The organism is Helicobacter marmotae (assembly GCF_003364255.1).
Classification (GTDB): domain Bacteria; phylum Campylobacterota; class Campylobacteria; order Campylobacterales; family Helicobacteraceae; genus Helicobacter_C; species Helicobacter_C marmotae.
Genome location: NZ_NXLR01000006.1, coordinates 1 through 57,671, shown reverse-complemented (window position 1 = coordinate 57,671; position 57,671 = coordinate 1). Strand labels below are relative to the sequence as shown.

58 protein-coding genes and 1 other RNA gene (1 of these 59 running past the window's edge) are annotated in these 57,671 nt (G+C 39.0%); 21 read left to right on the top strand and 38 right to left on the bottom strand.

Translation table 11 applies throughout. The annotated features are described in order from the left end of the window. The 6 genes from cmoA to CQA63_RS04585 all read right to left on the bottom strand — a co-directional run. Positions 1–235, bottom strand: the beginning of a protein-coding gene (cmoA, locus tag CQA63_RS04610; protein ID WP_104700246.1) for a carboxy-S-adenosyl-L-methionine synthase CmoA. It extends 479 nt beyond the left edge of the window; the window shows 235 of its 714 coding nt (coding positions 1–235); its start codon is at positions 233–235; its stop codon lies beyond the left edge, outside the window. A gap of 20 nt (positions 236–255) precedes the next feature. Further along, positions 256–1,038 (bottom strand): thiazole synthase, encoded by a 783-nt coding sequence (locus tag CQA63_RS04605; protein ID WP_104700223.1) that lies wholly within the window; start codon positions 1,036–1,038, stop codon positions 256–258. Between the two features lie 9 nt (positions 1,039–1,047). Further along, the gene (locus tag CQA63_RS04600) at positions 1,048–2,469 is read right to left on the bottom strand and encodes an NAD(P)H-hydrate dehydratase (RefSeq protein WP_104700222.1); all 1,422 of its coding nucleotides are present in this window, start codon (positions 2,467–2,469) and stop codon (positions 1,048–1,050) included. A gap of 3 nt (positions 2,470–2,472) precedes the next feature. Then, on the bottom strand, positions 2,473–3,897 hold the full coding sequence (locus tag CQA63_RS04595; protein ID WP_104700221.1) for an acetyl-CoA carboxylase subunit A: 1,425 nt from the start codon (positions 3,895–3,897) through the stop codon (positions 2,473–2,475). A gap of 34 nt (positions 3,898–3,931) precedes the next feature. Beyond that, the gene (gene ppa, locus CQA63_RS04590; protein WP_104700220.1) at positions 3,932–4,453 is read right to left on the bottom strand and encodes an inorganic diphosphatase; all 522 of its coding nucleotides are present in this window, start codon (positions 4,451–4,453) and stop codon (positions 3,932–3,934) included. An 89-nt stretch (positions 4,454–4,542) separates the two neighbouring features. Then, positions 4,543–6,627: a TonB-dependent receptor plug domain-containing protein gene (locus CQA63_RS04585; RefSeq protein WP_104700219.1), complete on the bottom strand. Its 2,085-nt coding sequence runs from the start codon at positions 6,625–6,627 to the stop codon at positions 4,543–4,545. Between the two features lie 133 nt (positions 6,628–6,760). On the opposite strand from CQA63_RS04585, the gene CQA63_RS04580 reads away from it, so the two are divergent. Further along, a complete protein-coding gene (locus tag CQA63_RS04580; RefSeq protein ID WP_104700218.1) occupies positions 6,761–6,952 on the top strand; it encodes a hypothetical protein in 192 nt (63 codons plus the stop codon). 45 nt (positions 6,953–6,997) lie between these two features. Here CQA63_RS04580 and ssrA read toward each other — a convergent pair. The 3 genes from ssrA to CQA63_RS04565 all read right to left on the bottom strand — a co-directional run bounded on the left by ssrA (position 6,998) and on the right by CQA63_RS04565 (position 9,088). Then, positions 6,998–7,362, bottom strand: a transfer-messenger RNA (tmRNA) gene (gene ssrA, locus CQA63_RS04575). 110 nt (positions 7,363–7,472) lie between these two features. After that, a complete protein-coding gene (locus CQA63_RS04570) occupies positions 7,473–8,009 on the bottom strand; it encodes a phosphatase PAP2 family protein (RefSeq protein ID WP_104700217.1) in 537 nt (178 codons plus the stop codon). After that, positions 8,006–9,088, bottom strand: a complete 1,083-nt coding sequence (locus CQA63_RS04565) for a tyrosine-type recombinase/integrase (RefSeq protein ID WP_104700216.1) — start codon at positions 9,086–9,088, stop codon at positions 8,006–8,008. The genes CQA63_RS04570 and CQA63_RS04565 overlap by 4 nt, the downstream gene beginning before the upstream one ends. 474 nt (positions 9,089–9,562) lie before the next feature. Here CQA63_RS04565 and CQA63_RS04560 point away from each other — a divergent pair, with 474 nt between their 5' ends. Then, positions 9,563–10,147: a DJ-1 family glyoxalase III gene (locus tag CQA63_RS04560; protein WP_104700215.1), complete on the top strand. Its 585-nt coding sequence runs from the start codon at positions 9,563–9,565 to the stop codon at positions 10,145–10,147. Between the two features lie 226 nt (positions 10,148–10,373). Here the strand turns inward: CQA63_RS04560 and CQA63_RS04555 are convergent, their stop codons facing one another. Next, positions 10,374–11,489 carry an agmatine deiminase family protein gene (locus CQA63_RS04555; protein WP_104700214.1) on the bottom strand — a complete coding sequence of 372 codons (1,116 nt, stop codon included), beginning with the start codon at positions 11,487–11,489 and terminating at the stop codon, positions 10,374–10,376. A 93-nt stretch (positions 11,490–11,582) separates the two neighbouring features. Between CQA63_RS04555 and tsaD the strand changes: the two genes are divergently transcribed. After that, entirely contained in the window at positions 11,583–12,677 is a 1,095-nt protein-coding gene (gene tsaD, locus CQA63_RS04550) for a tRNA (adenosine(37)-N6)-threonylcarbamoyltransferase complex transferase subunit TsaD (protein WP_104700213.1), read from the top strand. On the opposite strand, the gene CQA63_RS04545 is transcribed toward tsaD, so the two are convergent. The 13 genes from CQA63_RS04545 to CQA63_RS04495 all read right to left on the bottom strand — a co-directional run bounded on the left by CQA63_RS04545 (position 12,674) and on the right by CQA63_RS04495 (position 23,492). Then, a complete protein-coding gene (locus tag CQA63_RS04545; protein ID WP_104700212.1) occupies positions 12,674–13,435 on the bottom strand; it encodes a hypothetical protein in 762 nt (253 codons plus the stop codon). The genes tsaD and CQA63_RS04545 overlap by 4 nt on opposite strands. Before the next feature lie 286 nt (positions 13,436–13,721). Then, positions 13,722–13,853, bottom strand: a complete 132-nt coding sequence (locus tag CQA63_RS10385) for a hypothetical protein (protein WP_267891928.1) — start codon at positions 13,851–13,853, stop codon at positions 13,722–13,724. Beyond that, complete coding sequence (locus tag CQA63_RS09770) at positions 13,834–14,007, bottom strand: hypothetical protein (RefSeq protein ID WP_158655488.1); 174 nt, start codon at positions 14,005–14,007, stop codon at positions 13,834–13,836. The genes CQA63_RS10385 and CQA63_RS09770 overlap by 20 nt, the downstream gene beginning before the upstream one ends. 81 nt (positions 14,008–14,088) lie before the next feature. Further along, the gene (gene nadA, locus CQA63_RS04540; protein WP_104700211.1) at positions 14,089–15,114 is read right to left on the bottom strand and encodes a quinolinate synthase NadA; all 1,026 of its coding nucleotides are present in this window, start codon (positions 15,112–15,114) and stop codon (positions 14,089–14,091) included. 63 nt (positions 15,115–15,177) lie between these two features. Further along, positions 15,178–15,963 carry a phosphatidylserine decarboxylase gene (locus CQA63_RS04535; protein WP_104700210.1) on the bottom strand — a complete coding sequence of 262 codons (786 nt, stop codon included), beginning with the start codon at positions 15,961–15,963 and terminating at the stop codon, positions 15,178–15,180. Between the two features lie 8 nt (positions 15,964–15,971). Then, complete coding sequence (locus CQA63_RS04530) at positions 15,972–16,523, bottom strand: queuosine precursor transporter (RefSeq protein WP_104700209.1); 552 nt, start codon at positions 16,521–16,523, stop codon at positions 15,972–15,974. Next, entirely contained in the window at positions 16,523–18,328 is a 1,806-nt protein-coding gene (locus CQA63_RS04525) for a hypothetical protein (RefSeq protein WP_104700208.1), read from the bottom strand. The genes CQA63_RS04530 and CQA63_RS04525 overlap by 1 nt, the downstream gene beginning before the upstream one ends. A gap of 51 nt (positions 18,329–18,379) precedes the next feature. Beyond that, entirely contained in the window at positions 18,380–19,039 is a 660-nt protein-coding gene (locus CQA63_RS10380) for a YiaD family glycine zipper/OmpA-like lipoprotein (RefSeq protein ID WP_104700207.1), read from the bottom strand. Positions 19,040–19,133: 94 nt separating this feature from the next. Continuing rightward, positions 19,134–19,841, bottom strand: a complete 708-nt coding sequence (locus tag CQA63_RS04515; protein ID WP_104700206.1) for a non-canonical purine NTP pyrophosphatase — start codon at positions 19,839–19,841, stop codon at positions 19,134–19,136. 38 nt (positions 19,842–19,879) lie between these two features. After that, a complete protein-coding gene (locus CQA63_RS04510) occupies positions 19,880–20,821 on the bottom strand; it encodes a thiamine-phosphate kinase (RefSeq protein ID WP_104700205.1) in 942 nt (313 codons plus the stop codon). 9 nt (positions 20,822–20,830) lie between these two features. Further along, entirely contained in the window at positions 20,831–21,661 is an 831-nt protein-coding gene (nadC, locus tag CQA63_RS04505; RefSeq protein ID WP_104700204.1) for a carboxylating nicotinate-nucleotide diphosphorylase, read from the bottom strand. 111 nt (positions 21,662–21,772) lie between these two features. Beyond that, entirely contained in the window at positions 21,773–22,411 is a 639-nt protein-coding gene (locus CQA63_RS04500; protein WP_104700203.1) for a superoxide dismutase, read from the bottom strand. A gap of 154 nt (positions 22,412–22,565) precedes the next feature. Further along, a complete protein-coding gene (locus CQA63_RS04495; RefSeq protein WP_104700202.1) occupies positions 22,566–23,492 on the bottom strand; it encodes a radical SAM protein in 927 nt (308 codons plus the stop codon). Between the two features lie 290 nt (positions 23,493–23,782). Between CQA63_RS04495 and CQA63_RS04490 the strand changes: the two genes are divergently transcribed. From CQA63_RS04490 to CQA63_RS10485, 4 genes are all read left to right on the top strand, one after another. Then, complete coding sequence (locus CQA63_RS04490; protein ID WP_244916273.1) at positions 23,783–24,907, top strand: murein transglycosylase domain-containing protein; 1,125 nt, start codon at positions 23,783–23,785, stop codon at positions 24,905–24,907. Beyond that, positions 24,907–25,635: an arginyltransferase gene (locus tag CQA63_RS04485; protein ID WP_104700201.1), complete on the top strand. Its 729-nt coding sequence runs from the start codon at positions 24,907–24,909 to the stop codon at positions 25,633–25,635. The genes CQA63_RS04490 and CQA63_RS04485 overlap by 1 nt, the downstream gene beginning before the upstream one ends. A 94-nt stretch (positions 25,636–25,729) precedes the next feature. After that, a complete protein-coding gene (locus CQA63_RS10490; protein WP_104700200.1) occupies positions 25,730–26,965 on the top strand; it encodes a hypothetical protein in 1,236 nt (411 codons plus the stop codon). Between the two features lie 31 nt (positions 26,966–26,996). After that, positions 26,997–28,355, top strand: a complete 1,359-nt coding sequence (locus CQA63_RS10485; RefSeq protein ID WP_104700199.1) for a hypothetical protein — start codon at positions 26,997–26,999, stop codon at positions 28,353–28,355. Between the two features lie 78 nt (positions 28,356–28,433). Here the strand turns inward: CQA63_RS10485 and CQA63_RS04470 are convergent, their stop codons facing one another. Both CQA63_RS04470 and CQA63_RS04465 read right to left on the bottom strand, forming a co-directional pair. After that, entirely contained in the window at positions 28,434–28,937 is a 504-nt protein-coding gene (locus CQA63_RS04470) for a hypothetical protein (RefSeq protein ID WP_158655486.1), read from the bottom strand. A 117-nt stretch (positions 28,938–29,054) separates the two neighbouring features. Beyond that, positions 29,055–29,498, bottom strand: coding sequence for a hypothetical protein (locus CQA63_RS04465; RefSeq protein WP_104700197.1), 444 nt, complete (start codon positions 29,496–29,498; stop codon positions 29,055–29,057). Positions 29,499–29,884: 386 nt separating this feature from the next. Here CQA63_RS04465 and CQA63_RS09760 point away from each other — a divergent pair, with 386 nt between their 5' ends. From CQA63_RS09760 to CQA63_RS04455, 3 genes are read left to right on the top strand one after another with little or no spacing between them, the layout of a single operon-like run. Beyond that, a complete protein-coding gene (locus tag CQA63_RS09760; protein ID WP_158655485.1) occupies positions 29,885–30,040 on the top strand; it encodes a hypothetical protein in 156 nt (51 codons plus the stop codon). Then, on the top strand, positions 30,037–30,708 hold the full coding sequence (gene thiE / locus CQA63_RS04460; RefSeq protein WP_233706632.1) for a thiamine phosphate synthase: 672 nt from the start codon (positions 30,037–30,039) through the stop codon (positions 30,706–30,708). The genes CQA63_RS09760 and thiE overlap by 4 nt, the downstream gene beginning before the upstream one ends. Before the next feature lie 52 nt (positions 30,709–30,760). After that, entirely contained in the window at positions 30,761–31,921 is a 1,161-nt protein-coding gene (locus CQA63_RS04455; RefSeq protein WP_104700196.1) for a tetratricopeptide repeat protein, read from the top strand. A gap of 11 nt (positions 31,922–31,932) precedes the next feature. Here the strand turns inward: CQA63_RS04455 and CQA63_RS04450 are convergent, their stop codons facing one another. After that, positions 31,933–32,436: a hypothetical protein gene (locus CQA63_RS04450; protein ID WP_147288724.1), complete on the bottom strand. Its 504-nt coding sequence runs from the start codon at positions 32,434–32,436 to the stop codon at positions 31,933–31,935. A gap of 5 nt (positions 32,437–32,441) precedes the next feature. Then, positions 32,442–34,682 carry a phosphoribosylformylglycinamidine synthase subunit PurL gene (gene purL / locus CQA63_RS04445; protein WP_104700194.1) on the bottom strand — a complete coding sequence of 747 codons (2,241 nt, stop codon included), beginning with the start codon at positions 34,680–34,682 and terminating at the stop codon, positions 32,442–32,444. A 205-nt stretch (positions 34,683–34,887) separates the two neighbouring features. Here purL and ppsA point away from each other — a divergent pair, with 205 nt between their 5' ends. Genes ppsA through CQA63_RS04425 form a run of 4 tightly spaced genes read left to right on the top strand, consistent with a single transcriptional unit; the run spans position 34,888 to position 39,327 of the window. Next, positions 34,888–37,314 (top strand): pyruvate, water dikinase, encoded by a 2,427-nt coding sequence (gene ppsA, locus CQA63_RS04440; RefSeq protein ID WP_104700193.1) that lies wholly within the window; start codon positions 34,888–34,890, stop codon positions 37,312–37,314. Between the two features lie 23 nt (positions 37,315–37,337). Then, positions 37,338–38,288 carry a hypothetical protein gene (locus CQA63_RS04435; protein WP_104700192.1) on the top strand — a complete coding sequence of 317 codons (951 nt, stop codon included), beginning with the start codon at positions 37,338–37,340 and terminating at the stop codon, positions 38,286–38,288. After that, entirely contained in the window at positions 38,285–38,980 is a 696-nt protein-coding gene (locus CQA63_RS04430; RefSeq protein WP_104700191.1) for an AzlC family ABC transporter permease, read from the top strand. Before CQA63_RS04435 ends, CQA63_RS04430 begins: the two co-directional genes overlap by 4 nt. After that, on the top strand, positions 38,977–39,327 hold the full coding sequence (locus CQA63_RS04425; RefSeq protein WP_104700190.1) for an AzlD domain-containing protein: 351 nt from the start codon (positions 38,977–38,979) through the stop codon (positions 39,325–39,327). The genes CQA63_RS04430 and CQA63_RS04425 overlap by 4 nt, the downstream gene beginning before the upstream one ends. 85 nt (positions 39,328–39,412) lie before the next feature. Here the strand turns inward: CQA63_RS04425 and CQA63_RS04420 are convergent, their stop codons facing one another. From CQA63_RS04420 to hisS, 10 genes are all read right to left on the bottom strand, one after another. Next, positions 39,413–40,108 carry a hypothetical protein gene (locus CQA63_RS04420; protein ID WP_104700189.1) on the bottom strand — a complete coding sequence of 232 codons (696 nt, stop codon included), beginning with the start codon at positions 40,106–40,108 and terminating at the stop codon, positions 39,413–39,415. Next, positions 40,105–41,514, bottom strand: coding sequence for a PhoH family protein (locus tag CQA63_RS04415; protein WP_104700188.1), 1,410 nt, complete (start codon positions 41,512–41,514; stop codon positions 40,105–40,107). Before CQA63_RS04415 ends, CQA63_RS04420 begins: the two co-directional genes overlap by 4 nt. Positions 41,515–41,516: 2 nt before the next feature. Further along, the gene (locus CQA63_RS04410; RefSeq protein WP_104700187.1) at positions 41,517–42,020 is read right to left on the bottom strand and encodes a hypothetical protein; all 504 of its coding nucleotides are present in this window, start codon (positions 42,018–42,020) and stop codon (positions 41,517–41,519) included. 72 nt (positions 42,021–42,092) lie between these two features. After that, on the bottom strand, positions 42,093–42,974 hold the full coding sequence (locus tag CQA63_RS04405) for a tellurite resistance TerB family protein (protein ID WP_104700186.1): 882 nt from the start codon (positions 42,972–42,974) through the stop codon (positions 42,093–42,095). 51 nt (positions 42,975–43,025) lie between these two features. Continuing rightward, entirely contained in the window at positions 43,026–43,334 is a 309-nt protein-coding gene (locus CQA63_RS04400; protein WP_104700185.1) for a hypothetical protein, read from the bottom strand. Further along, complete coding sequence (locus CQA63_RS04395) at positions 43,334–44,149, bottom strand: HdrB C-terminal domain-containing protein (protein ID WP_104700184.1); 816 nt, start codon at positions 44,147–44,149, stop codon at positions 43,334–43,336. Before CQA63_RS04395 ends, CQA63_RS04400 begins: the two co-directional genes overlap by 1 nt. A 2-nt stretch (positions 44,150–44,151) precedes the next feature. Then, on the bottom strand, positions 44,152–44,820 hold the full coding sequence (locus CQA63_RS04390) for a DUF5644 domain-containing protein (RefSeq protein WP_104700183.1): 669 nt from the start codon (positions 44,818–44,820) through the stop codon (positions 44,152–44,154). Positions 44,821–44,902: 82 nt separating this feature from the next. Then, positions 44,903–45,394: a hypothetical protein gene (locus CQA63_RS04385; protein ID WP_104700182.1), complete on the bottom strand. Its 492-nt coding sequence runs from the start codon at positions 45,392–45,394 to the stop codon at positions 44,903–44,905. Further along, positions 45,363–47,171 (bottom strand): M3 family oligoendopeptidase, encoded by a 1,809-nt coding sequence (locus tag CQA63_RS04380; protein WP_199770705.1) that lies wholly within the window; start codon positions 47,169–47,171, stop codon positions 45,363–45,365. Before CQA63_RS04380 ends, CQA63_RS04385 begins: the two co-directional genes overlap by 32 nt. A gap of 22 nt (positions 47,172–47,193) precedes the next feature. After that, positions 47,194–48,543 (bottom strand): histidine--tRNA ligase, encoded by a 1,350-nt coding sequence (gene hisS, locus CQA63_RS04375; protein ID WP_104700180.1) that lies wholly within the window; start codon positions 48,541–48,543, stop codon positions 47,194–47,196. A 181-nt stretch (positions 48,544–48,724) separates the two neighbouring features. Between hisS and waaF the strand changes: the two genes are divergently transcribed. Genes waaF through CQA63_RS04355 form a run of 4 tightly spaced genes read left to right on the top strand, consistent with a single transcriptional unit; the run spans position 48,725 to position 52,392 of the window. Next, on the top strand, positions 48,725–49,924 hold the full coding sequence (waaF, locus tag CQA63_RS04370; RefSeq protein WP_199770702.1) for a lipopolysaccharide heptosyltransferase II: 1,200 nt from the start codon (positions 48,725–48,727) through the stop codon (positions 49,922–49,924). Further along, on the top strand, positions 49,914–50,534 hold the full coding sequence (locus CQA63_RS04365) for a flavin reductase family protein (RefSeq protein ID WP_104700179.1): 621 nt from the start codon (positions 49,914–49,916) through the stop codon (positions 50,532–50,534). The genes waaF and CQA63_RS04365 overlap by 11 nt, the downstream gene beginning before the upstream one ends. Before the next feature lie 29 nt (positions 50,535–50,563). Beyond that, a complete protein-coding gene (gene dapE / locus CQA63_RS04360) occupies positions 50,564–51,757 on the top strand; it encodes a succinyl-diaminopimelate desuccinylase (RefSeq protein ID WP_104700178.1) in 1,194 nt (397 codons plus the stop codon). 2 nt (positions 51,758–51,759) lie between these two features. Next, positions 51,760–52,392, top strand: a complete 633-nt coding sequence (locus CQA63_RS04355; protein WP_104700177.1) for a YhcH/YjgK/YiaL family protein — start codon at positions 51,760–51,762, stop codon at positions 52,390–52,392. A 283-nt stretch (positions 52,393–52,675) separates the two neighbouring features. Here CQA63_RS04355 and ligA read toward each other — a convergent pair whose 3' ends face one another. After that, the gene (gene ligA, locus CQA63_RS04350; protein ID WP_104700176.1) at positions 52,676–54,631 is read right to left on the bottom strand and encodes an NAD-dependent DNA ligase LigA; all 1,956 of its coding nucleotides are present in this window, start codon (positions 54,629–54,631) and stop codon (positions 52,676–52,678) included. Positions 54,632–54,737: 106 nt separating this feature from the next. Here ligA and CQA63_RS04345 point away from each other — a divergent pair, with 106 nt between their 5' ends. From CQA63_RS04345 to CQA63_RS10550, 3 genes are all read left to right on the top strand, one after another. Further along, a complete protein-coding gene (locus tag CQA63_RS04345; protein ID WP_104700175.1) occupies positions 54,738–55,706 on the top strand; it encodes a chemotaxis protein in 969 nt (322 codons plus the stop codon). 36 nt (positions 55,707–55,742) lie between these two features. After that, positions 55,743–57,482 carry an aspartate--tRNA ligase gene (aspS, locus tag CQA63_RS04340; protein ID WP_104700174.1) on the top strand — a complete coding sequence of 580 codons (1,740 nt, stop codon included), beginning with the start codon at positions 55,743–55,745 and terminating at the stop codon, positions 57,480–57,482. 10 nt (positions 57,483–57,492) lie between these two features. After that, positions 57,493–57,671 (top strand): glycosyltransferase (locus tag CQA63_RS10550; protein WP_115511830.1); only part of this gene is annotated, 179 nt, incomplete at its 3' end.

Below are 57,671 nucleotides of genomic sequence, written 5' to 3'. Positions count from 1 at the left end.
AGCTAGGCATAACTTCATGGAGGGCTAGGAGTGTCGTGCCTGTGGAACTCCCTAAATCATATATACGCACATTCTCTGCGCCCTTTATATTTATTGCACAAAAATCCACAATAAGCCCCAAAACCTCCCTATAATGCGGAATAGAGCGCTCAAGCATATCATCAAAAACACTTGCTACTTGCTCATCAAATTCAAATTGTTTATAGGGCTCTTGGGTGAAGATTTTATCTTTCATCATTGCTAAACTAATCTTGCTTATACAAGCTTGGCTTTGCCTTCAATAGGAGAGCTCGCACTTGCATAGGGCTTGGCTGGTATGCGCCCAGCGAGATAGCAAAGTCTGCCAGCTTTTATCGCATATTTCATAGCTTCTGCCATAAGAGTAGGGTTATCGGCAAGGGCTATGGCAGTGTTTGTTAAAACCGCATCAGCCCCTAATTCCATAGCTATGCTTGCGTCACTTGCACAGCCCACTCCCGCATCAACAATAAGGGGTACTTTAATGGCTTCTTTGATAAAGGTAATATTATAGCGATTCTGTATCCCAAGTCCGCTTCCAATGGGTGCTGCAAGGGGCATTACCGCGCTTGCCCCCGCATCTTCTAGTCGCTTTGCCATAATGGGGTCATCATTGGTATAGCTTAAGACACAAAAGCCCTCTTTGGCAAGTATTTCTGTCGCTTTGAGTGTTTCTATAATGTCAGGGTAGAGCGTTTTTTGCGTATCACCGATAATTTCAAGCTTAATGAAGTTAATATTTGTAGCTTCCCTCATTAAGCGAAAAAGCGTGATAGCTTCTTTGGCATTCACACAACCAGCAGAATTAGGCAGAAATTGAATGTGAGTATCTTTAAAGACTTCAAGCAAATTTTCACTTTTATTATCCATAATATTCACACGCCTTATGGCAACGGTGATAATTTCCGCTCCGCTTGCGAGCGTTGCTTCTTTGGTGGCGCTAAAATCTTTGTATTTACCGCTTCCTACGATGAGACGGGAGTTAAAGCTATATGAGCCAATATGTAAAATATCATTCATTGTATTTCCTTATAGAGTATGTAAGTTTTGAAGCGATTTGATAAGTGTAAGGGGAGTTAGCGCATAAGAGGCACGAGACTTGAGTGCAACTTTGCCCGCGAGTGTATGGGCAAGTGAGCCTTGTATAGCCGCGCACAAGGCGTCATAGCCTTGTGCTAAAAGCGCGCCTATGAGACCTGATAGCACATCGCCACTCCCACCTTTTGCAAGTGCATTATTCCCTAAAGGGTTGATATATACACGCTCACCCTTTGCTATAAATACATTTGCTCCTTTAAGCAAAAGTGTCGTGTGGGGGTATTTTTGCGTAAATGCAAGCATACAATCTAAGCGTTTATTTGCAGAATATTCACCCAAATCGCAGAGCTGAAGTAATGAAGCAAATTCTTTAGGATGGGGGGTTAGCACAATTTCTCTTGTGAAGTCTAGTCGTTGTTGTTTGAGGCTTTCCTCAAGGAAAGTTTTTATCACAGGGGTATGAAACACATCAGCATCAAGCACACAAGGCAGAGTGCTTTCACATAAAGATTCTAAACTTTGCGCAGCTTGTTGCACACCTAGCCCCATTCCAAGGGCAATGGCAGTGCTTTTTGGGGGTAAATTATGCTCTTGCATAATCTCAAATGGTATATGGCTTAGGGGCTCTTTTGTAATAAGACTTACTAGCCCAGCTCCAAAATGCAGGGCACTCTGCGCGCTTATGATACTTGCCCCAGATTTCTCACCGCTAAAAATTGCTAAATGCCCATAATCGCCTTTATGTGTGTTTTGCTTCAAACGCAAGGGGAGAGAGAGGTCTGTATCTTCAAGCATTTTTATATTGGAATGTATTTCATAGCATTTTGGACTTAAGCCAAGTTTGCCTACATGGAGTTTGCCTACAAAATCCTTTGCCCTATCGCTTAGACATGCAAGTTGAATAGCCCCCATACAAAGTGTATGATGAGCCTTAAACACAAAGCCCTCATTATACTCGCTAAGCCCACTAGGAATATCACAAGCAATGTGAATACGCGCTGCATTTTGAGCTAGAGCCAATGTATCACTCAAAGCCTTCTCTAGTTGCCCTTTTAAGCCGCTGCCTACCACACAATCTACTACTACATCACAGGGCAGAATTTTTTTAATAAATTTAATATCACATTCGCGGGCTTGTTCATAAGTTTGCTTACAGAGGGTGGTTTTAGGCTCTTTAAGCTGCATAACGCGCACATGATAATCTCCGCTTAGTCGCCTAGCAAGGCTATAGCCATCACCGCCATTATCGCCGCCTCCGCATAAAATGGTAACAACACTGCCTTTATGTGTGAGGCTACTAATGAGATACTCTAAAGAGGCGGCGGCATTTTCCATAAGGATTTCGCTACTTAGATGGTATTTTTCCCTTGCTCTTTTATCTAAAAAGGTAGTGCTTTGATAGACATTTTTCATACTTTATGCCCCATAACGCGCACTTAAGGCGGCTACAATAACACTTACAATATCATCTTCGGGTTTAGATTGGGGTGTAGGCATAAGCTGCTCTAATTTACTCTCTATATAAGAGGTATCAAAATGCCCCCTTCTAAAGTCCTTATCATTGCAAATATTTATAAGGAAAGGGATCGTTGTTTTCACGCCTTTAATGGTGAATTCACTTAATGCGCGTGCGAGTTTATTCACAGCGAGATTGTAACTTGAAGCCCGAACAATAAGCTTAGCTACCATAGAATCATAAAATGGAGGTATCACATAGTCTTTATAAATGCAGCTATCTACACGTACAAAAGGTCCAAGTGCAGGGTAATAAGTGGTAATTTTACCCGGATTTGGCACAAAGTCATTTGCTACATCTTCAGCATTAATCCGCGCTTCAATGGCAAAGCCCTGTGCGTGTATGTCATGTTGCGTTAAATCTAGGATTTCCCCTTGTGCTATACGAATCTGCCTCCCTATGAGGTCATAGCCTGTAATCTCTTCTGTAACGCCATGCTCTACTTGTATGCGTGTATTCATTTCCATAAAATAAAAGTTATTGTTGTCATCAAGCAAGAATTCAACGGTGCCGGCATTGGTATAGCCTGCGGCTTTAGCTGCAGCTACGGCAGTAGCTCCCATTCTGCGACGTAAGTCATCACTAATTAAGGGGCTAGGGGCGATTTCTATAAGCTTTTGATGACGTCTTTGGATAGAGCAGTCACGCTCTAGGAGGTGAATGACATTTCCATAATTATCTGCAAGAATCTGAAATTCAATATGTCTAGGATTAAGCACATATTTTTCCATAAATACATCATCATTTTTAAAAAACGCCATTGCCTCGCGTTTGCAGGCATTAAAAGATTCTAGCAAATCCTCTTCTTTCTCTACTACGCGTATGCCTCTTCCCCCGCCACCACTACTTGCTTTGAGAATGATAGGATAGCCGATTTTTTGAGCAAATTTAGCTATTTCTCGAGTAGAGTATTCATTGAGCGGTTTTGTGCCCGGGACTATGGGGATTCCATTTTTTTGCATAATTTCTCTAGCGGCATTTTTATCCCCCATTTTAGCAATGGTTAGGGCATCTGGACCTATCCATGTAATGCCCGCTTCTTCTACCTTTTTGGCAAAGGTGGCATTTTCACTCAAAAACCCATAGCCGGGGTGAATAGCATCAACTTGGGCATGTAGAGCCGTTTCGATAATCAAATCCGCATCAAGATAGCCTTTAAGGGGGTCATCGCTGATTTCATAAGATTCATCAGCCATTTTGACATGGAGGCAGTCTCTATCAGCCCTTGCATATATTGCTACGCTTTTAATATGCAAATCTCTGCAAGCACGGATAATGCGCACCGCAATTTCACCACGATTGGCAATCAGAATTTTATGAAACATAATGCCTCCTTTGTGGAATTTTGTGGAATTATGGTTAGTGTTTATAGGCTTTTATGGATTTTTCTAAAATTTCTTGGGCGCATTGCTTGTCTTTATATTCTTTAACTTTTACCCATTTGTTTGGCTCTAAAGTCTTGTAGGTTTCAAAGAAATTTTTGATTCTATCAAGTGTAATTTGTGGCAAGTCTTCTAAGGATTGAATCTTATCAAATGAGGGATCGATTTTAGAGATAGGCAAGGAAAGGAGCTTCTCATCCATTCCGCTTTCATCTTCCATAATTAATACTCCAATGAGCCTAGAGGTAATCATACTTCCTGCTTGAAGTGGATAGGGATTTAACACAAGCACATCAACAGGATCACCATCATCTGCAAGTGTATTAGGCACGAAGCCATAATTAGCGGGATAAAACATAGCACCATACATCACCCTATCTACGACAACCAAGCCACTTTCTTTATCAACTTCGTATTTGATATTTGAACCATATGGAATCTCAATAATGACATTGACTTTATTTGGATTTTCACCTACGGGTACTTTGGCTAGATTCATTACTGCTCCTTTACATTTTACTTTACATCTGCTTTGTTTGCATTTTGCTTTTATGTATAGGGGGCGATTATACCAAAATTCCTATTGTCTTAAAAGAAAAATACAATTTGTGCCTTTGTGTTAAAGCCCGGCTCATAAAGCGCACTTCCACTTTCTCTTGAAAATAGCTCTTTTGCAGGGCTATAGGGATTAACATAAGTTCTATTAGTGATATTTAAAAATGCTAAACGGAAGCTAAGGAAAGATTTTAGGTCATAAGTCAAATAGAGATTGTGTATATCATAGCCCTTTTTATTAACAGATTCTATAGCATTGTAGTACATATTGTAGCCTTGATAGTCTATACCCTCCACATAGCGACCTATATAGAGAATCTGCAATTGTGGCAGGGCATTAAAGGGGCGCATACCTATGCTTGCATAATAGCTCCTCCCACTGATTGCACCAAGCTCAAAAGTATCTGTTATGAGGTGGTTAGCATATTTAGGGAGGCTTTGGGCAATGCCTATATGCACATCAAAAAAGCTAAAATCCAAGCCTATATTTGCCTCATATCCTAGAATCTGCACAGCTCTAGGCATATTTTGCCTATACATATCCTCATGCTCATGCCCATCAGTTATGCTATGGTTATGCTCTGTGGCGTCATTTGTGTAGCTATTGATAAAATGTTTGAGATGTTGATAATACAAGCTTGCATGCGCGCTAAAAAAGCCATTATCATAATCTGCATTAAACTCGGTGTTATACATACCCTCTGCTTTGAGTGTAGCAATATAAGCATGGGAATTAGAGAGCAAAGAGGCATCAAGAGGCATGGCTCCACGTGTATTGTAATTATGAGTAAATTTAAAGCTAAGGTCATTACTAGGCGTATAAAGGAGTGAGATATAGGGACTAAAGCCTTGTGTGTGATGAGTGCTATCAAATTTATCAACATACACGAAGTAATCATAACGCGAGCCTATATCTAAACTTAGAGAATCTAGCACATTAAAGCTAGCCCCTATATATCCTCCATAAATTGAGCCCAGCTCACGCCCGAGATTACCATGCTCAAGGCTATGGTCTGTGAGATTATGAGCTTTGGTGTGCATAAGTTGGTAGTTTAAGCCATATTTGAAATAATGATGTGAGTCACCAAAATAATGCCTAAAACCTAAATCGCTTCCAAGATTTAGAAGGCTTAAATCCATAGCCCCCTCCTCATCGCTAATGGCTGTAAGCGTATCTGTAGGTGAGAGGCTAAGGGATTTATGAGAGAAGTAGTTATTCCAAGTGAGCTGAAAATGTTCATTTTGTATATATTCATATTGCACACTCGCATTATGGGCATTGAGTGTATTTTGAAAAAGTGCGGGATTTGGGGAGAGAATGACATTTGCCCCATATGGTGCTATAGAATCAATATGGTTAAAATGATAATTTACATTTATGCTGTGATTATGTGCAGGGAGGTAGGTAAGCTTAAAGGTGGCATTATGTGTTTTAGATTCTGAAGAGGGCACTCTCTCTGCGTTACCTGCATTGTAATAAGGAATATTTTCAAAGCTATATCCTGCGAGCAAGCCAAGATTTTCCCTAAGGAGAGTATAGGCTGCAAGTGAGGTATCCACACCCCTATTGCTCTGCCCCCCTAGGGCTAAATGTGCTCCATAAGTGTTAGCATTTTGCAGCATATCAAAGGCATTTTTTGTGGTGATGTTAATACCTCCAGCGATAGCCCCTGCGCCATTTTCTACACTCCCTAAGCCCTTTTGTATCTCTATATTTTTGATAAGAAATGAATCAAGTATTAAATTACCCTGATGATGAAAGAGATTGCCATTTTGAGCAATGCCATCCAATCTCACATTAAACATTCTATCTTCAAAGCCCCTAACATAGAGCTTTTGGGCGATTTGTGCACCCCCGCCAACTTGAATCTCCGCACTTTTATTAAAGATTTCACTTAAATTATAGGCTTGAGTATTAGCGATAAATGTATCATCTATTATGCTGATATTGGCATTACTTATGGGGTGGGCTAGGGAAATAAGCGGGGAGAGTTTGGCTGTATCGTGCCCATCATTGCGCTTCTCATCGTGTTTCTCTTGGGCTAAAAGAGAGCTTGCAAGTATTGAGCTAAGCGTAAAAGCATAGAGTGGGGTAAAGAGCGTGTGAGTGTTTTGCATAACAAACCTTTATGTGAATTTAGTCTAAAAGAAAATGCAGATTCTATCACATTTTATAAAATGTAGCAATACACTTTCTAAGATGTGATAGAATGTTGCTTTTAAATCAATGAATTTATTTAAAGGAGTGAATATGGAATGTCCTTATTGCAAACATGCACTTTCACATAGTGAAGTGGTCTCACTTTTGAGAAGTTTAGATAAAGCAAAAAAAGATTGTGAAGTATGCCATAAGCCATTTATAGGAAGCAAAAGTGCCAAAACTTGCTCAAATGCATGCCGTTCAAAAGCATATAGAATCCGCAAGGCTGCACAAATCCATTAAATAGTAAATAAAAGCATATAAAAAGAATAGAGTAATATAAGGCAATGGTGGAGCTGTGGGGAGTTGAACCCCAGTCCAAAAATGAGAGCTTCTTAAGAATCTACATGTTTAGTAGGTATTGATGTCTTTTTGTGGTTATCCAATACCCCAAGATAATGCCCACAAGCAGCCTATTCTTTTCTTTTGCCTTCGGCTTGGGCAAAAGAGCATCTAGCGGTGAATGACAGATAAGGCTTTCTGCTAGAGGGAAATACCATATCCGGCTCCAAAAAGCGATAAACTTACGCGACTTTTGCGTAAGCTGGAGCGTAATTTGAATTGTTTGCGTTTAAATTTAGTAGCAGTTTGAGAGCTTGCTAGCTCACATGCACTTAAGCCTCTTCACTCCTGTCGAAAGCCAAGTCAGCCCCGCAAGTTCAGCTTTATTAAAGCAGCTTCATTAACTCAAGCCACATCACATAATAAAAGCCCCTAAAGCATTTAAAACACCCTTAAAGCATAATCTTTAAGGGCACAGATTCTAATCTTTTTTATACCTTTTGTCAATGTAATCAAGTATCAGCATAACGATAAAACTCCCCACAAATCCGAGCATAGCCCCAGCAATTACTTGCGTTGGGGTATGCCATTGGCTAAGAATGCGTGAATAGCCTACAAAAATGGCTAAAATTAAGCTAAATATGCCCCATTCCCTGCCTAAAAAGCGCCACATAAGCGCACAAGCAGCAAATGCTGCACTGCTATGTCCGCTAGGGAATCCTCTAAATTCACCATTAATGGGTCGTTTAGCAATTTCTATGATATGTTGCGCCCATTCTAGGCTGCCATAATGGCTTGCGATATACACAAAAGCCAGCTTACAACCAAAGGCTATGCCTAAGATAATCACACTCACACAAATAAAATATTTCAAGCAAAGCAGCTGCTTTGTAAAAAGCCAATACAAGCCAAGAGGGATAAGCATAAGGCGAAAGACATCGCCATAGAGTTGCACATCATAAAACCAGAGGCAAACAGCGAGTAGGGCGATTAGTATCATATAGGGTAATTTTCTCATATTTTATCCTCTGCTAGATTATCCATAACATTTACGACTTCACGGAGTCGCTCTTTATCAAAATGCGTATAAATGCGACTGGTATTGAGGTTTGAATGCCCTAACGCTTCTTGTACCATAATTAAGTCATGCTTTTTTTGATAGAGCAAAGTGGCAAAAGAATGCCTCAAAATATGCGCACCATTTTTTTCTTTACGAATACCTGCTTGAAGGAGGATATTTTCTACATTTTTGTAGATATAGCTTTGTGTGAGTGCCTCTCCCTTTGCATTGCAGAAGAGTAAATCATACTTTGGGGCTAAGCTTAGGCGCTGGGCTAGCCATACATCAAGGAGATTTTGTATATGATTTTTACGTATCATCACGACTCGCGGTTTGTTACCCTTACCTCGAATCTGCAAAAGATAGCAATCTTTGTTGGGTAATATATCTTTATAGCGAAGATGAATAGCCTCGCTTACTCGTATGCCTGTATAAACAATGAGCTTAATAATAAGCTTATTGCGTGCAGCGACTTTGGGGCTAAGCTCTGTTGTATCAATGGCATGCAGGAAAGTTTCAAGTTCATTTTGGTCTAAAAATGCGGGGAGCTTCTGCCCGCTTTTACCCTGCAATGCGCTAATTTTAAGGTTAATATCATACACATGCGATTTGCCTTCACTTTCATTTTGCTTATCAATATAGCCAAAAAGCGCGATAAGAGCGATACGATAGTTTCTTTTACTTGCATTTGAGAGCGTGCTTGTCTCCACACTAAGAAAATCGCTCAATGTCTCCTCATCAATGGCTTCCATAGTGCGGATTTTACTTTGTATAAGGAAGTGATAGAGCTTGATAAGCGGAGTGGAGTAGGTATTTATGCCTATTAAGCCTGCCTTTCTCGCATCTTTGCAGAGCCTCTCTAGTTGATTTATGGAATCTATTTCATTGTTGCTTAGGGTATTAATGGCTTGCAGTATCTTTTCTTTATCATTTACTTGGTGATTGCTTAGAGTTGTGAGCTTGTAGCGCACAAATCTTGTAATCCAAAATAAAAGATCGCTTGCAAAGTCATTGGTGCAAGATAGGGGGTATTTCATATTATTTTCTCCTTGCTTTGAAGCTATAGAAAATTCTTCGGTTTCGCTAAAGACATAACAAACTAATAGAATCACTACAGAAACCTTGACTTCAAACACCTTTGAAATTATACAATATTTTAGTTATGAAAACTATACTTTTCAATTTAATTTGAATCTTGCCCTACTCAAGCTTACTTATGACCAGAAGCAAAGAAGAATCTTGTACAGCATTTACTCCTAATCCAAAAAGAAATGCTTCATAGAAAGCCCACAGCAATTCTTCGCTTGATTCTCAAAGCTAGGATATGACAAAAAGGGCTGAAGCTGACAAACTTAGCTATCTACCAGCGTTGATTTTAGGGAATTTTAGGGGTGAAAAATCTCTACATATTCTCATTCTAAGAGTAATTTTTATTTTACTCTCCCCTCTAGTTTAGAGATATTTTATAGAATCTTCACATATATATTTTGCATTTTATTGAAGGAGTGGATATGGTTAAAAGTGTCTTAGTGCCGCTTGCTAAGGGTTTTGAGGAGATAGAGCTTGTAAGTATAGTAGATATTTTGCGCAGGGCTGAACTCCGCGTGGTAATGGCAAGCTTGGATTCCCATAAACGCGTGCTTGGGGCTCATCATATAGTGATTGAAGCAGATAGCACCTTGCCAGAGCTTGAAATGGAAGATTTTGATGCTATTGCTTTGGCTGGAGGGTATGATGGCATGTGTAATCTAGCTAATAATGAGCTTGTCAAACTTTGGCTTCATACCTTTAAGCAGTCTCAAAAGCTCATAGCTGCTATTTGTGCCTCTCCTATTGTGCTCGATAAGGCTGGAGTGCTTGAAGGCGATTTTACATGTTATCCAAGTTGCGAAGAGCAAATCAACATGCAGGGTAAAAAGAGAATCTCAAAAGCAGTTGTCAAAAATGGCAAAGTCATTACCTCTATGGGTCCTGCTACTGCGAGTGTGTTTGCCTTAAGCCTTGTGAAAGAGTTATGCGGAGAAGAAAATGCTAAAATCCTTTATGAGCAGCTTCAAATGCCAAGTTTGAAAACATATTTGCAAGATTTGGGTTAATCTGTTGTTAGAATCTTTTAGAAATCGTTTCCAAATGACTTAAGCCACTCTTTGTTGAGTACTTTTAGATAAGGGGTGCTTAAGTGATATTAATATCAATCTACTCTATCTCCTGCTGGTTGTTATTGATTGTCGCATTATCCATTACACTGATGATATAAAGTATCTCACATTTTACAATGCTTATTTTATGATATATTTCTTAGCAATGGCTCATTGTTAGTGGTTATGCTTCATAAAGCTGCATAGTTATGCAATGCAAACTCCCATGCCAGAGTATAAGCTCTAAGCAAGGTACGCCTAGCACTTTATGCGTTGGCAGGGCATTTTTTAGAATCTCCAGTGCTTTTGTATCATTTGGGTCATCATAAGTGGGCACAAGCAAAGCATTATTGAGAAAAAGAAAATTCGCATAGCTTGCTGGAAGCCGCTGTTTATTTAGGTCATAAATAGCGCGAGTAAAGGGCAAGGGGATAAGATTATATGGCTTGCCATTAGGCTGTCTTAGGGCTTTTAGCTCTTCTTGCATTTTTGCTAACTCTATAAAATGCTCATCATCTCTATCCTCACATTGAATATAAGCAATACTATCTTTTGAAATAAAGCGCGCCAATGTATCGATATGGCTATCTGTGTCATCTCCAGCTAAATAGCCATGATGTAGCCACAGCACTTGCTTTAAGCCAAAATAGGCTTTGAGCTTAGATTCTATATCTTGGAGCGTGAGATGTGGGTTGCGATTAGGGGTTAAGAGGCATTGAGTGTTTGTTAGCAGCACTCCTGCGCCATTACTCTCTATGCTCCCTCCCTCAAGCACCATATCCGCTTGGATTAAATGCTCTTGTTTAAATACATTCCTTGTGATTTGATTATCTTTATTTGCAGGGTATTTGAGCCCCCAACCATTAAAGATAAAATCAATCATCTTACTCTCCCCTGCTTTGCTAATGCCAATCCCGCCAAAATCCCTAGCCCAAGTGTCATTTGTGCCTACTCTGATGATATGTAGCGCATAAGGGGAGCTTTGAGCCAAAGAGCTAAGATAGGGCTTAGCAATGCTATGTTTAGGGATATGGGGGTTGATATGGGTATTGATATATTCTTGTAGAGGAGATGGCTCCCCTTGTGGCTTAAAGTATTCACAAAGTAACCTAAAGCCCTCCTCATCATCAGTATCTACGCATAAAATAACAGATTCAAAGCATAAAATATGCTCGATTATGCGAATAAAGCAAGCACGTGCCTCATTAATATACTCTACCCAGTCGCTATTTGCATGCGGAAATGCCATAAAAATAGCAATTTGCCTCTCCCACTCTGCCCTTAAATGCGTATGTTCCATATGGAAGTCCTTTTGTGAATTTGACTTGTGTATGTTATGTATGTGTATAATAGCATTTGATTACTGAGTACGAAATATTCCATAAGGCAAAAAATGATTTTAAGCATAGAATCAAGCTGTGATGATAGCTCAATCGCCCTTACAGACATTAATAGTGCAGCTCTTGTGTATCATATTAAAATCTCTCAAGATAAAGAACATAGCAATTATGGAGGGGTAGTGCCAGAAATTGCTTCAAGGCTGCATTGCCAGAGGCTTCCACAGATTCTACAAAGGCTAAAAACGTTCTTAGATGATGATTTATCGCCCATTAAGGCGGTTGCGGTAACGACACGTCCGGGTTTAAGCGTAACGCTTATTGAGGGTTTAATGATGGCAAAGGCTCTTTGTCTTAGCCTGCAAGTCCCGCTTATTTGTATCAATCACCTTAAGGGGCATATTTATTCACTTTTTATTAAAACTCTTGCGCAGAATTGTTCAACACATAGAGATTGTTTAGAATCTTGCCTTAATGCTACCCTACCCTTAGGAGTTTTACTCGTTTCAGGCGGGCATACGCAGATACTTCTTATGCGAGGGGCAAATGATATAAGCATTTTAGCTCAAAGTCTTGATGATAGCTTTGGAGAGAGTTTTGATAAAGTGGCGAAATATTTAGGCTTAGGCTACCCCGGAGGTCCTAAGGTAGAATCTTATGCTAAAGACTTTAGCCTTACATATCCGCAAACTCCCCCACATAGCTTCCCTGTGCCACTTTTGCATAACCAAGAATTAGCCTTTAGCTTCTCTGGGTTAAAAAATGCAGTAAGGCTTGCTATCCAAGCTTTTCCTAAGCCACTTCACTCTAAAGATATAGGGAGTATTTGCGCGGGATTCCAAAAGAGCGCATGTGAGCATATCGTGCGCAAACTCAAGTGCTTTTTTCAAATGAGGGAGGCGCAAGATTTGAGGTATTTTGCGATTGTGGGCGGAGCAAGTGCAAATCTCTATTTACGCTCACAGGTAGAGAGTTTATGCAAGATGTATGATAAGCAATTACTTACTTCGGGGCTGGAATTTTGCTCTGATAATGCCGCTATGATAGGTATAGCGGCAATAGAGCATTATAAAAGAGGCGACTTCACTCCACTTGATGAGGCAAATATCTCGCCTCGAAGTTTAGAGAGTGATTTTAGTAGCATACCTTAGAGCTCAATTCCAACTTCTAGCATTCCTACTATATTGGTGCTAGAAGGGTAGCTAAAGTTCTCTACTTGCCTTGATTGAGACATATTCTCATACTTGCCAATAAGCTTTATATAGTAGCCAACTTGTGGAGTAATGTCTGCGGCATAGCCTAAACTTGCCTTAAACATATAATTTGAGCCAGCGATTTTTGAGCTTGTATTGGTATTTGCAAAGACATAATTCCCACTAAGGAAATAATAATACCCCACAAGATACTCTATCCTCGCCTTATTGGTAGGCAAGTATCCATCTAACTCTCCCCCGATAAAACTACGAGATAAGCCTATCCCTTTGCTTTTGGTATTGGTAGAGAAATTATCCCAACCATAAATGGCATTAATAAATAAAGGCACATTGCTAGTAGCGATATTAAGCCCTAGCTTAAAGTAAAAGTCATTAAATATAGAAAGGGTATTTTTAGCATATATATCTTGGCTAAAAGTATCTCCCTTGCTTTGAGCACTCCCTAGCCCTATTTTCCCTCCCAGTTCAGAGGCAAGGCGGGATTTCAAAACACCTCTTGCGCTAAATGAAAGATAGCCCCCTATGCTACTTATATCTGCATTTTGAGAATCTTTAGAACTAAGCCCATGATAAGCCCCACCAACGCCTATGCGGAAATATTTGCAATTATCATTTGGAGCACATTCTAAAGCCAAAAGTGAGCTAGCGAAGACGCCTAATAACCCTAAGGGAAAGAGTAATTTTGACAAAAACATAGCAACCTCCTTTAGCTATATTTAAAGCCTAGAAAGGCTAGTGGTATCACCACCAGCCCTCTAGAGAGTATATGAAAAATTCGTTTAGCCTTAAATCTAAGGACACTTTTATTATTAGTAATAATTCCTAAAAATATCAAGTTGAAAGTATTAAAAATATTTACTTTTATTAAAAAATGGTAAAAAAGTTACATTTCTAAAGTGGTTATTTTTAGTATTTTTCGTAAGGAATGGTGAATTTCTAAGAGATTGCCTAGAAACTTCTTAAGTTGTCAAGTCTTAGGCTTTAAAAAGCTGAAAAGTCTCTTTTGGCGACTAGTGATTTGAATTGTGATTCCTTTAGAGATTCTTCGGTCGGGCTCTGCCCTCCCTCAGAATGACAAGAGGATTGGGATTGTCTAGTGGCTTTGAGAATCAAGCGAAGAATTGCTGTGGGCTTTCTGTGAAGCATTTCTTTTTGGATTAGGAGTAAATGCTGTTAGTTTATCATGTTGAGGCGAAGCCCAAACATCTCTGCAAGAATCACTAGTCGCTAAAAGAGATTCTTCGCCTGCTATGCAGGCTTTAGACATGACAACAAGTCCAACCCATAAGATAAAATTACCTTGCAATAGGGTAAGCCCACTCTATAAGTGTTGAAGAGTTTGTGCATCTTAAGAGAGTTCAAGCATTCTATCAAGGGCGATTTTTGCCCATTTTTGGGTATTTTGGTCTAAAAATATTTCATTAATAGGCTTATTATCCTCATAGGCTAAGAGCACATCGCGGACATCTTCTAGGGTTGTCTCATTCATTGTGGGGCATTGGGGTTTGCTTGCACTTAGCACAAATGTAGTTTGCACTCCATTGAGTTTAGGGCGGAGGCGATTTACGAGATTAAATTCCGTGCCCACCGCTACCCTCTGCTCTAAGGGGAGGCTCTGCACATAAGTGATGATTTGACTTGTGGAGCCTACAAAATCTGCCATTTCTACGACATTTGGGTCGCATTCAGGATGCACTACGATTTTAATATCCGGAAACCTCCCACGATAGAATCTCACATCTTCAGGTGTAAAAAGCTGATGAACAGAGCAGAATCCATCATAGCAAATCACATCAGCATTGACTATCTGCTCCTTGCTATCTCTCCCAAGTAAGGCAGCACTTTTCTGCCCTGATCGGGCAAGATTCTCACCTAAGCACCTATCAGGGAGAAAAAATATCTTTTTCCCCTTTTGAAGTGCGTATTCAAAGATTTTCTGCGCATTCGCACTTGTGCATACAAGCCCACCCATTTGAGCGACTTTTGCCTTGACATCGGCATTTGAATTAATATAAGTAATAGGAAATATCTGCTCTTTATCTATACCATAAGATTGCAAGGTAGCAATGCTCTCATCATAATAATCACTATCTATCATTCTTGCCATAGAGCAACAAGCTAAGCGAGGCATAATAACGCGCTTTTGTGGAGCAAGTACTTTCACACTCTGCCCCATAAAAGCCACCCCGCAAAATACAATAAGCTCCTTTGGGCTCATCGAGGCTTTACGCGATAACTCTAGGCTATCCCCGCATAAATCTGCTAAGGCTACGATTTCATCTTTTTGATAATAATGTGCGACTAAGAGGGCATTAAGTTTGTTTAATAAACCTTTGATTTCAATAGTGAGTGGATTTGGTGTAGTTGCTGACATATCTTTCCTTCTTTATAGAATCTGCTCTTGCTTTAAGCTTTATCTCCTTAAACTCCTCTTAAATTAGCTATATGTACCTATATCTTGTGCAAATTTCACTTTTTGATTGATTTTAATATCAGGTATCATCTGCTCCATAAAAAGCACGATTGTTGAGCCCATTTTAAACATACCTAGCTCCTCTCCCTTATTGATTTGAATAGGCGTGCTATAGGTATAATTTATATTGTGCATTTTGGCATTCGTTTGGATTTTAGGCTCAAAGTGCATAACCATACTCCCCACATTAAGTGCGCCTACAGCGACAAAATAGATATGTTTATTACTAGCAGTTTTAGCAAATATAACCACACGTTCATTTCTAATAAAAAGATTGCTATTTTTCTTTAGCGATGGCAGATTTACAGGGAGGAGCTCTCCGCCAAAATAGCGCACTTCATGGATTTCCATATCGCATGGGGCGTGATAGCGGTGATAATCCTTTGGCGAAAGATAGAAGTTAATATAATAAAGCTCCCTATCTAACTTCTGCCCTAAAAGCTCCTCTATGTTATATTCCATACCTTTGATTTGCAAGGCATTTCCCTCACTGCTTTTGCCTAGCTGCGTAATGAGAGAATCACAAGGAGAGATAAGCACGATAGGATTAGGATTAATAGGGCGATTTACACATAATGCCCGTGTAAAAAGCGCATTAAGGGATTTATAAGATGAAGCGGGAGCAAATTCACTTAAATTAATCTTAAAAATTTTGACATAAGTCATATTGATAAGGCATTGCAATGGGTAGAAAAATTCATAAGAAGCAAATTTGCCAAAAAGACGCGAGAGTTTGTTTGAGAGATACATTATTACTCCTATTTAAGGTGGAACTTACCTTTATGTATAGCAAGTGCGTAGAAAAATGGCGTATCACAAAGGGCTAAGAATACCTTAATCACAAAATCTGCAAAAACCATAGCTATCACTTGCTCCCAAGGCAAAATAAACAAAAACGCAATATGAAAGAAAACCATCGTATCTACAAATTGTGAGGCAATGGTGCTTGCATTATTACGTAGCCACCAAAGGGCAGGAAATTTGCTCTTAAGATAGAAAAAGATATGTACATCAAGATTTTGAGAGATAAAAAACGCACTCACACTCGCTATAGCTATGCGCACTTCGCTTAGGAGAAGTGAGGGGATAAAAGCAAGGAATAGCCCAAGCCATAAAGTCTTTAATACCTGTGTTTTAGAGTATTTCTCGCTTAATACATCCATAAGCAAAAAGCTTAGAGGATAAGTCAATGCCCCATAAGTAAGCGGTGAGTTGAAAATATGAAATTGCACAGTGTAGTTTGCCAAGACAACAATACAAGCAAAAAGCAAGGCTGAAGTGATAAATACCCAAGTGTTCATTTTCTTCATTATTGCTCCTTTGAGTGGCTGCTGTGAGAAAGATTTAGATTCTCTAAAATTTGTGATGAGAGTTGTGCATTATAACTAATCAGCCTGTTTTTTAGCTGAATTTCCCATACCTCAAAGCCCTCGCGCATTTTTTGCTTAAATTCTTCCTCATTTAGCGCTTCATCAACGCTATTAATCGCATAATCACTTGCTACAAAAAACCCGATAGCACATAATGGCGCAAAACTCCCGCATAAAAGCGAACCACTCGCCCCTATTGCACCGCCTAAACTCTTTTTAGCCACACTTTTACCAATAATTTTTGTGCTTGTTTTCGCAAGGGCTTTACCTGAGGCTTTAAGCACCATAACCCCTACTACACTCGCCCCCAAAAGCGCGGCTATGCCATCACTAAAGCGGGGATTAAGTACATCAAGTTGCTCCCCAACATCATCAAATGAAATAACCTTAGAAATATATGCGCTATTTGGCTCCTTTTGTGTGATAAAAAATCCAAAACTTTGTTCAAAACGTGTTTTAAGCATATTAAAGTGTTTATCATAGAGGCTATTAAGGCGCTCTTGCAAATCATATGGTGTATAGGCTTTAAGCAAAAAGATAAATTGCTCTTGAGCTATATCCTCTCCTTTGCCAATAGCAGCATAAAAAAGCCTTGTATATTCCCCTCGCACACTAAAATACCACTCTGAATATTTCTCTATAATGCGTTCTTTTTGCTCTAAGTATTGCTCTATGGTTTTACTTACTTCTGCATTAAGTTGTGCTTGGAAGTCATTAAGATTTGCTTTGAGTTTCTGCTCAAGTGAGGGTAAGTCATTTGTGCGTATAAAGCTTTGCACCCCTTGCATACTGATTTGAATATATTGCTTATTGTCATCTAAAAGCTGCTTGCTTAGTAATTGCGGGAGGGCTTGAGTCTTTGCTAAAGGCTGCAAATGGATACTAATATTAAAGGCAATGTATATAAAAATAAGGAAAAACACCATAGCAAAAAACTGCCTAAAAGCGCGGGATTGTGTAAGGTTTGTTTGTGTAGCAGAAGTTTGTGCTTTTTGTGGCTTTTTGCTAAGCCTTAAACTCCCTATACACAAAAGTGAAAAGCTCACAAAGCAGGCGAAATACCCACAGGCAAAGAGCATATCAAGGGCGATATGCAAATATGTATCTGCTACATTGAAATAAAGCATATCTAGCAAAGCCTTTTTTAATAACATAAAGCCAAAGAGCTCTCTCCAGAGTGTGGAGGGCATTTGTGCGATATGGTAACTTCGCGTAAGGAAGTCAAAATGAGATTGTATATCTGTAGATTCTATCACAGATGGGGATAGGGCATGAAGCATAAATGCAGCTATCACCGCTAAGATAGCGCATAAAATGGCAGTGTATTTTTTAGCAAGTGTGGGGGCAAAGTCAGGGCTAAGATTAGCAGAGCATATCATATACACAAACTTAAGCCCATATATGCTGCAAGGCACAAGCAGGCAAAATATAAGAATCTCACTCCCGCTAGGAAATATCAGCATAAAAAATAATGACACACTTCCAGTAAAGGCAAGCAAGCAGCTTAGCACTTTAGCAAGGAAGAAATGCCCAAAATAGCGATAAAGAAGCGAATCTTGCTTATAGTAAGCTTTGATAGTGGCTTGTTTTTTGATTTTTAAAATATCATAGGTATAGAGCCAAAGCACCCCATAGAGTGCAAAGAAAGCAAAATATAATAAAAAACTCAAATGTGGATAAAAGCCTATAGAGATAATACTAAGAATGCTAGCAATAAACAAAAAAGGAGGGAAAAATACTTTCATTATGGGAGATTCTAGTAAGATTTAGCCTCCTTCATAATGGAGGCTAATGCGTTATTGTGTAATCGCAGTAAGAGAGATTTCTACACGGCGGTTTTTCGCCCTACCCTCTGCAGTTGTATTAGAAGCAATAGGATTGCTTGAGCCAAGCCCTTCAATCACAAAACGTTCAGATTTAACCTTTTGATTTTTAAGGTAAGTAGCTACCGTGTTGGCTCGTTGTTGAGAAAGGCTAAGATTGGTTTTATCAGAACCTGTGTTATCAGTATAACCTACAACCGTTACAATAGTTTTTTCATAATTATTGAGCACTTTTGCTACAGAATTAAGCACCGCATAAAAATCAGCACTCAAGCTTGCGCTACCGGTTTTAAAGGTAATATCACCGGGCATATTAAGGATAATTTCATTGCCATTTTTAGTAACGCTCACACCTGTGCCTTGGAGCTCTTCGCGGAGTTTTTTATCTTGCACGTCCATATAAGCACCTACCGCACCACCTGCTAATGCACCAACACCCGCACCAATAGCAGCACCTTTGGCTCTGTCTTTTTTATTGACCAATGCGCCAACGCCTGCACCTACTGCCGCTGTACCAAGCGCACCAATAGCAGTTTTACTAATTTGTGATTCTCCTGTGTAAGGGTTTGTTGTACAAGCTGCCATAAGGAGCGCACCACAAACTACGAGAGAAATACGTTGAAGTTTTACCATACCAAATCCTTTAAAGTTGAAATTTAAAGCCCGCATTGTATATGAAAAGAAATTGTTTTTAGCTTAATATTATTGATTTATGCTTTATTCTCTATCAAATAAACTTTTGAAATAAGCTTTTGCAACATTCATATAAGGCTTTTTTACGATGAGATATAGCATTTTTAGCACTTGGCTCAAACTCTGCTAAAGTCTTTCTAAGCGGATTATTTTCATTAGGAATAAAAATCGGGTCATAGCCAAAGCCCTTTTCACCCCTTGCTTCATCAATCACTTCACCATGTAATATACCCTCAAAATGTTCGATTTGGCATTGCTTTAGAGGTGGTAAAGGTAGATGTTGCACCACGATAAGGGCAATATGAGCTATAAAAAACGCCGGAGTTGGCATATTGGGTGAAATGTGCTTCATCTGCTCTATCAAGCATTGTAAATTTTGTTTATCGGTGCTGTTTTGAGCAGTAGAGACAAAATGCTTATAGTGTGCATATCGCGCACTATATATGCCCGGCTCTCCATTGAGAGCCTGAACACATAATCCACTATCTTCAGCAAGTAAGGCAATGGGGGCTTGCAGCAAAGTGTGAGGTTGTTGTGAATATCTCTTATAGAGGGCTTGATAAATAGCTTGAAGCTTTAAAACAGCATTTTCTCTAAAATCTTTGCCATGCTCATAGATATGAAAAGATTCTATAAAATCATTGTAGGCATATACTTTTGTGCCCTTACCCTCCTTACCTTCCAGCATGGATTGAAATTCTTGGATTTTATGTTTATTACCTGTGGCAAGTATGATAGTCATTGCATTCCTTTTTAAAGAGATTTTATAGTGTTATGGGCTTAATGCCAAAATCTAGGTGGGGGTAATTTATGTGTAATTCTTGTAAAAACCCCGAGTGTTTGTATGCGGATTCTATAACGTGCTGCCCTCATTTTTAGCCTCCTTAGATCCTTTGGTAGGAGTGAAAGGAGCATTTCATATGATTCTCCACTTTGCAGTAGGGACCTTGTGTGCGCACTAAAAAAGCTCTTATATGGCTTAAAATAAAGGTGATTAAGCTTGCAAAGCTGCAAGGTATCGCTTAAAATGCCATCTGATATATCCATACCGCCTTTCAAAAAAGGCGCGCATTCGCGTATAAACTTTGCCCTAATGCTTGGGGCTAAAAACCGCCCACTTGCCCGTAGTTTCCCCTTATTTGCAGGAGCTAGTAGCATTTTTAGCACTTTATAGCTACGAGTGATAGTATATTTAGGATATGTATCACAAGTGTAGCATAGCAAGCTATTTGTTGGAATCTTGTCGCGATAAAGTGTGTGTTTATGGGGCTTAGCAAAAAGTGTAATATGAATTTGCAGCGATGATGACTTTATCGTATCTCCACCGATGAGATGTATTTTATAAGCACGGCAGAAGTCCCCAATTGCTTGTGTAAAAGCTGCAATATCACCCTTAAGCCAATATTTGGGCAAGCCAATACTTAGAGTGGCATATAGAGGCGTGGCATTCATAGCGATAATATCAGAATAATTCACTAAAAATGCCTTTGTAGCCAGCTCGTATGGACTAAACCAATCTTTTAAAAAATGCACCCCCTCACAAAAGCTATCCATACCTACAACAAGGGATTTAAGGTTTGCTGATTTGATGTGGGCTATATGCGTGTGCTTTGGCGGAGAATCTTGCATATCTATAATGCAGCAATCATCGCCAATACCCTTTGTAACTTGCTGCTTTTTAAGACAAGAGAGGAAAAACGATTCTCTATCAAAATGTTGCACTTCTTGCCTTTAGCCTTGCATTTTTAAGCTTAAATCAATCCACTGGGCTTGGTGTATAAGCGCGCCTATGCTTATGGCATTCACACCACTTAGAGCGTATTCTCTTATATTTTGGAGGGTAATATTCCCACTGGCTTCTAGGATAATATGAGGTGCATAAGCATTACGATACTTCACTACTTCTTTTATCTCACAAACGCTCATATTATCGCACATAATCGCATTAGCTCCCGCTTTCATTGCCTTTTTGGCAGATTCAAAACTCTCGCACTCTACTTCAATAGGGCACATAAATGGCAATCTCTCTCTAGCAGTGCTAATTATGCCCTCTAAATCATCTACGTAGGCTAAATGTGTATCTTTTAGCATAAGCATACTATCAAGTCCAAAGCGATGATTAGAGCCTCCGCCATTACGAATGGAGTATTTCTCAAGTTCGCGCAAAAGTGGGCGAGTTTTACGTGTATCAAGGAGCTTAATGGGTATATCTTTTATCGCTTGGACATAGCTATGCGTGAGTGTGGCTATACCGCTACTATGGGCTAAAATATTTAATAGCACGCGCTCACATTGGAGAATCTTAATATAATCGCCCTCTATATGGCATAAATGCGCCCCTTTAGCAAAAGCTACTCCGTCTGTGTATGGGGAGCTATATTGAAGTGCGAAATATTCCATTAATGCCTTGAGATACACTTCTCCTGAGAAGATTCCATCTTGCTTGGCTACAATATATGCCTTAACGTGCTGGGTTTTAGCACAAAGCGCATACATATCTCCCCTGCCCAAATCCTCACAAATAGCCTGCGTGATAAAAGATACAATAGAATGTTCGCTCATAACTTGCCTTTGATAATAAGCTAGGTAAATAAATGTGGAAAAAGAGTGATAATAGCATAAAAACGCAACACTCCCCCAAACCTCTAAAGCCTTAGGAGTGCTGCAATGGAGTTATTTGCGGGCGTGAAGCTCATTAATATAGAATTTTGCAGATTCAAAGCCCTCTTTAAGCGCCCATTCATACGCAGATGATACAAATGCCCAGTTGATGTGCTTCCAAAAGCCCTCTAAATATGCAGGGCGAGCATTTCTATGGTCTATATAATATGCGTGTTCCCATACATCTACCACTAAAAGTGGCACTTTAGCTTCACTTAAAGGTGTAGCAGCATTGCTTGTTTGGACAATTTCAAGCTTTTTGCTTTTAGGGTTATACACAAGCCAATTCCAGCCTGAGCCAAAAAGCGTGGTGCTTGAAGAAAGGAATGCTTCCTTAAAAGATTCTAATGAGCCAAATTCAGCATTAATTGCAGCACTTAGCTCTGCGCTTAATTGACTTGCCTTAGGGCTTATGCAATCCCAATAAAAATCGTGATTATATACTTGTGCGGCGTTGTTGAAAAGCCCTCCGCTTGCTTGAGTGATAATATCAGCAAGTGTTGCATTCTCAAACTCCGTGTTTTTAATGAGATTATTGAGATTATTGACATAAGTTTGATGATGTTTGCCATAGTGATATGAAAATGTCTCTTCACTTATAAAGCTCCCAAACTCATTTGTGCCATAAGGCAATTTGCGTAATTCAAACATTGACTTCTCCTTATTCCTTAAATGTTGTTTTGAAATGTTGCTTTTGAAGTTAGAAATCACTTATCTACTTTGAGGTATAGGAGGCTAAAGTTAAGTTTTTCTTAATCAAAAGTGGAAACATTATAAGTGATATTTTTTAATGTTTATTCCTAATTTAGTTAATAACTTGATAAAAGGTATCTGAAGCAATTTGGCATTGCCTTAAGATACCACTATCAATGAGGCTATCAAGCATAGCTAATGTTTCTTGGCTAAACATATTTTGAGCGTCTTTTATGCTGAGGGGTCTGCGTTTAAGGAGATTGATAAGCTGCTCTTGGGTGTAAGTTTTTAGGGCGTTTTGTCCTTTATGGGCAATGCGTTTAGGGCAATTCACTTCCAAATGTGGATAGGCATAAAAGCATTGGGCGAGCTTATGGAGCTCCTCATCACTTATAGCCTCTACCTTATACGCCGGCGGGCGGTCGATACTGCCTAAATCTACGCGCGTTAAAGGCAGTGTGGATAAAAAGGCGGCAATTTGCTCTGCTTGGCTTAGGGTATCGTTAATACCTTTGACAAATAGCACTTCAGCGACAATCTCACCCTTAAAGCTTTTGGCAAAGTATGCTATACCTGCTTTAATTTGCTCTAGTGAGAGGCTTGCATGAGGGCGATCGATACGTCTAAAGGCTCTCTCTTCTAAGCTATCACATGAGAATTTCACAATATCAAGCTTTGCAAGAGCACGGCGTACCTCTTCTTTCCACAGCAAAGAACCATTGGTTAAAAGGAGTAGTTTTATAGAATCTGGCAATATATCCTTAATAGCGCTAATTAACTCCTCTAAATGCGGATATAAGGTAGGTTCGCCATTTGCTGTAAGGGTGAGTACATCGATTTTATGAATATAGAGTGCCTCTTTTATCGCTTGTAAAACTTCTGCGGGAGCAATGACCTTTTGCATAGAATCTACACTTTTACCCCTTTGTAGCTCGCAATACACGCAGTCAAAATTACATTGTTTCTGTGCGGGAGAGAGATCTACGCCAAGAGATTTGCCAAATCTCCGTGAATGTATGGGACCAAAGATAATTTCCATAACTTTCCTTTAAAGCACTTAGCTTGTGTCAATACGCCAATATGCCCTTAAACTCTTGCTTTAGGGCATATAAAATTCATATAAAATTGATATAAAACCAAAAGTCAAAAAGTATAGCATATTTTGCAAGATAGGCGTAAAACTTAACTTTTTACGATACAATCAGGGCTTATTCTAACTTAATTCTTATTCCTAAATATCTCTTTATCTTGGGTGTTTTGCGGGGGTGTTTTGTGCATATTTTCCTTAAGTATTTCTTTAAATTTTGTCTTTTTTTGCTCTTTCTCTGCTTGTTTTCCTCATGTGGTACTTTAGAGCAGAATTCACGCATTAATATAGCTGATGACCCAAGTGAGGCGATGAGACATATCGCAGGGAATCAACTCCGCGTAAATAGCAATGAGCAAAAGACACTCTCACGTAACACAAAAGAAGTCAAAAGACAATATGCCAAAATCACCCAGACGCTTAGTGGCAATGTAGCAAAGCTTTGGGCGGATACAGATGTAACCCTGCCGAGTGTGCAAACCTATGTGAAATACTCTAATCAATACAAGATAAAAGCAAGTATTGACTTTGCTATAGGAGCAATACGGATTGAAAGTATTGATGGTGTGGAGAGTTTAGAAAAAGCCATTATTAATACCCTGCTTATGCCAGAAAACCCAGCTAATGTGGATTTATACTCAAGTGATGATTTTGAGCTTAAAGGCACGCCATTTCTTGCAGGGCTTATTAAGGATAACCAAGGGCAAGATATTCTCACACAATGGCGCGCTAAAGCGTATGCAAAATACCTAATAGCCAATCAACTCAAAACACGCAAAAGTAGTAATGGCAAGGAAGTATCATATGTGGAGCTTCAAATGGTCGGAGACTATCAAAGCAAGAGTGAGCATAAATATGAAGAAATCGTGCGTAAATATGCCCATAAATACAATATCTCCCCTGCACTTGTGCTAGGCATTATCCAAACAGAATCAAACTTCAACCCCTATGCGGTAAGTGGTGCTCCAGCTTATGGGCTTATGCAGCTTGTACCGAGCACAGCAGGGGCTGATGCCTATGAGCTTATCAATGGTAAAAAGGGTATGCCCACAAAAGAAATGCTTTTTGACCCTGAGACAAATATCCACTATGGTGTGGCGTATTTAAGCATTCTTTTTAATCGTTACTTGCCTGATATTAAAGACAAGCAAAGCCAAGAATATTGCGTTATCACCGCATATAATGCAGGGGCAGGCAGTGTGCTAAGGACATTCCATAATGATAAAGCCCAAGCCTTTATGCGCATTAATGCCCTCTCATCTGCAAAGGTATATGACACACTTCGCACTAAGCTCCCCTCTGATGAGGGCAGACGCTACCTCCTTAAAGTTAGCACATTTAAAAAGAATTATGAGCACATTAAGTAATGAGATTGGTTGAATTTTATTCTGATGAACGCACATGTAGCTATATTGATTCTAAAAAGAGCATTTTTCGCTATTTTCATATCCAAAATGTAACCCCTAACTTTTATCATGGCTTATTAGAGCGAGGTTGGAGGCGATTTGGGAATTACTTTTTCACCCCTATGTGCAGAGGCTGCACAGATTGTATTTCTATACGCACACTCATTGATGACTTTACTTTAAGCAAAAACCAAAAGAGAGTGCTAAAAAAGTCTGCAAACATCGATATATACATACAAAAGCCCACTATTTCACAAGCACATATAGAGCTTTATAACCGCTATCATAAAGTTATGCAAAGTAAAAAAGGCTGGGAATACGCACCCATTAATGCAGAATCATATATGGATATGTTTGTCGCTGGACATCAAGACTTTGGCTATGAGCTCTTGTATTTTATGGATTCCCAACTGATTGGCGTGGGGCTTGTCGATGCGCTTTTTGATAGCATTACTGCTGTGTATTTTTATTATGACCATAGCTATGCCTCTTATAGTCTAGGCACACTAAATATCTTAAAGCAAATTCAAATTGGTAAAGAAAATGGCTTAAAATTTTTCTACCCCGGCTACTGGATAAAAGATCATTATTGCATGGGCTACAAGGAGCGATTTACCCCCTTTGAAGTGCTTAAAAATATTCCCGATGTGTTTGAAGCCCCCATTTGGGAGATGTATGAGCATAAATAACTACAACTTTAAATAGTTAAAGACTGCAAGGAGAAAGGGCAATATTTTTAGGACACTAAATTACACTATAATGCTAGAAGTAAAAGGAGAGGTGATGTATCCATTAGATATTTTAGAAGAAGAGCTTAAAAATAAAATTGCGCAAGAGTATTTTAAAGACTTTGACACCACGCGCATTTTGGGCAAGATTGATTTTTGTGTGTCATTTGATGTAAGAAGTCTTTTTCAGAGTATTCATTTTCTTTGGGCAGAGGCAAAGAAAGGCAGCAAGAGCGATATTATAGAATCTTTTGTGCAGCTTATTCTCACTATCGGCAAAGAGCGCACTTTTGAATCCGAGCTTCCCCCGCTTTTCTTAGGTGCATTTGATGCTTTAAAATTCGCCTTTATCCCCTATGATGAGATAGCCCGCATCTTTAGCCAAAATGACTTTAATTGGAATGTTACGCCAAGTAACTATGAGAGCAAGGAGTTTAAGCAGCTTTATAACACGACCAAAGAGCTATTAGAATCTCAAAAGTTACAATTTGATTTTGCACAAGATTCTAAAGAACTCAAAGCTTTCATCAAGGCAAATTTTAGCTTAGATAACGAGCATTTGCACAAAATCCAAATCAGCAAAAATAACTTTATGGTGATTTACCAAAAATGGCTTACAAGCGTCAAAGATTCTATTAGCATTGATTGGAATCTCGCTAAAGACGCGGGGATTTTGGATTCTGATTTTTATTTGGCGGATTTATTAAGCGAAGAAAATCAAAGCCTAATCGACAAACTCTTTGTCGTGCTGCAAAAAACGTATTATGAATTCAATAAAACCATTACTTTTATGCGCACAGAGCAAAAAGACACCGCAAGCTTTAAAGATAACCAAAAAGCGCATAAAAGCTTTTGGAATCTTTATGAGCGCCCACCCAAAAAGGAATATTGGGACTACATCATAGAGCGGCGCGATTTGCTCGTGCCTAGCGATATACGAGAGCGCAAAGGCGCATTTTTCACTCCGCAAAGATGGGTGCAAAAGGCGCAAGATTACCTCGCTAAAGCCTTAGGGGAGGATTGGCAGAGTGAATACATTATATGGGATTGTGCTGCAGGCACGGGCAATCTCCTTGCTAACCTCACCGAATCGCGCAATCTCTATGCCTCCACGCTCGATAAAAGCGATGTAGAGATTATCAAAGAGCTAGCCCATAACAAACGCCTTGCCCTCTTTGAAAACCATATCTTTCAATTTGATTTTTTAAATGACATCTTGCTTGATAAACCCTGCGAAAAGCACGCAAATAGCGCAAATAGCACGGGGGGGGGGGATAGAAGGGGATTGTAAGGAGTGCCAAAAATCCAAAATTCCAAAAAAATTGCAAGAAATTCTTAAAAATGATAAAAAACGAGAAAAATTATTGATTTTTATCAACCCCCCGTACGCAGAAGCAAGTAACAGAAAAACACCATCGGGAACAGGTGAAAATAAGACTCAAGTTTCTACTGATACAAAAATATATCATCAATACTCCAATATCTATGGAACAGCGACACGAGAACTTTTTGCGCAGTTTTTTATACGCATCTATAATGAAATTCCACACTGCATGCTTGCAAGTTTTAGCACACTTAAATATATTAATGCACAATATTATGATAAATTTAGAAAAAACTTTCAAGCAAAGTTTTTGCGCGGCTTTGCTTGTCCTTCTGATACCTTTGATAATGTCAGCGGACAATTCCCGATAGGATTTTTGATATGGGACACAAAAATTAAAAAGCCCATTAAAAGGCTATCTTTAGATATTTTCAATGATAAAAATGAATATTTGTTTAAAAAGAGATTCTTTGCCCATAATACAAATTCATACATTATTGATTGGCTTCGTCAATTCTATGATAAAAAGGGGAATAAATTAACCTTTTTAAGGATGCAGGGGACTGATTTTTCTAATAATCGTGGTGTATTTTTTGCCAACAAACTATCAGATAATGATTACAAAAAACATCTTTTCACCATATTAACACAAAATAATCTAATCCCATTTGCCATCTATTTTGCTGTGCGCCACGCAATCCCAGCGAGTTGGCTTAATGACCGCGACCAATTTTTGTATCCTAATGATTTATGGCAGCAAGATTCTAACTTTCAAAACGATTGTTTGGCATTTATGCTTTTTCATTCACAAAATAAAATCAGAAGCCAAGAGGGAGATAATCACTTTATCCCATTTAGCGAATCTGAAGTGGGAATAACAAAAGAACCCTTTAGCTCGCATTTTATGTATGAGTTTATTAATGGGCAAATGAAGCAAGATACTAACTATAATGATAATGCTTTACTTGATACGCAAGGCAGTAAAGATAATAGCAAAGAGGTTAATAAAGGGCAGCTTAGAATTAAAAATGAATCCTTTTATACAATAAGAATCCCTACAAAGCCCTTGAGCTTTAGTAATGAGGCAAGGGCGGTATTTAGCGCAGGGAGAGAGCTGTGGAGGTATTATCACAGCCAAGACTTTAATGACCCAGCTAAGCCCTATAGTGTTAATGCAAGCCTTTATGATATAAAGGCATATTTTCAAGGATATAACGATAAAGGCAGAATGAACCCACCCCAAAAGGCACAAGATGAGCATTATAAGAAACTCATAGGAGAGCTTAATGCCGCATTAAGTGAGCTTGCTAAGGAAATAGAGCCAAAGATTTATGAATATGGCTTTTTGCTCCAATGACAGATTCTAATGGGGGTTTAAAATGACAATAAATCTAACAAATCTAACCCACAAGACAAAATGACCTCATAAAGAAAATTATTTTGTCATATTTTGCGGGGCTTTATCCCCAAAGTCTCTATTAATAATTATAGAATGCCTATAATCGCTATTCATAATCCAATATTTTCTGCCTTCCCAAAAAAACACTTTGTAATAATTTGAAAAGGAATATTCTATTCTATCATATTCATAAAATATCAAGCTATATAACTCATAGTAAAGCTCTTGCTTGCAATTTTTATTTTTGACTAAATATTGGTGAAGAGGTAACCACGATGATGGTTTGCTGGTAATCCATTTTAACTCCAGCACATCATTCATAATCTCTTCCTTGCTCCTCTGCCTTTTCATTGGCATTTGATAGTCAATTCGAGCTTCACCAATATTACTTCTCAAATCATTTACAATTTCTAAGAACAAGTCTTCTTCAAACTCTCGCTTAAAAGTAAGCATTTCGTATATTATTTTATTATTTAAATTTAAATAATTGTGGTTTTTCAACACATCTTTCATCTTGGCACTTGTCATTTTCATCTCCATATCTTAACCCTCCCGCACTGCTGCATTAAAGCTAAATATAAATGCAATTCTCTAACCTAGCCCAAGTTATATGGAATTAAAGGTTTTATATTTATGCTTTAAGCAAGGCTTTTTGACTCATTTTGGTTTATGATTTTTAAATTTACAATAATATCCAATTTTATATATTTCATTGTCCGAGCTTGTTTTGCCTTTTGCTGTAATTTTGCAGTCTGTGCATACACCGCCACAATATGAAAACAACTGCGAAACTTTTCTCTTGAGTTTGAGTGCTCCAAATAATTCAAAGTCTCCGGTTTGTGAATTTGGTTTGTACTCTATATTTTCTATAACAAACCCAGCTTCATTGCCCTTGCGTATCATCACTTTCACGGGTGTAGATTTTTCAACCCCATATACTTCTTGTATGGTCTTATCTATATTTCTTTTACAAAAATCTACATCTTCTTCTATAGTATCACATCTTGCATATTTTTGACCATTGTGGGTAATTGTTTTGGGTGCTTTTGGCTCCTCATCTACTCGAATATACTCCTGCTCTTTAATTATATTTTTACTCATTATAAAGCCTCCTGCTTATTTATGTATAGGGAAAGATACTATTTATTTTTTATTGCTTTGTCAAGGCTTGTGTAAGTTATTTGCTGGCTTTGGGTTTAATAATATAGATTCTGAGCTGGGAGTTTAGAATGACAAAATAATTTGCCTTGCAAAAGGGTTAAGCTTACTCTATAGGGACATAAAGTTTGTCACCTCTTGCAGGCGGGCGTGATGGCTACTAAAGAATCTCTGTTAGCTTTCTAGTGGCTCAAGTAGAGATTCTTCGGGCACAAAGCCCAAAGGCATGATAAACTAACAGAGTCGCTGGTGATTTATAAAGCAATTCCTACCCACCAACAACAAAACATCGCAATTAGGCTATAATGTATTAAAGATAAGGAGAGCAAATGATTTCAATAAACAATATAGATTTTAAACTCATTTTAGATAGCCCTTTTGCATTAGTGGATCTAGCCCAGATTCCGAGCCTACTCAAGCAAACTCAAAATACCGCAATGACGAGATTGGCAACTTCTCAATGCGTCCAAGCAAAGCTTCAATGATACACGCTTTAACACCCCACAAGCCTATGCTACAAGGCATTTATGCTATCTCTGATGAAATTCTCACTCCTTATGAGCTCCTCCCCCAATATTTAGAATCTGCCCTTAAGGGCGGAGTTAGAATATTCCAATTGCGTGATAAAACTCATAGTGATGAGTGGCTTTACCCCATAGCAAAAGCCCTTATGAAGCTATGTGAGGCATATAGCGCACTCTTTGTGATAAATGATAGGCTCTCTCTTGCCATAAAGCTTAACGCCCCTGCCTTGCATTTGGGCAAAGATGATATGAGTATTATCCAAGCTAGAGAGCGATTTAGCGGGATTTTAGGTGCTTCAAGTTATGGGGATTTACAAAGAGCGCAAGAGCTAGAATCTTTAGGGGTGGATTATGTGGCTTTTGGGGCATTTTTCCCCTCTCCTACAAAGCCCCATGCCGCACAAATTCCCTTAGAGATACTCCCTCAAGCTAAAAAAACACTCAAGATTCCACTCTGCGCTATCGGGGGCATTAGCACTCAAAATATTCATTTGCTAAAAAATGCTGATATGTGCGCAGTGATAAGCACTTTATGGCAAAGTAAAAAAGAAAATGCTCAATCGCAGATTCAAGCAATATATGAGAATGCTAAGGCATTGTGCCATAAATTCTCTCAAGCTTACGATTAGTGAGCCTTAAGTTTATTTATTTTAGAATGCTCACAAAAAGAGAAAGGATTTTATGAAGAATATTGTTATTAGCCTATACATTGTGCTTTATTTATTTTTTACTGCTTGCAGTGAGCAGCCATCCATTTCAAGTTCTCAAACCTCTCATTTTCCATGCGACAATAAAGAAAATTGCCTAAAAAGTATCGAGCAACTTGAGGCACAAAATGATATTGCTAGGCTTACACACTTTCTCGGCAAGGCTTGTCAATATGGCGATGGAAATTCATGCTACAAACTGGCTTCCAATATTGTTAAAGCTAAAAACGATGAAGAAATACCGAAAATTTTAGAATTAGTAGAAAAAGCATGTGATTTAGAGCATAATCCTGGCTGTATGGTTTTGGGAGATTTATATATTGAAGGTGAGAGTTTAAAGCAAGATATTTTAAAAGCAAGAGGATTTTATAGCAAAGCATGTGACTTAGGAAATAAAGAGGGTTGCCATAAAAAAATGGAAATTGATTGCGAAGGTGAGAATACTACTATAGGTAGCGTTGCTTGTGTATTTCTCGCTGATTATGCTATAGATATTGGAGATTTTGTAAAAGCAGCACAATATTATATGAAAGCCTGCTATTTAAGCTCTTTTACTTGTTCTGGTTTGGCTGCATTATATAAAGTCGGAATAGGAGTCAAACAAGATTTGCAAAAAGCTTTAGAGTTATATACTAAAGCTTGCGATGCAGAAAATGCTAATTCTTGTTTAATGGTTGGATTTGCATATGGTAGAGATTTTCATGAATTTGGTATTAAACAAAATACAACAAAAGCAAAAGGGCTTTATGCCAAGGCTTGTGATTTAGACAATGCCGATGCTTGCATGTTATTAGGGAGCATAATGGATGATGAAAAACAATATGCAAAGTCTGTAAAATTCTATACTAAAGGATGCTATTTGGACAAACCTTCTTATTCGGCTTGTGGTTTTTTAGCAAGTATGTATCAATATGGTGTGGGAGTTAAACAAGATTTCTTTAGGGCTGTAGAACTTTTTAATAAATCTTGTAGTGGAGGGGTATCTGTAGCTTGTGAAATGCTGGGAAACTTATATATTGAAGGTAAGGGAGTAAGGCAAGATTTATACAAGGCAAAACAACTTTATGGTAGGGCTTGTGATTTAGGGGAGCAACTAGGCTGTGATAAGTATAAAATTTTAAATGAAAATTTCTAACCTAACCTATGCTACCATTCCTCCCCAATGCCTAGCATAATACATTTATCAAATCGTGGCAAGACACAATACGCAAAAATTTCTTTCCCTATGCCTAAAGATTCTATATCACTCAAATAGCGTCCATCAAAGCTAAGGTAAAAGATATGTTCATCATTTGGCGTGCTTTTTGCGCCTATGCCTACCCCTCCTAAATGGCTATATTTAATAAATTCTGCGACATAAGCTTGCACCAAGACCAAAAACCCACGCATAGAATCTTTCTCACTTTTGCTAAGGTTATGATAAATGCTATATTCAATAATGGGGCGTGAGGAATACAGCGGGTAGTTTTTTTGTGCTGATTGCTCTCTTACTACCCTTACATAATCTCTAAGCATCGGGGCATTTCGCTCTAAATAATAACTCTCATCTTTTGGGAATCTAAAGGGATTAGGTGGCTCGTTAAAAGCTGCGTTTCCATCTGCACAAAGATAAGACACAACAGCCATTGTCAGGTAGCCTAAAGCCCGCATAGATTCTATAAATCTCTCTTCATAAGGCTTTCAAAGCTTTCAAAATACATCTCGCTCATCTCTTCTAGGGAAAGATTTATCTCATCAACACAAAAATGCTCTCCCCCCACACAGCCAATTTCACTTAAAGGCACTTTATGCTTCTTTGCCTTTTGCTTGAGGGTGCTTAGGTTCTCTCCTGCAATTTCAAGGACTACACAACTTTGGGATGGTGCAAAAAGCACGGGGGATGGCAAACTCGTATGCACATTACAGCCCATTGCCTTGCACTCGCCATTACTAAGAGCCATTTTTGCCAAAGTCAGTGCTAAACCGCCCTGCCCTATATCTTTTGCCGCGATAATAAGACGCTCTTGCGTTGCTTCTAGAAGGAGATTCCATAATGCCAACTCTCTCTCTAAATCTATATGAGGTATAACACCATAAATACGTCCCTCTAGGAGCTTTTGAGCTAAGCTCCCGCCAAATTCTGCCTTAATCTCGCCTAATAAAATAAGTGTATTGCCCTGTGTTTGGAATGAAGAGGGAATAGCCATTGCCACATCATCTATAACCCCCACACTTACAATGCTAGGCGTAGGGTAAATATCCACACTATCGCTTTGATTATGCAGTGAGACATTGCCGCTTACAATGGGGGTATTAAGGAACTTACATGCCTCTTTAATCCCCTCACATACTTGCTCAAAGCTCCACATCACTTCCGGATTATTGGGTGAGCCAAAATTTAGGCAATCACTCATAGCTAGGGGCTTTGCCCCATTTATCACACAATTTCGCCCCGCAGTGGCTACTGCTATCTTTGCACCCTCTTTTGGATTCAGATAACAATAACGCATATTGCAATTTACACTCATAGCCAACCCCATATCTGTGCCTTTAATGCGTATCATACTCGCATCGCCACTTCCTGCTGGTGTAATGGTATTACTTTGCACACTGCTATCAAACTGCGTATAAACCCACTTTTTATTGGCTATCTCCACACTACCAAGGAGTGTAAGAAATATCTCTTGTGTGCTTAAATGTGTCTCTAATCTCTCTGCTTTATGAGTTTGAGGAGGCTTAGGACGCAGGGGCATATCAAGCATAGGGGCATTCTCACTTAGCTCCGCTATGGGGATATGGGCGCATTTCTCTCCATACCAATAGAGCTCCATAATACCGCTTTTTGTAACCTCTCCGATAATGGCTACATCAAGCTCCCATTTTTCAAAAATGGCTAAAACTTGTGCTTCACAGCCCTTTTTCGCGCAAATAAGCATACGCTCTTGAGATTCACTCAACATAAGCTCATAAGGATTCATACCCTCTTCACGCATAGGGACCTTATCAAGATGAAGTATCATACCACTTTGGCTTCTCCCTGCCATTTCAAAGCTAGAGCTTGTAAGCCCCGCTGCACCCATATCTTGAATCCCTACAATCAATCCCTCCTTAAAAAGCTCCATACACGCCTCAAGCAAAAGCTTCTGGGCAAATGGATCTCCCACCTGCACAGCTGATTTCATAGCCTTTGAGTGAGAGCTAAAGCTATCAGAGCTCATCACCGCTCCACCCAAGCCATCTCGCCCTGTCTTGCTCCCTACATAAATCACGGGATTACCTATACCCTCCGCTTTTGCATAAAAAATTTCATTCTTTTTGGCTAAGCCCAAACAAAAGGCATTGACTAAAATATTGCCATTGTAGCAAGATTCAAAGCTCATCTCTCCCCCAATGGTAGGCACTCCCATGCAGTTTCCATAGCTCCCTATGCCCTCCACTACTCCACGTAATAAATAGCGATGTTTCCTGCCAAGCTCGCCCTCATCATTCACATTGCCAAATCGTATAGAATTTAGGCTTGCTACAGGGCGCGCACCCATAGTGAAAATATCGCGCATAATGCCTCCAACGCCCGTAGCTGCCCCGGCATGAGGCTCAATAAAGCTTGGGTGATTGTGAGATTCTATCTTAAAGACGGCACAGAGATTATGCCCAATATCTACAACCCCTGCATTCTCACCCGGTCCTTGCACTACCCAAGGGGCTTTTGTAGGGAATCCTTTCAAATACTTTTTGCTTGATTTATAGCTGCAATGCTCGCTCCACATCGCTGAAAAAATACCTAGCTCTATGAGATTTGGAGCACGATTAAGAATCTTTACAATCTCATCATAATCTGTGCTTGATAGCTTATGGGCTTTGATTGCTTGATCAGATTTGCCCACTTCCTTAAGAAGTTCTGTGATATTTGCTGCCATTTTCACCTCAATTTTTATGGAGATAGAAATACATAAATTTATGGAATCATCTTTTGCATAAGGGCGGATTCTATCACAAGTTACTTTTTTTTTGCTTTATCAAACAGATAAGCCCAAAGCTTGCGTATTTAAGTTTGGGATAAACTTTGATTAATTAAAATGCACATTCACTAACTCAACATAAACTCCTCGGAAAAGGCGCAAAATGAAGTATATTAAGTTTTTCAAAGAACTCAATAATAAAGACGTCCCCATAGTGGGTGGTAAAAATGCAAGCATTGGTGAGATGTTTCAAGAGCTTGTTAATGAGGGTATTAAGGTCCCTAATGGCTTTGCAATCACAAGCGATGCGTATTGGTATCTTTTAGATTCCGGAGGTATTAGAGAGAAAATTATTGAGTTGCTTGATGGCGTTGATGTAACTGAAATTGATGTTTTAAAAACCCGCTCAAAAAAAATCCGCGAATTGATTTTTGGCACACCTTTTCCTGCAGATTTACGAGAAGAGATTTTTAAGGCTTATGAGATATTGAGTGCAGAATATGGCATGAAAGATGCCGATGTCGCCGTACGTAGCTCCGCAACGGCTGAAGACTTGCCCGATGCAAGCTTTGCGGGGCAGCAAGATACATATTTAAGTATCAAAGGTAAAACAGAGCTTATACATTATGTGAAGTCATGCCTTGCTTCACTCTTTACTGATAGAGCGGTAAGCTATCGCGCTTCAAGGGGCTTTGACCACTTTAAGGTAGCACTCTCTGTAGGCGTGCAAAAAATGGTGCGCGCAGATAAAGGCAGTGCGGGAGTGATGTTTAGCATTGATACCGAAACAGGCTTTAAAGACGCTGTGTTTATCACCTCAAGCTGGGGTTTAGGAGAAAATGTCGTAGGTGGAACGGTTAATCCCGATGAGTTTTATGTATTTAAGCCCACGCTTAAAGAGGGCAAACGTCCTATCATCAAACGTCAATTAGGACATAAACATCAAAAAATGGTCTATGCCCCACGTGGAAGCGAACACCCCACAAAAAATATCAAAACCACTCAACGCGAGATGAAAAGCTTTTCAATCACTGATGCGGATATTTTGACATTAGCACGTTATGCTATAAAGATTGAAGAGCATTACACAAAAGAGGCGGGAGAATACCGCCCTATGGATATGGAATGGGCAAAAGATGGGGATAGTGGAGAGATTTTTATCGTTCAAGCGCGCCCAGAAACCGTGCAAAGCCAAAAAAGCAAAAAAGGCAATGCCCAAAGATTAGAGAAATTTAAGTTTGTCAATCCTGAGAGTAAAAAAGAGATTATCCTCAAAGGCAAGGCTATAGGCGGTAAAATAGGCTCTGGCAAGGTAAGAATCATTAATGATATTGAGCATATGGATAGCTTTAAAGAAGGAGAAATACTTGTAACAGACAACACTGACCCCGATTGGGAGCCAGCGATGAAAAAGGCGGCTGCGGTTATTACAAATCGCGGGGGGCGCACTTGTCATGCAGCCATTGTTGCTAGAGAAATTGGCGTACCGGCGATAGTTGGGGCTATTGGCGCGACAGATAGACTTTATAGCGGTATGGAAGTTACCGTTTCTTGTGCAGAGGGGGAAGAGGGCTATATTTATGATGGTATCCATGAATATGAGATTGAGAGCATTGAGCTAAGCAATCTAGGGAATCCAAAGACAAAAATCTATATGAATGTAGGGAATCCTGAAAAAGCCTTTAGCTTCTCACAGATACCAAACCACGGTGTAGGGCTAGCGCGTATGGAGCTTATAGTGCTTAATCAAATCAAAGCCCACCCCCTTGCATTACTTGATATTCAAAATGGCAATGCCAAAGGCTTAAAAGAAAAATCAGAGATTGAGAAAATTATGTCAGGCTATGATAGTCCAAAAGATTTCTTTACTAAAAAGATTGCTGAGGGTATTGGTATGATTTGCTCGGCATTCTACCCTAACCCCGTTATCGTGCGCACAAGCGACTTTAAATCAAATGAATATAAAGGTATGCTTGGCGGAGCTCCTTATGAACCACATGAAGAAAACCCTATGCTAGGTTATCGTGGGGCTAGCAGGTATTATTCTGAGCAATATCGCACGGCTTTTGAATGGGAATGCCAAGCCTTGGCTATGGTACGTGATGAAATGGGGCTTAGCAATATGAAAGTGATGATTCCATTCCTGCGCACGCCCGAAGAGGGCAAAAAGGTGCTAGAAATCATGCGCCGCAATGGTTTAGAATCTGGTAAAAATGGCTTAGAGATTTATGTAATGTGTGAATTGCCCGTAAATGTGATTTTGGCAGATGAGTTTTTAAGTATGTTTGATGGATTCTCAATAGGCTCAAATGACCTAACTCAGCTCACTTTGGGTGTAGATAGAGATGGGCAGCTTGTAAGCCATGTCTTTGATGAGCGTAATCCTGCTATGTTTATAATGTTTAAAAAGGCTATTGAAGCTTGCAAGGCGCATAATAAGTATTGTGGTATTTGTGGGCAAGCTCCGAGTGATTATCCGGAAGTAACGGAATTCCTTGTTAAAGAGGGCATTAGCTCTATTTCTCTCAATCCTGATTCTGTAATTGCAACTTGGCAAAAAGTCGTAGAGGTAGAAAAAACGCTAAAATAATTAGATTAAAAATGGGGGAAAATATGCGTAATTTAGATATTGATGAAATAAAAGAAAAAGTACAAAAAGAACATTCACTCACCTTAAATGTGAGCTATCTTTGTGAGGATATTCGGCAATGGTGGGAATCTCACAAAGATACTCCATCGCGCCTACAGCAAACACTTTTTTTAAATTTTCTTCTATCAAAATTAAGTAGGAGTGACCTAAATCAAATTGCAAAATTCAGTCTTGCAAGCCCCATTTATGCCTTTTTTATTAATGGGCTTCCTAAAGATATGGACTTAAGGTGTCATTATATCATACATGAAAGCTTCTCTTTAGTGTTTGGATTATTCGATATTCCTTATCCTTATGAGCACCATAAATGGCTTTTTCTAGGGAAAGAGGCACATTCATTTGCAGAATGGGGCATGGGAGCAGGAGCAATTTCTCTACATTCAGATGATATTTATGAAGATTTAGAAATAGATTATCTATCATTAAGTATTTGTCGTGATTTAACTTCAACACCTACAACCTTTCTCCACCCAAGAGAAATTGTCGCACATCTTAGTAATGAAGAGTTTTTGAGTATGTTTGGGTCGCAAGTACAATTTGTATCTGGCAAAAATGTAAAAACAAGTAAATCTCAAATAAAACCACTTGCATTTTGCAACGCACGAAAAGGTATTGGGTTTAATTTGGATTTTAGAATTGATACAAATGTCGGAGAACGAATGATAGGACTTGATATGACATCTCGAAAGCTCATTGCAAAGATGAGAGAAATCTTACAACAATGCAGCCCAAACACTTTCAGTAATGAGGGTTCTTTTGCTATTTTTACCAATAAAAAAGTATTACATGGAAGATCAAAATTAAATCGGTTAAAAAACATTGAAAAGAAAGTTTTTGATTTGTATTCTGCGCCTCGAGTATTATTAAGGAGTAAAGGTATTGCGAGAGAAGAATTTATGGAGGTAAGTGCATGAAAAAAAACTATTTTATTGATGGCTTAAAAGATTCTTCTATCTTTGGTGTGTCTTTTATATTTTTATACCTCTCTATTGGGGCAAATGGCTATGCCAATGCTTTAAGCGTATTTGAGAGTGTCGCTACTACTTTATTTGTCTTTTCTACGCCCTTGCAGTTTTTACTTGTGCAGAGTTATCAAGATGGCTTTGTGCTTATTCCTCTTATTTTGGCTATGAATGCACGCTTTTTATTGATGAGTGCTACACTTTCCCCCTACCTAAAACATCAAAATATCTTCTACCTCGCATTATCTAGCATTCTTATTTGCCCCTCTGTTTTTAGTGGCTGCATAAGCAAATTTAAAAAAATGAGTGAATACCCCTTTACATATTTTATCGCTCTTGGCTTGCCTATATGGCTTGTATCACTGCTTTGCACAGGCTTAGGTGCAAGTATGGGTGCGGCTCTGAATTCACCGGAATTAAGGGAGATTATCGCTATAGTTTTGCCCTTGCAATTTACAGGTCTTGCAGCAAAGCACTACCCTAATTTTAAAGAAATTGGAAGTTATTTTTGGGGATTTCTATTTGCACCATTTGTAATCACCCTCACGCCTAGCTACTATCTCCTTATTGTGCCTTTTGTAGTGGGCGGCTTAATGCTGCTTTATGATGAGGCACAGAGGGCAAGAGCAAAGGATAAAAGATGAGTATGTTTTGGATTTTACTTATATTTGCTGCTATCACGATCTTTCTATGCAGAATCTTGCCCTTTATCTTTGCTAATCACACCTTGCTTGGGAATACCGATGGAAGATTCTATCGTTTCCTTACCTATAGCACGCAAGCTATGCTTGGGGCTATTGTGTATTCTACTGCGTTTTTTGGGCGTGATATTGTAAGTTTTATAGCTACTTTTGCCTTTATCGATGTGCTTAAGCTCTTACTTTTGGGTTTTGTATTCTTTGCTACACTTTGGACAAACCGCCTCTTAAGTGCATTTCTACTCGCTCTTGTTATTTTTGTAGGATTTGTTTTGTGCTTTTATGAGCCCTGAATCACTAGTCGTACTTTTTGGTGTTTTGAAAAAGATTCTTCGGGGAGACAAGCTAAGGGCTGACAAAATAGTAACCCTATAATTTCTAAAACCATTCATCGCTTAAAAGCCTTAAGCCTAATGAAACAAAGCTCTCTCCTCCGCTAAAGGCATTCCCATAAGTGCCATCAAGTTGGATTTTATCCTGCAAAAGCCAGATTCTAATACCTACTTGAAATTGTGCCCTGCTCCCCCTCTCATAAATACCCTCACCTAAAAGCCAGAATCTTTGAGAGAGCTCCCGCTCAAAGCCTAAGCCTAGATGATAAATATGTGGCTCATTTTCATTCCGCTTGAGTTTGTAACCAACATTTGAATGCACAAGAAAAGTATTTTCTAAAAATGCAAAACTTATGGGCACGTAGATAAAATGCTCATTTTTATATTGAGAATACAAGAAATTATAAGCATTACCCAATGCCACCCCATAGCTAAAGCCCTGCTCCTCAAGGTCATTAAAAATCTTTTTTGCTCCGATGATAAACTGCTGTGTGCGGAACTTTTCACTAGGATTTGTATCAGGTATAAAGGCATTACTCATCATAACACCCATACTTACTTCAGTGTCTAAAAACATATTGCACGCAGGGATTGCATAATACTCAAACATATTCCTATCATATACCCCCCATGTTTCAAGCTGGCATGAATGCCTATCTACCACGCGAGCGTCATCGGTAATCATCGGACGTGCCGCAAAAGCAAAACTTGCATATACAAAGATAAAAATTAAAGCTCTCAAAAATTTTCTCCAAACCAGCTTGCGACATCACTTCGTATCGTTTGCTTTAGCTGAATAGCAGCGATAAAGTCATCTTGCAGTGCTTTTGTTAAAAGGCTTAAAGCACCATTACGAAATTTACTTAAATACGGGTGGTCAATTTGTGCCCAATCGCCTAGAAATACAATTTTACTCCCCTCCCCTATGCGCGTTCCTATAAGCTTGATAGTCGCATTTGAGGCATTCTGCACTTCATCAAAAATCACAAATTTATTCCCTATACTGATCCCTCGCGCATGGGCAATATCAACCACCTCAATTTTATGCTTTTGCAAGAAATATTCTGTCGCATCTTGCTTTTGTATGCCATTGACTTCTCCGCGATATTCAATACGTTTAGCAAGAGATTGCTCTTGAAGTTTATCAATCGTAAAATTTATAGCCCCATAAAGAGGGTACATAAAATACCCCAACTTCTGGCTTTCATCACCTTTACGATAGCCTAGTTCTGCCTCTTTGTCATTGGCTGTAATGGTGTTACGCATATAAATAATGCCATCAACTACTCCATTTTTAAGGAGAGTAATGCCCGCTTGCAGGGCTATGAGTGTTTTACCACTGCCTGTAGCACCAGTAGCGATAGTAAGGTTATTTTGCGGGTGAGTAAGGAGGGCGTAAAGCATTTTTTGCTCTAAATTAATGGGCATAATATAGGGTTGGTGTTTTTTAAGAATCTCATCAAGATTCACTTCCTCAAAGGCATTGCCCACTTTTAAGCCAAAGGTCTTCTTACCCGTTGTATAAAGCGCGCTATCTGTATTATCTACTTCATCAACTTGTATCAAACTCCATTGTGTAAGCTTTTTAAACGCCTGCTCATGGGATAGGGCATTTAAAGGCTTATCTTTATGCCACTCAAAAGATGCCCAAAAGTCGATTTTATCGGGGTTTTCAACCCTATCTCTAAAGAGCGATTGTGCGCTTACGCCTTGAGTTTGTGCGCGGATTTTAAGAGAAATATCATTACTGAGTAAAATAAGATGATAATCTCGCGCTATTTCAATGAGTTTTGAATCATTATAGCTATGCTCTTGATGAGCAATATTATATTTAGGGCGATAAATTAAAGTAAGAGGGATACTTATGTTCCCTGTGCGGAAAAAGAGCGTTTGTATAAAATCATTACATGTTTTGTCATTTTGTGTCTGTATATGCGAAGTAATCTCTGTGCTATCGCTATTTACACAGCGGAAGAACTCCCGCGCAAAAAACCCGGTCTCATTATGTAAATCCTTTTTTTTATCAAGCTCTTCAATGACCACTTCGGAAATAAAAAGTGCATTTTGGGAATCTTGCCATAGATGGAGGATATTTTGGGTATCATCTAAGATGATAGAGGTATCAAGTAGGTAATGTTTGCCGCTCAAATTTAGCTCCCCCTTAAAACGCCTCCATTCACATCATCTACAAATTCCATAGTCTTAATTACAGAATCTATTAAACCTTTCATTTCTTTACTATGGTTGTCATTAGCAGCAATCTTTGCAAATTCATCAAAATCAAGTTTAGGGGCATGTGTTTTTAAATAATCCATAGCGACTTGTTCATTACTTGTAATTAAACCTTGCTTTTTTAGCATAGATGAGAGATTCTCAAATGAAGTCTTATCATTAAAGCCTCCCTCAAGCTCGCCTCCAATTTCACGTGCCTTTTTTAACTCCTCTGAGGGAGAGAATTTATCTTCAATGCGCTTTGTAATATCCATATACTGCAAAGATTGGATACTTCTATCCTCATTATTAATGCTATCTACGCCCTTAGAGCTCTGCTCACTCTCTTTGCTTTGGACATTTTGGGGCTGATTGGGGGCATTATAGATATTAGCAAGCATACCTTGCACGCCACTCATATGATTGATTTTTGTAATATCCATTGAAACCTCCGATTTTTTCTGCTTCTACTGCATACTTTATAAATATGCTAAAGCAAATAATATTCCCCAACCTTAGAAATTCCAGCCTGAATCAGGTTTCTTCTCTTCCTTACTATCTTGTGTATTTTGCCTATCTTGTGCGTTTTGCTGCTCTTTGTTTGCTAACTCTAAAAGCACCTTGTAGGCATTATCAATCTCTCTAATTCGCTCTAAGGAAGTATCACGGAAAGTTTTGTTGATATTTTTGCTATCAAAAATATTTTGCTTTGTGCTTTTGATAAGCTCATTATACATTTGAGTAAGCTCATTTTGGCCAGAGATCTCACTTATGCCAAATACAGCCTTTGCCTGCTCTTGGCTTAGCTCATTTGCTTTAGCATACTCTTGCTCAAATTGCTCAAAAAGAGCATTGAAGTCTTCATTAGCTATCTCAAAGAGTGCGGCAATATCAATAATACAATCTTTCTCACTCTCTTCTAGCACTCCGTCTGCATAAGCAAGCACAAATAAAAACTCCACAACTTTCAATCGCTTTTTATACTCGCCCTTTGTGAGTTGCACATAGCTATCGCATAGCTCTTCAAGTGATATACTCGGGGATTCTTGCTTCATAAGAATGTCTTTTAGCTCTTCTTTGCTAAATTTTGGATTTTTAGATTCTGCTGCCATATCTGCAAGCATTTGAGCAAGAAGCTGCTCTTCAAGGGGGCATACCTTTTTATCACTCCACACAAGATACCCCAGTATCGCCGCCAATACGGAAAACTCATTGGATTTGAGCCTATCAGTTTGTGCCATTTCTTCATAAGGATTCTCAAAATCTATGGGGGCAGTATCTGCGGAATTGCTATAGGGCTGCTGCTGTGTTTGTATAGGGTTTTTAAGGTAGTCCTGCAAGGTATTGTAAAGAAAATATATCACAACCCCAGCAATGAGTAAAAGCACGATTTCCATATTGTGTGTGTCCTTGTGGTGATTTTAGCCCAAATTGTAGCGAATTTTGCTTTAGCGTTTGTTAATACGTTTTTCAAACTCCCTCTTCAAACGTTCCTCCTGCTCTCTGGCATTTTGCCTTAATCGCTTAAGCTCCTCTAAGCGCTCATTTTCAAGTGCGATTTTACGCTCTCTACTATCGCGGATTCTCTGCATATATTCCTCACGTCTTTTAGGGTCTTGATAACGAATGGGCTTCATAAACAACACCCCTAAAATAACGAGAAAAAACACCAACGCCATAGCGGGGTCTTCACCGCCAAAATGATACCAAGTCGAGCCAATCACGGCTGCAACAAGGAATTTAATAAAAATCATCATTAAATCAACTCCACTTTTTGTTTATGATATGCAAACCCTAGCTTGTCTCTCTCTTCTTCACCAAAAGCTAGAAGTATCACTTGAGGCAAAAAAAGCACATTTAGCCCTATATTATCGCGATTGTAAGCCCTGCAGAGTTTGCTACGTTTGCCTTCAAGTAGTTCAAACTGGCTTAAAGAATACGTAAGGATAAAATCCACGCCCAAATCTGCTATATCAAAAAACATTTTTGCACTATTATAAAGCGCACTTTGAGAATCAAATGGCATTAAATGCGCATAATATTGCTTTGTAAGGGGGGTATCTATCACTTTTAAGCCTATTTGTTCATAGATTCTATGATTTGTGCTTATAGGCAAATGCCCCTGATATGCCCCACGCACTATCGCAGCACAAAAGGTATGAAAATGTTTTTTAATCATCGGGGCTATATCGATGGTATTAAGCAAATCAGGCAAATAGCTCATCTGGGCTTTACTCTCATAGAGGAGATTAAATTTATGAAGATATTTGCTCTCTAGCTCGCGTATAATATCGCTATCAGATTCAATAATACTTCTTGCATATAGGGCATTTGCATACGCATCTTCTTCTAAAAACACAAGTGTAGCACCCATAGCATTGCTTAATGCGAGATTGTAAGCGACATTATGCAATAAATCATCTCTTTGTGCTAATCTCGCCCAATACCCGCCACAATCAGCAAGCTCCATATTTGGCTTAACAATCTCTAAACCAAGCAATGAAAAAAGCGTCTTTGTGCTATTAAGCAAGCTTTGGGCGTTATTGTATTTGTCATAAATTATATATTTCATCACTATCCTTTATGCACTTTCAGTGTTGCTAAATGTTGCAGGGCTTTATGCTCATAAGAAAAGACTATATCACGTATAAAATCCCACATCTCCAAATCAAGCGCCTTTGCACGAGGATAAACCATATCTGCAATGCTCACAAAATGCAAGATTCCCCCATGTTTATCTAAAATCCAAGTTTTAATTTGCTCTAATTTATCAGGGTAGCGAGGAAGGAGCCATTTAAGATAAAGGAAAAATCCATCGCCTAAATAATGCTCATTACTCATAGGAGTGATGAGGTTTAACATAAGATACTTGCCTAATTCCTCCTTTTCTTGCGGGGTAATAAAATCTAAAGATGTAAAAAATCCCTGATACTTTGCCCATAGCGCATTTTCATTAAGCAATAAGTCCTTAGAAGCATAATATGTGCTTAATGGCTCAATTTGCCACTCCTCTCCAAATCTCTGCACAAGCTGCGTAATGCTAAGATTCTCAAAAATGGCGATACCATTAATTCGCAAGGCTAAATATGTCTTATCATAACAATACTGAATCTCATCGTATAAAAAATGGAGCAAATCGCTAAGCGTCCGATCAGCCGTGTAGGGAAAAAGCAATTTCGTATAATATGGGAGATAATCTACACCTGCCTCAAACCTAAATACCTCAAGACTAAGCCTATCCATAAATGCTCCTTTGAAATGCTCCTGTGGCAAATTTGTGCTTTATCTTAGCACATTTCATTTAGCCGATTGCTTAAAAGGTTAATTATTTATTAAAAAATCTACTATTCTCCGGATTTGACACAAAAGCAAGCCTTGAATGCTCTTTACCCTCTTCTTGCACAGAAGCGATATGCTCTAACTCCTCGTGAGATAGGTCATAAAAACAATGATGACTCACATTAGTAAATAATGGCACTTCTCTTAGTAAATCATCATCATGCAAGTGAATCTGCACGATACCCCCATAAGCAATATTCACAAAGCTACCGATATTTTCATTCCCAAACCCCGCTTCAAAACTCATACAATCTTCTTGGAGTTGAATGCTCTCAAACGTATAGCCCGCGAGTACAAAAAGCGTAATATCATTAAAAGTACTCCTAATATGCTCAGGCAACGGAGGGGTAAAATGTGTTTGCTTCATATCGCATAAAATATTAAAGCTTATCCCCTCTTTTAAAAGAAACTGCAAGGTATCTTTGAGGTGGGATAGCATCATCGCCTTAAAGGCTGGAGAGAACAGAATCTTCTGCATAGACGAGCTCCTTAAACTCTTCAAGCATTTTTTGCACTTCATTGATACCTATAAGCCAGAATTTATCACTCTCTAAATTTAGATTGAATGCGCTAATAAGCTCTTTTGGGCTTTTACTTCCCCCCAGTGAGAGAAATTCACTATATTTACGGATAAACTTTTCCCTCTCATTTGGGCTCTTTTGGGATTTATACAAGCCAAAAAGTGCTAAAACAAGCAGCTGTCCGTAGCTATAAGCATAGCAATAAAAGGGAGAATGTATAAAATGCGGGATATAGCACCACCAGCCCTCATAATTTTTGCTTAATTTTAAGCTAGAGCCAAACATACGTTCATTCTCTTCTAGCCATATTTTGTCAAATTCTTCAGGCTTAAGTTCATCATCTTGGGCGTGGATTCTGCGTTCAAAATGCGTCATTACAATTTGCCTAAAAAGTGTTGAAAAAATATCCTCTAACTTCCCTGCATAAAGAGGAATAAGCTCTTTTGGGCTTAAAGTAGTTTTTAATGTGTCAAAAAGGAGCATTTCAGCAAAGACAGAGGCGGTTTCAGCCGTAGTAAGAGGTGTATCCATATTGAGATAGCCCTGCTTTTTAGAGAGCTCTTGGTGAATCATATGCCCAAACTCATGGGCAATCGTAAAGGCATCTCGCCGCGATTGAGTGTAATTAAGCAAGACATAAGGATGAGCACTTGGCACACTCCCATGGCTAAAAGCCCCTCCGCGTTTATGAGGCATAGGATGGGAATCTACCCAACCTTTTCTCAAAGCTTTTGTAGCTATGTCTTTAAACTCCTTGCTAAACTGACCAAAGGATTTCAACACAAGCTTTAATGCCTCATCATAAGGGAGTGTAAATGCACTTCCTTCAAGCGGTGCATAGCGGTCATAGTCTTTTAATTCCTTAATCCCAAGCAGTTTTGCTTTGATCTCATAATATTGGCTTACTAAACCATAATGCTCACTGACTACTTCAACAAGCTTATCTACGCTTTTTTGCGTCGCTGCATTGGAAATATGGCGGAAAGATTCTGGGAGTTTATACCCACGTAACTGCATATTAATATGCAAATCTTTGCGCACCATATTAAGGATATAACTTAGCAAGTGGCGAGATTTAGAAAGCTTCTTGGTAAAAATCTTTTGTGCCTCTTTGCGAACTTCCCTTTTAGGGTGATGTAATAGTGTGAGTATTTCTTCTTCACTTAGCTTTGATTTTTTGGGTTTTTGTGCCTTTTTCTCTTGTGTTTTATATATTTTTGGGGCATTGAATCTTAAGTTTGCTAAATGCTCATCAAAAAGCCGTGAAAATGCTCCAACCCCTACGGGCGAGGTAGCAAGCAATATCTTCTCTTCTGCAAGGGAGAGCTGATATTTATCTTGCTCTATAAGCTTTTGCAAAAAGTAGGCATAATGCGGGGCATACTTTATTATATCTTCTTGTTTTTTGGAGGGAAGTTTGCAAAATTCTAGTTCAAAAAACAACACAAGATTCTGTATTTGCGTGGTTTGCATTTCATATTTAGCATACATATCTCCTTGCGTTGTATCCTTAGCAAAGCATAAAAACGCATAAGTCATCACTCGCGCGATACCCTCAATGATTGCCTCATATTCCTTAATCACATCACAAAATGTTTCTGCCTCTACTTCTTGGAGCTTCCCCTCATATTGTTTAGCAAACTGCTTAGTTCTGCGCGTATGTGTGACAATAAAACGCTCTAACTGCTCTTGGCTCTTAAAAAGCGCACTTAAATCCCATTGGCTTACTTCTATTGTATTCATCACCACTCCTTTATTAAATTTTCATCTCCTCTTCTTCCTCTTCTTGGATGAGTGTTAAGGCTTTAAGGAAACTGATATTATCAATTTGCATACCTGAAGTCATATTTTTAAGTGTGAGAGTTTTTGTGCTAAATTCATTTTCACCAATGACAATAACAAATTCATGCCCTTTGGTATGGGCGTAGCTAAATTGCTTTTTAAGCTTGCTTATCTCGGGATACACTTCAATGGGCACCTTAGAGCGGCGGAACGATTCTGCTAAAGTATGGGCATAGCCAAAATATGTCTTATCCATACAGACAATTAAAGCACGCGCAGAAGTCGCCTTTTTATGCAAGATTTCCAATTCCTCTAAAGCTGCCAAAAGCCTATCAATACCAATACTCGCCCCCACACCGCTCATTTTTGTTTTAGAAAAAGTATGAGTGAGATTATCATATCTCCCACCAGAGCAGACACTACCTATGCTTTTTAGCGCATTAAGTGTGCTCTCATACACAATCCCCGTGTAATAGCCCAAGCCACGTGCAATTGAGAAATTTACCCGATAGGTATCTCTATCCATTTGCAATGGGGCTAATACCTCATAGAGGGCTTTTAGGTCATCTAAACCTTTTTTGAGGGAATCATTCCACTCAGCCATAAAAGAAACTTCTTGAAAGAAGCTTTGAGAATCGCCCTGTTGCTTGATTGAAGTATATTCTAGCAGATTATCAACTTGAGTGCTAGAAAGTGATAAATCTCGCTGAAGTTCGGCTCCGACATTTTCTTTCCCAATCTTATCAAGCTTATCAATAATGCGTAAGGCAATATTAATTTCTTTCTGCCCTAAAACTCCACAATGCTCACAAATGCCATTAAGTATACTGCGGTGATTAAGCCAAATAGTAAATTCATCAATCCCAAGCCCCACAAATGAGGCATAAATGACTTGCAATATCTCCGCATCACAAGAAATACTATCACTTCCTATAAAGTCAAAATCGCATTGAGTAAATTCCCTATATCTTCCTCTCTGTGCCCTCTCCCCGCGAAACACATTCCCTATAGCAAAACGTTTAAAAGGCAAATCTACTTCATTTTTATATTGTGAGACAAAACGCGCTAAAGGCACGGTTAAGTCAAATCGCAATGCCACATCTCTCCCGCCATGATCTTTAAAGCGATAGAGCTCCTTTTGTATCTCATCACTTCCTTGTTTGACTAAAACATCAGCATATTCTAAATGTGGCGTTTCGATAGGTACAAAACCAAAATTCATAAAAACAGCACTTAATTTGTTAAGTAAATATGTTTTAGCAAGTGCTTCTTTGGGCAATCTATCTTTAAAGCCACTTAATGTGCGAGGAGTAACTAACCCCATGACTATAAACCTCCTAAATACCTTTTTGGTTGTTGTAAAATGGCTTGATTCTATCTTAAAAATGTTGTATTTCAGTTATCTTAAGTGGTATTTTGAAGCTTTTTACGCCCAAAACTAGCAGAATTTTTGCTTTTTACTTCTACAATTACATAATTTAGCTTAATGCCTTTATGGAGGATAAATGTTTTTTGCACGCAATTCTCAAATGATCCACACAGATTCAATTCAAAGCATTTTATTGCGTTTGCCAAATTGGCTAGGCGATAGTGTAATGGTCTCTCCGGCATTTGAGTGGCTAAAATTAAGCTTTAAAAACGCAGACTTTACGCTTGTGGGCACAGAGGCGAGTTGTGGTATTTACCAAAGAGATAAGCGTGTAAAACATATTGTAATTGATACAACTAAACGCTCTTCTTGTAGGATTCAAGCCACAAAAAGGCTTGCTAAAGAGGTGGGGGCACATGATTTAGCCATTAGTTTTGCTAATACGTTCTTTTCTGCCTTACTTTTGTATTGGACTAAAAGTAATATACGCATAGGCTATGCGAAGAATCTGCGTAGTTTCCTCCTTACTCACGCCCTTTCGCTCAAGCAAAATACTTCTACAACATTTAAACATCAAGTCTTGCTCTACCTTGGGCTTATTTTACCCTTGCAAGGGGTGCAAAATGAATTAGAAAAAAAGGAGTTACAAAGACAGGAATCGCAAAAACAATCCCTAAAGAATCTCACCAATATGCTTGCTACACTTGGCTCACAGCCACTAAAGCTCATCTCTCAAAGCATATCCTTACCTCATAATAAATATGCTATAGGTATTAATCCCGGGGCGGCTTTTGGGAGTGCAAAATGCTGGGAGAGAGAGTATTTTATCGAAGTGATAGAATACTTTTTGGGCAAAATGTATGATGTCTATCTCTTTGGCTCTAGCGATACATCTAACTCCCATTTAGCCATAGCGCAAGCCATAGCAGGGCATACTTACGCAAAGCATTTTTATGATTTAACGGATAAAACAAACCTCACACAACTGATTGATTATATTGGGGCAATGAATGTGTTTATTACCAATGATAGCGGACCCATGCACATAGCTGCTGCGTTAAAAGTACCTATGGTAGCGATTTTTGGACCCACAGATATGAATGAAACAGCCCCCTACATACCTCTAAATCCTCCAGTTTCTAACAATCAAGCTCAACCCGCTAAAGCTTACAAAGACTTTGTGCTACTATGCAAGCACGTGCCTTGTGCGCCTTGCAAAAAACGCGAATGCCCCTTAAAACATCATAATTGTATGAAACTCATCACACCAGCAGAAGTTATCACTCAGGTGGATAATCTGCTAAATTATCATAAAGGCAATAACTATGATACTTGAAACACACACTACCACTCCATTACAGAACTACAAGATTCTAAGTAATACCATTACCCCACGCCCTATTGCATGGGTTAGCACGATTTTCCCCAATGGGAATGTCAATCTCGCACCTTTTAGTTTCTTCGCCCCAATGAGTGTGAATCCTCCTATTTTTTCTATCTGTATGATGACAAAAAGCGATGGTTTAGAAAAAGATAGCTTTAGAAATATCACCACCACTCAAAAAGCAAGTATTAGTATGTGTGAATCTTCTCATCTCCAAGCCCTGCATGAGAGCAGCACAGAGCTTGAATTTAATATAAGTGAGGCAAGCACTTTTGATATTCCCCTTATGCTTTTGCAATCAGGCTATCCCCCCGTGCCTAAGGGAGTGAAAGTCGCATTTATGTGTGATTTATATGATGTCTTAAAATTAGGTGATGGCAAAAGTGTGCTTTTAGAAGCAAAATACTGCTATATAGATGATAGTATTTATAGAGAAGATTTGCATTTTCAGCCACCTTTTATTGCACGTGTGGGACGTATGTATAAAGAGCTAGGCGCACAGCTTATCCCCGAGCTACACCAAGTGCATAATTCACTAGAAATTGATAATTCCCCAGAATAAAGAAAATCACTCACAAAAGGAAGTCACTAATGCCTATTCAGTTACTACAAAAGCTTATCACTTACCCTACAATCACACCCAAAGAATGCGGAATCTACCAGTATATTCTCTCTGGTTTCACTCCCATTTTGCAAAATCCCAATTACCAAAGTCTGCAAATCACTCAAGAAAAAGAGGGGGTGAAAAATTGCTTTTATGCTATCTATCCTAAAAGTGCCAATAAGGAGCATTTAAGGCATTTATGCTTTGCAGGGCATATCGATGTCGTGCCTACCGGTGAAGGCTGGGAAGTTGAGCCTTTTAGCGGAAAAGAAAAAGATGGCTACATTTATGGTAGAGGCGCACAAGATATGAAAGGCGGGATAAGTAGCTTTATTTGTGCGATTACTCAAAGCTTGCAAAACCCCGATTTTACAAAGCAATTTTTACAATCACAATGTATGCTCTCTTTTCTCCTTACAAGCGATGAAGAAGGAGATGGAATCTATGGCACAAGATTTATGCTAGCAGAGTTAGAATCCCAAAATCTGCTGCCTGATATGTGTATAGTCGCAGAGCCTACAAGCACAAACTCCAGCGGCGATATGATAAAAATAGGCAGAAGAGGTTCGATTAATGGCACAATTATCATTCAAGGTAAGCAAGGGCATGTAGCCTATCCGCAAAAATGTATTAACCCTATAGAATTACTCGGGGCTAAACTTGGGGCATTAGCAGGAGTTGCACTAGATAGCGGGAATGCAGACTTTGCCAAAAGTCAGCTTGTTATCACAGATATTCGCGGGGGTATGGAAGTAGTCAATGTAACCCCACAGAATCTGAAAATTATGTTTAATATCCGAAACTCACCTTTAAGCAATGAAGATTCTATCCGCTCATATATTGAGCAAGTTCTTCAAGGATTGCCATATGAGCTTGAGCTAAAAACAAGCTCACTACCCTTTATTACAAAAGCAGATAGCCCCCTTGTTACACTCCTTTGCCATGCGATAAAACACATCACGCACAAAAGCCCAGAGCTTAGCACAAGCGGAGGTACAAGCGATGCAAGGTTTTTTGCCCAATATGGCGTAGATGTAGTGGAGCTAGGAGTGCCAAATGATAGAATCCACGCTATCAATGAGCGTGTATCCATAGGTGATATTCTCTTACTACGCGATATTTTCATTGATTTTCTAGCACTCTTTTTAGAGAATGCTAAATCTATAGAATACAAGGAGTAAAAATGGCAATTGTTGGCAAACTTACACATTTAGATTGGTTTTTTAAATCTAACCCATATTTAGAGGAAATACAAACCTATATGCTTCATGCCCTAAATCCTACACATAGCATACATAAGCGGATTACAGGGCTTAGCTTAGCATTAAATGAGGAGAGAAAAGAAGTAAGCTACCCCTTTAATTGGGGGATTCGTGCTATTGAGCAGACATATTATCTCAAATCTCAAAGTAAAGCCTTTTTTGAGACACATCGGGTTTTTATTGACTTCCAGCTTGTGGTGGAGGGGTATGAATATACACTTATTGGCGATAAAAGTGCGTTTGAAGTAAAGATGCCTTATGATGAAAGCAAGGATTTAATCGTGTATGAAAATCATCTCCCCCACTCTAGCGTTGTAGATAGAAAATCTAGCAATCTTAATGGTAATCTGCTAAATGATTCTTTCCCTATGAATAAACGCTATAACACACCTTATCGCACAAGCTTGCTTTTAAGCAGTGGAGATTTGGCTATCTTTTTCCCTGAAGATGTCCATGCTGGAGGCTTAGAGCTCCATACCCAAAATACACAAGCTAGAGCTAAGCAAGTCAAAAAAAGCGTTATCAAAGTACCTCTAAGCCTCATTCGCCCATAATCTCACCCAAACATCATAATGTTTATAAAGTTCTCGGAGATTCTTCGCAAATTGCCAGAATCTCTTAGCTCTCGTTATTCTTTAGCCAAGCCGAAGAATCTCTATTAGAATTACCAGCGACTCTGCCCCTTTTATCACTAGAGCCTGTGAAAGAGGCGAAGAATTGCTTTTTGAGTCTAGTGATTCCAAATAGGCTTTCAAACGAATAAATAACGATAAATAAGGCTTTGATGATATAAATAATATAGAGGTTTGAAGGTATTAAAAGAGTTATAAGAATAAATCATTCCTCCTGCAAGAGAGAGAGGAATTCTTGCTCATTCAGGGTAGTAATACCTAGACTTTGGGCTTTCTCTAACTTACTTCCCGCCTTTTCTCCATAAATAACAAAATCTGTTTTTTTACTCACACTTGAGCTAATCCTAGCCCCCTTAGATTCTAAAAGCGCGATGATATTCTCACGTGCTTGAGAGAGCGTGCCTGTAAGCACTATGCTTTTATCATAAAAGATATGATTTGTATTAAGCGATATACTTTGCACACAAGGCTTAATAATGCTAAGAAGCTGCTTGATTAAAGCAGTATTGGCTTGATTAAATTCTAAAAGAGAGGCTGCCATTTCTGCCCCAAAACCATCTGTATTTAATATATCCTGAATGCTTAGCTCAAACACACCAAGCCCAAACTTTCGTGCGAGCTTTTTACTCGCCCCCTCACCAATATGTTCAATCCCAAGTGCATTAATAAAGCGCCATAATTCCACACCTATGGTATTTTGTATAGCTTGGATAAGATTATGTGCGCGTTTATGCTGCCAGCCCTCAAGTCCTAGCAAATCTTCAATGCGTAACGTATAAATATCTTTAATATTTCTCACAAGCTGCTTATCATAGAGCTGTATAACGATCTTTTCCCCTAATCCGTCGATATTAAGCGCCTTTTTTGAAGCAAAGTGAATGATAGATTCAATCACGCGTGCTTCACAGCTAAGATTCTGACATTTGATGAAAATTTCTTCAACAAGCAGTTCCTCCCCGCATACAGGGCAATGTGTAGGTTTAGGGATAGGCTTTTGACTGCCATCGCGAAAGGCAAGAAGAGGTTTAATGATTTTAGGTATTACATCGCCACTGCGGATAACAATCACTTCATCATAAAGTAAAATATTTTTACGCTCAATCTCACTAAAATTATGCAAAGTCGCACGAGAAATCATCGCCCCCTCAATTTCCACAGGGCTAAGCTCCGCTACAGGTGTGATAATGCCCGTTCGCCCCACTTGCAAGCTCACATCTAAAATCTTCGCGCTTTTTTCCACCGCAGGGAATTTATACGCGCATGCAAATCGCGGGGCTTTGATAGTCCAGCCGAGTTGGCGCTGCATGGCAATGCTATCAAGCATAATTACCATACCATCAAGCATAATCACATAATCGTTACGAGCGCTAAGAAGGGCATTATAAGTGTGTTCTATCGCTTCTTTATTGTTGCAAAGGCTTAAAAATGGCACAGGGCTAAAGCCAAAGCCACTCACCGCCTGCATGGCTTCATAAAAACTTGCAAACTCATTAAGCCCCTCCCCTATGCCCCAAGGCATAAAACGGAGCTTTCTTTTAGCCGTAATTTTAGAATCTAGCTGCCTCAAGCTCCCAGCAGCAGCGTTGCGCGGATTGGCAAAAAGACTTTGCCCTGCTTCAAGCCTTTCTTTATTGATCGCTTCAAAATCATCTTTAGCAATAACCACTTCTCCACGAATTTCAATTTCCCCCTTAAAGTCTATCTCAAGTGGAATACTCTGAATCGTTCGTGCATTTTGCGTTACAAGCTCTCCTACTATCCCATCTCCGCGTGTGGTAGCACTTACAAGCTTACCTTGAGAATACAAAAGATTTAAACTCGCCCCGTCAAACTTAGGCGAGCATGTAAAGCTTGCTTTGGGATAAACCTTGTAAATTCGCTCCAGCCATTCGCTTAAGCCCTCATCATCAAATACATCTTCCAAGCTCCACATACGTTGCAAATGGGCATTTTTCTCAAAAGATGCTAAAGGCGTGCTGCCTACGCGCTGTGTGGGAGAGGTAGATTCTATAAGCGAGGGGTTGAGTGTTTCAAATGCGAGCACTTGATGATAGAGCTTGTCATATTGCTCATCAGTAGCAATGGGCTCATCAAGCACATAATAATGATATGCCATTTTTTTGAGTATTTGCACTTTATTGTAGTATTCTTCTTCGCTCATCAAAGTTTTACCTTGTAATAAATTTAGGGTTTAAGTGCTAAGTTATGTATTTTGCGTTAGAATTATAGCATTTTAAGCACATATTTTCACTTCACGGAGGCAAGCTTTGAGCCAAAAGCAAAATTCAATCGATAAAACCACATCACTACACCTCAATAATGAAGTCCAGTTTTTATGTTTCACCCTTGAAGAAGAAACCGAAGGTACAAATCAACTTTATGCTATGAATGTATTTAAAATACGCGAGATTATCTACTATGATAATGAGCTTACAGAAACAGCAGGGGATAATAGCGGTATTATCTTAGGCTATCTCACCGTGCGAGATGAGACGATTCCGCTTGTGGATATGAGACGTTGGCTCTATTATAGTAAAGAACACCCCAATAGAGATTTAAGGGAATTCTCACTCAATACGCCAAAAAGTTTAGTGATTATCTGTAGCTTTAGCAATAGCACCGTTGGGCTTAAAATTATGGGAGTAAAACGTATCATTCATAAAAGCTGGAATGATATTAATGTAGGCTCAGAGTTTGGCATTGACGGCGAGGCGAAAGTAACGGCAACAACAAAATATGATGATGGCTCCGTGATACAAATACTTGATGTGGAAAAAATGCTTACAGAGGCATTCCCCTCCGTTAATGCAGCCGATGAGCTTGAGCTTAATGATATTGGCACTATTTCAAGTGATAAAATCGTCCTACTTGCAGAAGATTCTAAAACTGCAGCAAGATCACTTACAAAAATCATTGAAAAACTTGATTTAAAATACTTCACTTTCCCCAATGGTCAGGCTTTGCTTGATTATTTGCATAATCCGGGCGTAATAGGCAGCATAGGAGCTGTTATTACCGACTTAGAAATGCCTATTATATCGGGCTTTGAGGTATTAAAACGTATTAAAGAAACTCCCAATACAGCACATATCCCCGTGATTATCAACTCATCAATGAGTAGTGATAGCAATCATCAAATGGCAGAACATCTCAAGGCTGATGGCTTTATTAGTAAATCTAACCCGATAGAGATTGAGCAAGCTTTACGGCAATTCCTTGTAGGAATAAATATTTAAACACTTATTTCAAACTTTAAAAAGCAAAGGGAGATTATGTTAAGAACTCATTTATGCACAGAATTAGGGCAGGAGCATATTGGTGCTGAAGTGCAAGTATGTGGTTGGTGTAATACATATCGCGACCATGGAGGGGTTATATTTATTGACTTGCGTGATAAAAGTGGCATTATCCAGCTTGTATGTGACCCAAGCACACCCACTCATCAAATCGCCTCATCTGTACGCGATGAATATGTGCTTATCGCAAAAGGTAAGGTCCGAGCAAGAGGCGAAGGACTGCAAAATCCCAAACTCAAAACAGGTATGATTGAAATTGTGCTCTCCTCACTTGTGATTGAAAACACATCTCCCACGCCTCCTATTAGCATTGGTGATGAGAGTGTGAATGAAGAGCTAAGGCTGAAATATCGATATTTAGATTTACGTTCCAAAAAGTCTTATCATATCTTTAAAATGCGCTCTGATGCAGCTATAGCCGCTCGTAATAGCTTGCAAAAAATGGGATTTTTAGAGATAGAAACGCCTATTCTAACACAAGCTACCCCAGAGGGAGCGAGAGACTATCTTGTGCCATCTCGTGTCCATCATGGGGCTTTTTATGCCCTGCCTCAAAGCCCCCAACTTTTTAAACAACTCCTTATGGTAAGCGGATTTGATAAATATTTCCAAATCGCACGTTGCTTTAGAGATGAGGATTTACGTGCAGATAGGCAACCTGAATTTACACAAATTGATATTGAAATGAGCTTTTGTCAGCAAGATGATATTATAAGTATGGCAGAAACGCTCCTTAAGGATATTTTCGCCGCTTGTGGAGAAGAGATACAAACGCCATTTATGCGCTTACCTTGGGCTGAAGCTATGGAACTCTATGGAAGCGATAAGCCTGATTTGCGCTTTGATATGCCACTTGTGGAAGTGGGAGATTTATTTGTCGATTCAAGCAATCCTATTTTCCAAAACATTGCCAAAGATAGCAAGGCAAATCGCATTAAAGCTCTATGTGTCAAAGGCGGGGATACATTTTTCTCGCGTAAAAGCCTAGCAGAGGCAGAAGAGTTTGTGCGTAAATTTGGTGCAAAGGGGCTAGCCTATATTCAACTCAAGCAAGATGAGCTTAAAGGACCATTAGTGAAGTTTATAAGCCCTGAAGCTCAAAATACACTTATTGCCCGCACTCAAGCAGAAGTTGGGGATATTATATTCTTTGGTGCGGGAAGCAAAAAGATAGTTTGGGACTATATGGGACGCTTAAGGCTAAAAATCGCTGCAGATATGGGTATGCTTGATGAGAGTATGCGCAAGTTTTTATGGGTGGTGGATTTCCCTATGTTTGAAAAGGAAGAGGGCAAACTCAAGGCTTTGCACCACCCTTTTAGTATGCCTAAAGATTTAGATAAAGATATAGAGGATATAGAATCTATTGCATATGATGTCGTGCTTAATGGCATAGAATTAGGCGGCGGAAGTATCAGAATCCATAAAGATTCTATCCAAAAACGCGTATTTGAATTGCTTGGCATTAGCCAAGAAGAAGCCCAAGAGAAGTTTGGCTTCTTACTTGAAGCGTTGCGCTTTGGTGCGCCTCCACATGGAGGTATTGCTATTGGATTTGATAGGCTTATTATGCTTTTAGCAAAGACCCAAAGTATTCGTGATGTGATTGCTTTCCCTAAAACGCAGAGGGCAACCTGTCCGCTCACTAATGCCCCCGGACTTGTAAGTCAAGAGCAGCTACAAGAATTACATATTCGCATTGCACAAAAGCCTTAAAGGATCCCAGATGAACTCTCAAAGCAAGCCAACACAAGCTCTAAAAAATCTAAAAACACCCACAACTGCCCACATTCCTACAAATCCCCAAAACCCCAAAGTCGCTATTATTGTGCCTTTTTATAATGTAGAGAAGTATTTGCAGGACTGCCTAGAATCTTGCATTCATCAAAGCTATAGCAATATAGA

Bases quoted from the DNA above. Each gene is read 5' to 3' on its own strand.
- CQA63_RS04605 (WP_104700223.1), bottom strand. From the start codon at position 1,038: ATGAATGATATTTTACATATTGGCTCATATAGCTTTAACTCCCGTCTC.
- CQA63_RS04600 (WP_104700222.1), bottom strand. From the start codon at position 2,469: ATGAAAAATGTCTATCAAAGCACTACCTTTTTAGATAAAAGAGCAAGG.
- CQA63_RS04595 (WP_104700221.1), bottom strand. From the start codon at position 3,897: ATGTTTCATAAAATTCTGATTGCCAATCGTGGTGAAATTGCGGTGCGC.
- ppa (WP_104700220.1), bottom strand. From the start codon at position 4,453: ATGAATCTAGCCAAAGTACCCGTAGGTGAAAATCCAAATAAAGTCAAT.
- CQA63_RS04585 (WP_104700219.1), bottom strand. From the start codon at position 6,627: ATGCAAAACACTCACACGCTCTTTACCCCACTCTATGCTTTTACGCTT.
- CQA63_RS04580 (WP_104700218.1), top strand. From the start codon at position 6,761: ATGGAATGTCCTTATTGCAAACATGCACTTTCACATAGTGAAGTGGTC.
- CQA63_RS04570 (WP_104700217.1), bottom strand. From the start codon at position 8,009: ATGAGAAAATTACCCTATATGATACTAATCGCCCTACTCGCTGTTTGC.
- CQA63_RS04565 (WP_104700216.1), bottom strand. From the start codon at position 9,088: ATGAAATACCCCCTATCTTGCACCAATGACTTTGCAAGCGATCTTTTA.
- CQA63_RS04560 (WP_104700215.1), top strand. From the start codon at position 9,563: ATGGTTAAAAGTGTCTTAGTGCCGCTTGCTAAGGGTTTTGAGGAGATA.
- CQA63_RS04555 (WP_104700214.1), bottom strand. From the start codon at position 11,489: ATGGAACATACGCATTTAAGGGCAGAGTGGGAGAGGCAAATTGCTATT.
- tsaD (WP_104700213.1), top strand. From the start codon at position 11,583: ATGATTTTAAGCATAGAATCAAGCTGTGATGATAGCTCAATCGCCCTT.
- CQA63_RS04545 (WP_104700212.1), bottom strand. From the start codon at position 13,435: ATGTTTTTGTCAAAATTACTCTTTCCCTTAGGGTTATTAGGCGTCTTC.
- CQA63_RS09770 (WP_158655488.1), bottom strand. From the start codon at position 14,007: ATGTCTAAAGCCTGCATAGCAGGCGAAGAATCTCTTTTAGCGACTAGT.
- nadA (WP_104700211.1), bottom strand. From the start codon at position 15,114: ATGTCAGCAACTACACCAAATCCACTCACTATTGAAATCAAAGGTTTA.
- CQA63_RS04535 (WP_104700210.1), bottom strand. From the start codon at position 15,963: ATGTATCTCTCAAACAAACTCTCGCGTCTTTTTGGCAAATTTGCTTCT.
- CQA63_RS04530 (WP_104700209.1), bottom strand. From the start codon at position 16,523: ATGAAGAAAATGAACACTTGGGTATTTATCACTTCAGCCTTGCTTTTT.
- CQA63_RS04525 (WP_104700208.1), bottom strand. From the start codon at position 18,328: ATGAAAGTATTTTTCCCTCCTTTTTTGTTTATTGCTAGCATTCTTAGT.
- CQA63_RS10380 (WP_104700207.1), bottom strand. From the start codon at position 19,039: ATGGTAAAACTTCAACGTATTTCTCTCGTAGTTTGTGGTGCGCTCCTT.
- CQA63_RS04515 (WP_104700206.1), bottom strand. From the start codon at position 19,841: ATGACTATCATACTTGCCACAGGTAATAAACATAAAATCCAAGAATTT.
- nadC (WP_104700204.1), bottom strand. From the start codon at position 21,661: ATGAGCGAACATTCTATTGTATCTTTTATCACGCAGGCTATTTGTGAG.
- CQA63_RS04500 (WP_104700203.1), bottom strand. From the start codon at position 22,411: ATGTTTGAATTACGCAAATTGCCTTATGGCACAAATGAGTTTGGGAGC.
- CQA63_RS04495 (WP_104700202.1), bottom strand. From the start codon at position 23,492: ATGGAAATTATCTTTGGTCCCATACATTCACGGAGATTTGGCAAATCT.
- CQA63_RS04485 (WP_104700201.1), top strand. From the start codon at position 24,907: ATGAGATTGGTTGAATTTTATTCTGATGAACGCACATGTAGCTATATT.
- CQA63_RS10490 (WP_104700200.1), top strand. From the start codon at position 25,730: ATGTATCCATTAGATATTTTAGAAGAAGAGCTTAAAAATAAAATTGCG.
- CQA63_RS04470 (WP_158655486.1), bottom strand. From the start codon at position 28,937: ATGGAGATGAAAATGACAAGTGCCAAGATGAAAGATGTGTTGAAAAAC.
- CQA63_RS04465 (WP_104700197.1), bottom strand. From the start codon at position 29,498: ATGAGTAAAAATATAATTAAAGAGCAGGAGTATATTCGAGTAGATGAG.
- CQA63_RS09760 (WP_158655485.1), top strand. From the start codon at position 29,885: ATGATTTCAATAAACAATATAGATTTTAAACTCATTTTAGATAGCCCT.
- thiE (WP_233706632.1), top strand. From the start codon at position 30,037: ATGATACACGCTTTAACACCCCACAAGCCTATGCTACAAGGCATTTAT.
- CQA63_RS04455 (WP_104700196.1), top strand. From the start codon at position 30,761: ATGAAGAATATTGTTATTAGCCTATACATTGTGCTTTATTTATTTTTT.
- CQA63_RS04450 (WP_147288724.1), bottom strand. From the start codon at position 32,436: ATGCGGGCTTTAGGCTACCTGACAATGGCTGTTGTGTCTTATCTTTGT.
- purL (WP_104700194.1), bottom strand. From the start codon at position 34,682: ATGGCAGCAAATATCACAGAACTTCTTAAGGAAGTGGGCAAATCTGAT.
- ppsA (WP_104700193.1), top strand. From the start codon at position 34,888: ATGAAGTATATTAAGTTTTTCAAAGAACTCAATAATAAAGACGTCCCC.
- CQA63_RS04435 (WP_104700192.1), top strand. From the start codon at position 37,338: ATGCGTAATTTAGATATTGATGAAATAAAAGAAAAAGTACAAAAAGAA.
- CQA63_RS04430 (WP_104700191.1), top strand. From the start codon at position 38,285: ATGAAAAAAAACTATTTTATTGATGGCTTAAAAGATTCTTCTATCTTT.
- CQA63_RS04425 (WP_104700190.1), top strand. From the start codon at position 38,977: ATGAGTATGTTTTGGATTTTACTTATATTTGCTGCTATCACGATCTTT.
- CQA63_RS04410 (WP_104700187.1), bottom strand. From the start codon at position 42,020: ATGGATATTACAAAAATCAATCATATGAGTGGCGTGCAAGGTATGCTT.
- CQA63_RS04405 (WP_104700186.1), bottom strand. From the start codon at position 42,974: ATGGAAATCGTGCTTTTACTCATTGCTGGGGTTGTGATATATTTTCTT.
- CQA63_RS04400 (WP_104700185.1), bottom strand. From the start codon at position 43,334: ATGATGATTTTTATTAAATTCCTTGTTGCAGCCGTGATTGGCTCGACT.
- CQA63_RS04395 (WP_104700184.1), bottom strand. From the start codon at position 44,149: ATGAAATATATAATTTATGACAAATACAATAACGCCCAAAGCTTGCTT.
- CQA63_RS04390 (WP_104700183.1), bottom strand. From the start codon at position 44,820: ATGGATAGGCTTAGTCTTGAGGTATTTAGGTTTGAGGCAGGTGTAGAT.
- CQA63_RS04385 (WP_104700182.1), bottom strand. From the start codon at position 45,394: ATGCAGAAGATTCTGTTCTCTCCAGCCTTTAAGGCGATGATGCTATCC.
- hisS (WP_104700180.1), bottom strand. From the start codon at position 48,543: ATGGGGTTAGTTACTCCTCGCACATTAAGTGGCTTTAAAGATAGATTG.
- waaF (WP_199770702.1), top strand. From the start codon at position 48,725: ATGTTTTTTGCACGCAATTCTCAAATGATCCACACAGATTCAATTCAA.
- CQA63_RS04365 (WP_104700179.1), top strand. From the start codon at position 49,914: ATGATACTTGAAACACACACTACCACTCCATTACAGAACTACAAGATT.
- dapE (WP_104700178.1), top strand. From the start codon at position 50,564: ATGCCTATTCAGTTACTACAAAAGCTTATCACTTACCCTACAATCACA.
- CQA63_RS04355 (WP_104700177.1), top strand. From the start codon at position 51,760: ATGGCAATTGTTGGCAAACTTACACATTTAGATTGGTTTTTTAAATCT.
- ligA (WP_104700176.1), bottom strand. From the start codon at position 54,631: ATGAGCGAAGAAGAATACTACAATAAAGTGCAAATACTCAAAAAAATG.
- aspS (WP_104700174.1), top strand. From the start codon at position 55,743: ATGTTAAGAACTCATTTATGCACAGAATTAGGGCAGGAGCATATTGGT.